The organism is Shewanella sp. 10N.286.51.B2 (genome assembly GCF_041469265.1).
Classification (GTDB): domain Bacteria; phylum Pseudomonadota; class Gammaproteobacteria; order Enterobacterales; family Shewanellaceae; genus Shewanella.
The window spans coordinates 61,100-111,074 of the sequence record NZ_JBFRKH010000039.1 but is presented as its reverse complement, the minus strand read 5'-3'; the positions used below and the strand labels follow the sequence as shown (position 1 = coordinate 111,074).

The following is a 49,975-nucleotide window of genomic DNA, read 5'->3' as shown; positions in this document are numbered from 1 at the left end:
AATTTAAAATAAAAGCATTTCCCACTTTTTTCTGCTGGATTGAATTTAGTTTATGAGTTAATTTTGGCGATTAATGATGAAATATTCAGTCCTTTGACAGGGATCGTCCATCAGTAAATGAATGTAGGTGTTGGCAACTCAAAACGAAAGGCGATATGTTATAACTTCAAAATAATGGGTGGCTTTGTTAATTAATTTTTGGTGATTAATGATGAAGTATTTAGTCCTTTGGCTGGAATAATCCCATCAGTTAATGGATGTAAGTGTTAGCAACTTAAAACGAATGGCGTTATGTTATAACTTCTAAATAATGGGTGGCTTTGTAATTATTTAATTAACATTTTAATTAACAATGGGTGGCTTTTTAATTAATTAGATTTTAGCAACTCACTTGCGTGTTGTTGACTGGCTTGGCTGGCGTTTAGAAATAAAGAAACGGCCTTGCAGTGAACAAGGCCGTGAAGTTAAATCAGAGAAATGTGTGTTAGCTGATGATTAGTAGTAGGCAAAAAAGTTAATCCACAAGGCATTTACGATATCGATAAAGAAACCACAGACCAGCGGTAAAATAATAAAGGCCCGATGGGCGGCGCCGTGTTGTTGGGTTACAGCCGTCATGTTCACGATGGCTGTTGCCGTGGAGCCTAATGTCACCCCCCCAAATCCGGCACAAATCACCGCAGCTTCGTAATCTTTACCCATGGCTCGAAACACCACAAAAATCGTGTAAAGCACCGACATCAGTACTTGTAGACCAATGATCACGAGGATGTAGAAGAAGCTGCCTTCTAGCTCCCATACCTTTAAGCCCATTAAGGCCATGGTTAAGAACATGCCTAAACAAATATCTTGAATTAATGTCAGGCCTTTTTCACCATCACGTACATTATTTAATAATTTAGTACTGTTCTTTCGTAATACGTAAATCTTTAAGCTGTTCCCAATAAGGATACCGGCTAACAAGCAGGCCACAAACATGGGTAATTTTAAACCTAGATCGGTTAAGGCTGCATTGATGAAATGCCCCCCGATAAGGGATAAATTTAAGAATAACCAAGCCCTTAAAACACCAAAGTAATCAACTTGTAGCCCTTTGTCACCGTCTTTGTGAGTGGTACCTATATCCAGTTCGCTATCATGGTTACCGGTTAGTTTATGGCGTTTCATTAAATAAGCAGCAATGGGACCGCCAACCGAACACGCTGCAATTAAGCCTAAGGTATTGGACGCAAGTCCTAGCTCTAAGGCATTGGCAATACCCAAATCGTTAACAAAGGTTGGGCCCCACGCCATTGCGGTGCCAACTCCCCCAGTGAGTGAAATTGAGCCAGACATTAAACCCGCCTTGGGGTCAAAGCCAAATAGCGTGGCAACACTGATGCCTAACAGGTTTTGCAAAAAAATGTATAAACCGGCAAGCAGCAATAGTACTAATAAAGGTTCCCCCCCCTTGATAAGGGTGGCAAAGTCGGCTTTTAGGCCAATCCCCGCAAAAAAGTAGAGCAATAGTATATCGGCCACGTCTAGTTCAAATTGAACTTGGATATTAAAGGCGTAATACAAAATACCGACGATACTGGCGCAGAAAAAGCCGCCAACGACTGGCTCTGGAATACTATACTTTTGCAATAAAGCACTTTTGGAAATGATGAATTTCCCCATAAATAAAGCAGTGATAGCCAAAGTAAAAGCCAGAAAGGCTTGCACTGGGACCAGTTGCTTAGCTGCTTCATGAATTACATTTGGTTCCATTGGAGAGTTTATCCTTGTCAAAAAAAGGTCGATTGTACTCAATTTTACTGAGTTAGCCCAATCGGGTTACTGTATTCTAGATTGTCTGGCTAAAAGGGCAAAGGAGTAACAGTGACGAGTTATGCATATTCCTCTGCATACACTGAGCTTTACACTTGTATGGTTGATAATGCATTGCGGGCTTATTTTGTGATTGTGTTAACAATAACATGGCCATATATGGACGCTCCCGGTGAGTCAAGACAATAGTCTGCCTACCGAAGGCTTTTGACCTTGGTTTTCTTCTAAACTATTCACACTTGCTGTTGTTATTGATGTCACTCATGTACCGCTTAAAGTGGTTGTACTGCCATATATACGGGCTTAACAGTGTAGCTGTGCCCCTAATGAATTCCGTACCACTGCGCCGTTTAATTGTGAAACACCCATTCGGATTAAGTTCATCCTTGGCCTTTTCTGGCTTACATTGGTTGGACTGAGCCATTACTTCATCGTTTACAACAACCCTGGTGAGTTATTAATGTGCTATCTTGCCACTCATATCACCCACTCGGGTTAAATACCCTTGGCCAGACCGAGCTGTGCAAGATAGCGACAACGGTTTTAACATGCAACATGATAGGCACCATACTGAGGCTGATACGGGGTTTTGTTTTTGCGGTAATATCCACATCAACCTTGCTAAGCGATGGGCTGTAGCCACCACAGTACAACACATGGTTTTTCGAGTCCTAAGCTGGTTTATCCACATGCTTAAGTCATCTTGTTTTTTGCTTGCGTGGCTAACGACGGTTCTTGCGCCGTGTATCAGTTGCTTACGCAGATAGCCGTCACCTCGCTTGGTTATTCCTGAATGGACGCTTTTAGTACCTGAAGCAAATTGTTTTGGGGTTAACCCCAACCAGACAGCCAGTTCTTTTGGGCTATTAAAGGCTTGACCTGAGCCGATTGAAGCCGCAAAAGCGGAAGCGATAATAGGTCCTACAGCTGGAATGCTGAGTAAAATACTGCCATTAGGATCTTGCATGGCAAGTTGTTCTATCAGTGAGTTAATTTGTTTCAGACGTTTGGTCAATACTTGATACTCGTCCCAGAAATCATTCGCCATCAGCTTAATTAACGGGCGTTGATGGTCATCATTCATAATGTCCCACATTGCCAGCTCAAACGCGCTATAGCCTTGAGGGAAGCAGATGCCAAAATCAACTAATACGCCACGAATTTGATTTGTACAGGCGGTTCTTTGTCGAACTAAGCGTTCTCTGACTCGATGAAGCATTAATACTTCCAGTTGCTCTTCTGTTTTTACAGGGATAAAGCGAATATGGGGTCTCAAACTGGCTTCAAAAATAGCCATGACATCATTTTTGTCGTTTTTATTGCCACGGACAAAAGGAGTCACATGCTGTGGGGGTATGAGTTTGACGTGATGCCCCATACTGTTGAATTTTCTTCCCCAGTAATGTGCAGAATAACAAGCTTCAAATATCACATCACAAGGCGGTTGAAGCTGCATGAACTCGACAAGTTGAATACGGTTAAGTCGTTTATTAAAAAGCTGTTTAGCGTGTACATCCATGCCGATAACGTTGAAGACATTTTTTGCCAAATCGATAGCAATAGTGGTAACTTTCATAGTGGACGCTCCTTATGTAACTGAATGGTTCAACATCAGTTTGGCGCATTGACGCCGGAATAGGGAGCGTCCATCTCATCACCCATTTTAATTGGCTATTGTATTTTACGCTGAGGTAGGTGCAGTAATTCTCGGTGGAATTAGGAGAAGATGACAAAATAAAAAGGTATTAATGCCACTGCATTAATACCTTTTTGTTGCTTTAACCCTAACGCTTGTCAGCGTTGGCACTGAAGCCTATTAAAGCTTAACCATCAATTTGCCTTTGTTGGCACCAGAGAAGAATAAGTTCAATCCGTCAATTGATGACTCTAAGCCATTAAGTACGTGGGCGCGGTGTTTGATTTTACCTTGCAGTACATAAGGGGTGAGCTTAGCCAATAAGCTTGGCACTTCACCAAAGTGATCTGGCATTGTGAAGCCTTGAATCGTGAGGCGTCTTTTTAAAATGTTCATCCAGCTAGGGCCAGGTGCTGGTGTTTGGCTGCTGTAGTCAGCAATTAAACCACAAACCATGACACGGCCATGTGGGTTCATTTTATCGATAATTAGGCTTTGGATTGGGCCTGCGGTATTTTCAAAGAATAAGTCGATGCCATTTGGGGCACATTGTGCAAGTTTGGCTTCAAGATCATCGGTTTTGTAGTTAATGGCTGAATCAAAACCAAGTTCATTGACAATCCAATCTGCTTTTTCATCACTACCAACTACCCCAATAACCGTTAGGCCATCTGCTTTAGCAAGTTGACCAACAATTGAGCCAACAGACCCCGCAGCGCCGGTAACAATAATGGTTTCGCCAGCTTTGGGCTTACCGACATTAAATAGGCCTTGAGTGGCGGTTAATCCCGGTAGCGCAAATACAGACAGTATTGCTTCGTCTGGTAATGGCGCATCAACTTTGTTTAAGCCTTGACCATTACTGTGAAAATATTCTTGCCAGCCCATCATGCCCATCACGCGATCGCCAACTTTAAAATCGGGGTGATGGCTTTCAACGACTTCACCGACACCGCTACTGCGCATTACTTCACCTAAGTTCACTGGCGGAATATAGCTGTCAGTATCAGGTTGCATCCAACCAAACATGGCAGGGTCTAATGACATATGATTTTGTTTTACTAAAATCTCGCCTGGGTTCACGGTTGGCATTGGCTTTTGTACCACTTCAAAAATATCAGCGGTGATTGGGCCACCTTGTGGACGCTTTACTAAGTTGATGGCGGTAAATGTGCTCATTGTTGTTCCTTGTCTTTATTTTTATCAATTTTGCTATTGAATGCATTATTGCTTTTCTTTTTGATAAGATATAGTAGCTAAAAAGCGATACTTTATTGCTTTAAAAACAATAATGAGGCTTTGATGGATCAATTACGGGCGCTTAAATATTTTGTGAAAGTGGTGGAGTTAGGCAGCTTTACCCAAGCGGCTAAGGCTTTTTCTGTACCGGCATCATCATTATCAAGACGGGTTGCAGATCTTGAAAACTCCCTTGGGGCGACGTTATTAAAGCGTTCAACCCGCGCCGTCAGTTTGACTGAGATTGGCCGAGAATATTATCAGCAAGTATCAAGCTTGCTAAATCAGCTTGAACAAAGCAATGAGGCGGTGAGAAGTTATCAAACTGAACCTATGGGGAAATTACGCATTAGTGCCATGGTTGGCTTTGGCCGTGAACAGCTGCTGCCATTGATGGATGAGTTCTCAAGGTTATATCCCAAAGTGATTTTAGATATTGAGCTCAGCGATGAACTGTCGTCTGTTGGACGTGATGATGTGGATATTGCCATTCGTGGTGGTTATGCCCCTAATGATCGCGTAGTGGCGATAAGGTTAATGGACAACCAGTTTGTACCAGCAGCGACCCAGCAGTATCTAGCGGACTATGGCGTACCTTTACACCCAAATGAGCTTAAACAACATAAAGGCTTATATTATCGCTCGCCAAAAGGCCGCGTGCCGTGGCTAAGTAAAATTAATGGCCAGTGGCATGATGTATCAGCCCCTGTTGAGGCGATCAGTAATGCTGGTGAGTGGTTAATCGATAAAGCGCTGCAACATCAAGGCATAGTGATGATGCCGCGCTGGGTGCTAGCACCATTTTTTGAATCTAATCAGCTGACTGAATTACAGTTTGAGCCGCCATTATCAGCCAGTCAAAGTGATGATTTCGGGGTATATCTTATTTATCAAAAACAGCGCTATCATGTCCCTAAGGTCAAAGCGGCGGTAGATTTTTTAGTGGCTAGGATTAAACACGCTAAATAACTTAGTTTATGTAATATTCAAAGCAGCTAGCATGTTTAAATATTGGCTGTTATGACAGTGTCTACATCAAGAGTATCATTAGTAATGATTGCAACACCAACAATAGTAACCACAAGGCTGACGCTCCGCGCTTTTCAAGCCGATGATTTAGCAGCATTTGTAGCTTATCGAGCCGATCCTGTGATTGCGCAATATCAAAGCTGGGATGATTATCAGCTCGAAGATGCCAAGGCGCTGTTTACCAGTATGGATTATGGTTTGTTTGGTGTTGCTGGTAACTGGTTTCAGCTAGCTATTGTCGATAAAAGCCAACAGCTAGTAGGCGATGTAGCAGTGCATTTTGTCGACGATATGCAGATGGAGCTTGGTTTTACCATAGCGAGAGAGTATCAGCAGCAAGGTTTTGCTACTGAAGCACTGGCAGCAGTGATTGATTATTTGTTTGTCAGCTTAAACAAACATCGCATAACGGCGATAACTGATGCCGAGAACCTAGCATCAATAGCGTTACTAGAAAGGCTTGGATTTCGAAAAGAGGCCCATTACTTAAAGAATATATTTTTTAAAGGGAAGTGGAGCGATGAGTGCGGCTTTGCACTGTTGCAACAGGAGTATTTTCAGCAGTCTTAATAACGGTATTTATCACAATCGTTATTGTTGTCGCTATCGGTAGAGTGTGGTCGATAACTCAAATCTAAACCTGAGCTTTAAAAGCAAAAAGTCAGCACAAAGCTGACTTTTTTATTGGTAATTCGATTTTACTCACTAGGGCGAACAGTTGTGTGATTAGTTTCTTTTTTTCCATTTAAATAAAATCGAGTACTTCCATAAGCTCTTAATCACAAAGAAACCGATAAAAGCAAATATTGCACCGAGTATAATGCAACCCAGTAAAAATGGCGGCCCTACGGTACTGATAGAGCTTTCAACCCATTGCCAGCTGGCTTCAAAATTGAAATGAGCAGTGTTATGGCCAAGAATTTTTGCTCCTAAAATATAGGCAGCATAAAACATAAATGGCATGGTAAACGGGTTTGTTATCCAAACTAATGCCACTGCCAATGGGATATTGACGTTAAAAAATATCGCCATGCCTGCAGCAATAACCATTTGAAAAGGAAATGGTAACCAAGCGACAAATAAGCCCACCGCAAAGGACCCCGGAGCCGATTTTCGGTTGAGGGTCCATAAATTTGGTTTATCCAGCAAACCACCAAAAATACGTAAATATTTATTGTTACGTAAAGTCTCAGGCTTCGGCATAAATTTTTGTAATAATTTTTTTGGCATATATGCGATTACTGTCTTTAATTAACCGATGATAAATCGATTTGTTTATGGATTTTGCGCTAGCGTCCTATTTAGCAATTTATTGCCAAGTTTACTTCCAATATCGCTAGCGGTTTTAATGTTTGTTATTGGGGTACTCACGTTAAAGAGGTGGCCATTCATCAGTGGCTGCCTTTTAGGTGTCTTTTGGGTTTCCATTTGTTTTTATTCATTATTTTCACATCAAGAAGCTGAACATCCAGTCAGAAAACAATTTAAGGCACAGATAGTATCACTAGTTAGCAAAAACAGCGACTGGATAAGCTTTAATGTTGTTTTACTATCAGCGCAACATTCGCTTTACAAGCGATACTATAGACTTAATTGGCAACAAGCGCCTGAGGTAAAAGTTGGGCAGGTATGGGCGTTTGACGCCAGAATGAAGCCCATTACCAGCCCGATTAACCAAGGTGGTTTTAATCAACAAAAATATTTATTAAGCCAACACATTGTCGCAAAAGGCAGTGTTAAACAGTCACAGCTTATCGATTATAAATTGTCTTTAAGGCAAAGAGTAATTAGTGATTTCAAACCGAAATTACAACATTTAAGCCATTATCCCATCATTAATGCGTTGTTGTTTGGCGATAAAACTGACATTTCTACCGAGCAATGGCAGGCGTTAAGATCAACGGGCACAGGTCATTTAGTTGCGATTTCAGGATTACATTTATCTGTAGTGTTTGGTCTTAGCTGGAGTTTATTTAGGCTGTTATTGTTAAATTTCATGGCAACATCCTCTCGGCGTAATCTCATCTTGGCGGTATTAATGGCAGCAATGGTTGCTGCAGGTTATGGTTATTTAGCTGGGATGGCTATATCCACTCAGCGGGCATTGATGATGCTGTTAATGATTGTGTTGCTAACCGTATTTAGACAACACGCCTCGACTTGGCAGCGCTTGATATGGGCGTTATTTGCGGTGTTGGTATTTGACCCTTTTGCCAGTTTAAGTGCTGGTTTTTGGCTTAGCTTTAGCGCATTGGCAATAATTTTATTTACCATCGACTATCTTGGGGTTAAATCCACAACGGAGTTAAATCCCCAGCAATTGAACACAGCTGTCGAGTTAACGGATGTTCAAATTCAGCAAGATGATAGCTTAAGGGCTCGAGGATTGCGGCGTTTGAGTCAGCTTAAGTCAAATTTGATGGGTTTTCTAATTAATTTTTGGGCGATTCAGTGGCGCTTATTTATCGGTCTCGGGATAATACAAGCGCTGTTATTTGGTAGTATTTCAATCCACAGTATTTGGATTAACTTTTTGATGGTGCCATGGTTTAGTGTCATTGTTATTCCGCTGTGTATGTTGGCTTTATTGCTAAATAGTGTCTTTATGCTGTTACCTGCACCTGAGTTTATAAGTGATGCAATAGTTAGCACATTATTGTGGCTTACTGATCATAGCCTTGCCCCTTTTTACTACCTGTTAAGCCTAAGTGGGCAGTTACCCTTGGCTCAATTTCACCTTTCAGATGCGCTGACAGTCAGTTTACTATTACTTGCCTTAGGACTGTTTCTATTTAAGTGGGCTAGCGACACCCATTGGCGAGTATGCTTTGGATTAATGGCGCTGCCTTTTATGTTTCAGGTATATGGCTTTATCAAAGATAATACTCAACCCCTATCGACTAAGCTGTTGTGGCAAATGCATGTATTAGATGTGGGTCAGGGCATGGCGGTGCTATTACAACAAGGTCATAAAGGCATACTTTATGACACTGGCGCGGCTTATGGTGACAATTTTAGTTACGCCCAAAGAGTGGTGATACCCACATTAATGGCTAAAGGTGTGACTGAGCTAGATTATTTAATTATCAGCCATGACGATAATGATCATGCTGGTGGGGTAAATGAACTACTTAAGCATTTCAGTAAGCTAACTATTATCAGTAATATCGATAAGTACCAGCAAACTGATATAACCAATACAGTGCAGTTTGATGCGCAACTAGCCGATAAAACTCAAAAGCAATGCGATGATAGGAGGTTTAATTGGTTTAATTTAGCCATTACTTTAACCAGTAACATGGCAGCAAAAAGTGATAATAACCAGTCTTGTGTTGTGCATATTGATGATGGCAATAACCGTGTTTTACTGGCCGGTGATATTGAGAAACAAACTGAACAGCGGCTGATACAAAGCGGCTCTTTACTGGATGCTGATATCCTACTTGTGCCACATCATGGCAGTCGTACTTCATCGTCTGCAGAGTTTATTGCGGCCGTTAATCCCAGCGAGGCAATTTTTACTGCGGGTTTTGCTAATCAGTATGGTTTTCCTAAACATGACGTTGTTGAGCGCTATAAAACCCATGGTGTTACCACGCTTGTCAGTGGCGAAACAGGCCAGCTTAGTATAGATTTTAAACGTCAAAGTTATAAAATTCGACCGTATCGTACAGTTATTAAGCCATTTTGGTATAACAACTTGTTTAGATTTGGTGTCCAAGTTAAACCAGAGTAGAATACGCCTTTGTTAGCAATTCGAGTATTAATGTAATCAATGACAACAACTAATAACGAAATGTCGAGCGTCTTTAAGCGCCTTCTAACTTATCTTGTCCCAATGAAAGGGATGTTTCTGTTAGCTGTATTGGCATTATTGACCTACGGCTTGGTTGACGCTGCATTCATTTACTTCATCAAACCATTTATTGACGAAGGCTTTAGTCAAACTCCGTCAGTGGTCGCGGGCGTAGAAGTGCCGAGTCACGGCGGCTTTAATTCCAATAACAATATTATGATCATGGCACCGCTAGTGGTTATTGGAATGTTTACCCTACGTGGCTTAGCCAATTTCGTGTCGACTTATTGTGTGTCTTACATGAGCTCGAGATTAATCATGGATATGCGTCAGCAAGTGTTTGAGCATTATTTGCGTTTGCCTGTAAGCTATATCGATCGCGAAAATAGTGGTAACCTCATTTCTCGAGTGACCTTTGATACCGAACAAATTGCCCGTGCATCAGGCAGTGCGTTAATCTCTATTGTACGTGACTCTATTACCGTCATTGGTATGTTAGCTATCATGTTCATCTATTCTTGGAAACTTTCCATGTGCATCCTAGTCATTGGCCCATTAATGGGGATAGTGATTAGCGTTGTGAGTAAGCGTTTCAGAAAAGTCTCTAAACGCATCCAAGCAGCCATGGGCAATGTCACCGCAACCACTGAGCAAATGATTAAAGGTCATAAGAATGTGTTGGCGTTTGGTGGACAAAAGACTGAAGTCGAGCGCTTTCAAAAAGTTAATGAGGGTAACCGCAAGCAAAATATGAAACTTGCTGTAGCTCAAGCCGTTAGTCAACCGGTTATTATGATCATCGGTTCATTTGCGTTAGCGTTTGTATTGTACGCCGCCACATTCCCAAGCTTGAAAGCCGATTTAACCGCAGGCACATTTGCGGCCATTTTGGGCGCGATGATGGCAATGCTTCAGCCGATTAAAAATTTAACCCGTGTGAATGCTGAATTTCAACGTGGTATTGCCGCATGTACCACAGTTTTTGAGCTGCTAGATACAGCACCTGAAGCCGATACGGGTGAATTTGAAACTCAGCGCGTTAAAGGTAATTTAAAATTCAATAACGTTACCTTTAGTTATCCTGAGCAAGAAAAACCAGCCTTAACTCATGTTGATTTTGAAGTGAAGCAGGGTAAAACCATTGCCCTTGTTGGACGCAGTGGTTCGGGTAAATCAACCATTGCCAGCTTAATCACCCGTTTCTATACCGGCGTGTCAGAAGGGCAAATTACCTTAGACGACGTTGATATTTATGATTACAAATTAAAGTCATTACGTAATCAGGTGGCGTTAGTATCACAGCAAGTTACTTTATTTAACGACACTATAGCTAATAACATTGCTTATGCTTATCCAGGTGAAGCCACTCGCGAACAAATTTTACAAGCTGCAACCCTAGCTCATGCGATGGAATTTATCGAAAATTTACCTGAGGGGTTAGATACTCAGGTGGGTGAGAATGGCGTATTGCTGTCGGGTGGCCAACGTCAACGTATTGCTATCGCTCGGGCGATGTTGCGTGACGCGCCAGTATTAATATTAGATGAAGCAACATCAGCCCTTGATACTGAATCAGAAAAAGCGATTCAGCAAGGTCTTGATAACTTGCGCCATAATCGTACCTCGATTGTGATTGCCCACCGTTTATCAACCATTGAAAGTGCTGATGAGATTTTAGTTATCGATCAAGGCCAAGTAGTTGAGCGTGGTACTCACAGCGACTTAGTGGCAAAAGAGGGCATGTACGCTAACTTATATCAAATGCAATTTGGTAGTTAAATGCAGGCGTTAGTCAATAAAATTTGGTACCAAGGACACCGCGCTAAGTGGTTATTATTACCACTGAGTGCACTATTTGGGTTGATATCCAGTGTCAGGCGCTGGGCATTTAAACTTGGTTTTAAACAAGCGCAAGTATTGGATGTCCCTGTGGTGATTGTTGGCAATATTACCGCTGGTGGCAGTGGTAAAACCCCAACGGTTATTTACTTGATTAACTTATTACGTCAGCAAGGCTTCACCCCTGGGGTGATCAGTCGTGGTTATGGTGTCAATATTGATGGGGTAAAAACCGTCAAAGCAACCGATAACGCCGCAGATGTGGGTGATGAACCAGCAATGATTGTGGCTCGAACACAAGTTCCTATGGTGGTCGGGGCGAAACGCATTGACGCTGCAAAACAGTTACTGAGTGAAACCAATGTAGATGTGATTATTAGTGATGATGGCTTACAGCATTACGCGCTTGCACGTGATATTGAGATCAATATTGTTGATGGTCAGCGCCGTTATGGTAATCAATGCTTAATACCTGCAGGCCCGTTACGTGAAGGTTTATGGCGTTTAAATAGCATTGATTGGGTATTAAATAATGGCGGTGTAGTGCAAGGCAATGAAGTGGCGATGAGTTTAACGCCAGCAGCCCTTAAGCCTGTAAAACCCAATTCAACTCAGCAATGGCAACCACAAGCTGCTATTGCAATGGCAGGTATTGGTAACCCTCAACGTTTTTTTGACAGCTTATCATTGCAAGGGTTTAGCCTTGCTGAGACTAAAGCTTTTGAAGATCATCAAGCATTTGATGAAAATGAACTGAAACAGCTCTCAAAGCAGCATCCATTGATCATGACCGAGAAAGATGCGGTTAAATGTCGCGATTTTGCACAAGATAACTGGTGGTATTTGCCTGTAAATGCGAAGCTTAATACTGAATTTGATACCGCTTTTTTGAATAGACTTAACCAAGTCATAAAAGATAAACAAGGAAACCTCCATGGCGTTCGATAAAAAATTACTTGAGATTGTGGCTTGCCCTGTTTGTAAGGGTAAATTAGAATTCGATAAAGAAGCCGACCAATTGATTTGTAAAGCAGATAAATTAGCTTACCCAATTACTGAAGGTATTCCAGTGTTGCTGGAAAATAGAGCTGAGCCAATCGAGTCGTAATTTGATTGTTATCGAAAAAGCGCCTTAATGGCGCTTTTTTATGGCTGTTTATATCCTAGTTTGCATCACTATATTGCGCTGTTATGAGTCAAAAGGGTTTTATATGTTGCCTATATTTGAATTAGGGTCAAAATTTGAACCGCAAATATTGGAAAGTTATGAGTTTACGGAAGCGCCCCATGAAAAAGTAAAAGGGGCTGTCGTATATACTCTGGAAGTTGGCACAGGCGATACATTGCTAACTGTCTATGAAGGTTTGCTTCACGAAGTGATTTATCAAAATCCGAGTTGGTTCCCGTGGACAAGAAAAAGAAAGTTGCGACACCTTTTTAATTCTTATTCAAGTAATTTGTCATGGGTAGAGTTTATGGATAATGGCTTCGGTAAAGTTTTTGATCGAGAAGACAAAGAGCTTTACGCACTTACTAGTCGTGCAATGGACTACACAACTTTTGGTACTGCATTTTGGCATACAAAAAAGCATTAAAAACTCATAACCAGTGCATCTTGTCGGACTTGGGCAAACTGTCACCTTTTTCGCGCTGCGCGGCAAAAAAAGGTGACAGTTCACCCAAGCCGCAAATGCAGGCGATAAATACAGTGTTAGCAGCCAATATAGGAAAGTTTTACGCTATTTTTTCAGTCCTTGATAAAGAGTATCAATCCATTTTTCTTCGGATATGAAATTCCAGCTCCAATTTTTCCATTTCTTATGCATTCCTTTCGCTTGAATATTGGCTAACGAGTGGCCTTCTTGGATATTCTTGTTCATCCAATTAATGGAATGATCCAGCATATGCTTAAATTTCATGAGATCATCTTTATTAGCAAGTGCACCATGACCTGGGATCACTTGTGTGTCATTATCCATTGATGCGAGTAATTTAGCGACATTGTCACGATAGCCAAGTACAGATCCGCCGCCCTTTAAATCAATATATGGAAAACGGTCTTTAAAAAACAAATCCCCCATGTGCACAATGTTGGCATTTTTCCACATCACAACACTATCCCCGTCAGTATGGCCAGGCCCGAGGTGCTTCACCACCAAAGTATCCTTGTTAAAATGAATTGATATATCAGTCGCGTAGGTGACAACAGGTAGCGCAGATTTTGGCGTATCTTTATCGGCGCTGAGCCGAGTTAGTACATTGTCATGGGCAAAAATAATCGCTTGCTCACCAAAGTGGGCATTACCCCCAGTATGATCCCCATGATAGTGGGTATTGATGACATACTTGGGGCTGCCGGGCTGGATTTTATTTAATGATTGGCTAATTTTGTTCGCCAGCGGCGCAAATTGATCATCGATTATCAATATGCCATCACTGCCGGCTGACACGCCAATATTACCGCCAGATCCCACAAACATATAAGCAGTGTCACTGAGTTGTGTTGAGCTAATTTGTACATCTTTGAAGCGGTCATCATCAGCCACAGCGCTAGATGTTATTAGTGATAATGCCAGTAAACTTGTTTTAATTTTATGCTTCATTTGTCGTCCTTTAATGTAAAGCGCCTCATTAATCGCTTAATGTTGCGCTTGCTTGCATCCTGATTACACTGTCCAAGGTAGCAGCTTTTTGGCTCGTTTGTCAGCAGAAGCTAATTTTATCGATGACTGATAACGTATGCGATAAAGCGCCTGATAACAAAGCGGCACCAAGTACAAACTGGTAACAGTTGAGAACGACAGTCCGCCAATAATGGCGATTGCCATTGGCGAATAAGGTGGTCCTCCGCCGCCAATTTGAGTGTCGCCCATTGCTAAAGGCACTAAGCCTAACACTGTGGTAGCAACCGTCATCAATACAGGGCGTAAACGGGTAATACAGATGGCTAAGATAGATTCAGATAAATCGGTTAATTTAGGCGTTTTTTGATTTATTTGGTCAACCAAAACAATGCCATTGTTTACTACGATACCCATTAAGATAAGGATCCCTATCATTGCCATTACCGACATAGGTGTTGCTGAAACCCACAGTGCCCAAAATACCCCAGTGATAGAGAACAAGATTGAACTGATAATGGCGGTTGGTAATAACAGTGATTCAAATAAGGCAGCCATCACAATATAAATCATGATTAATGCCAAAATCATATTTACTGCCATGACGGATTGCTCTTCATCTTGACGCTCAAACCCGCCACGTAGCGAGTAGTCATATCCATAAGGGAAGTTGACATTGGCCATTACCTTTTCAATCTGCTCTTGGGCTTCTTCAGTGGTAATGTCATTCACGTTTGCGCCAATCGACAGCGCAGTTTGGCGATTAAAGTGGCGTATGGTATCAAAGCGGGGCTGTATCTTAATATTGGCGAGATTATCTAAGCTATATAGGCGCTCACCTTTACGAATGATCGGTAATTGTTTTAGCTGCTCTAATGATCGCTGCCAGCTTTTATCATAGGCGAGCTCAATGCGTAATTCGCCATTAGGATCATGCCTATAAGAACGAAGCGGTGCACCGCGTAGCGCCATGGAAATGTGAGAGGCGATTTCGTTAAGTTTTAAATCTAATCTTGCCGCCATTTCACGATCGATTGTAATCACCACTTCTTGCTGAGCAGAACTGACTTCAGAGCGCACATCTTCAAGCCCTTCAATGGCGCTAAGCAGAGGTACGACTTGTTCACTTAAGCGAATTAACTCTGAGGTCGAGCGACCGGTTAAGGTGACTCTTAAGCCTGAGTTTTCATTGCCCCAACCAAATTGTGGCTTGGCTGCGGCATATTTAGGGAAACCTTCACGTATGGTTTCTTTCAATTCAGACATTGGCGTTTCAATATCTTTTTGCAGTAGTAGCGTGGTTTGAATATTGTCTGCTGAGTAATAACTGTAAACAGAATCAATCATAAAGGCCTCTTTATTGGCATAAAGATAATCTTCCATTTGATTGATCATCGCTTCAGTGACTTTTAAATTGTGGCGACCTTCTAATTGATAATTAATGTAGAGGCGATCTTTGCCTTCGCCTTCTGATTGATCTTGTTTTACTAAACTTAAGGGTAATGCGGTAGAGACTAAAATGACCACTGCAATAACCCCTGATAGCTTTGAGTGAGCCAGTACCCAGGTTAGGCTGCGTTGATAAAGCTGCTGTAACTTAGAGACTTTAGCTTCGGTCTCAATATGAAAATCAAACTTAGTAAGCATTAATGGGATTAAGGTTTTAGCAACCAGTAATGATGCCGCTAACGAAATGCAAATCGCAATGGCCACATGCTCAAGGAAAATCGTTAGCTCGACCTTAACCCCGACAATGTTAGGTAAAAACACGATAGCTGTGGTTAATGTGCCCGCCAAGACGGCTAGGGCGACTTTCTCTACCCCAGTAAGTACCGCTTTTTCATTGGCCGCTGTTGTTATTTCAGTTGCAGCGCCATCATCTGATAACGCAATTTTTTGCTTTTGTTGTAACACGCTTTCGGTCACCACCACGGCGTTATCAATTAACATGCCTACAGCCAGTAATAATCCCATCATCGACAGAATATTTAAGCTGTAACCAAGAAAATACATCCCAGCTAATGTCATACAAAGGGAAATTGGCACCGATGACACGACCACTAACGTCATCTTTAAATTACGTAAAAATAAATACAATACCCCAAAAGAAAGCAGCGCACCCAGTAAGCCAGATAACAATAAATCCTGCAGTGATGACTTAACTCCATAAGCTTGATCTTCCATGACGAATAACTTGATGCCTTGAAATTGCTGATCTTGTTTCGTTTTTTCAATAACGGCTAACACTCGTTCAGATACATCGACTAAATTTGAGCCTGATTCTTTAAACACATCTAAACCAACAGCGTATTTTTGGTCTAAATGACGCCCTTCAAAGGCTTCAGGGAGGGTAAATTTGACTGAGGCAATATCACCAACAGAAGTGGTGCTATTAAGCTTTACTGCCTTGATATCTTCAAGTGATAAAAACTCTCCCTTGGGCGATACCTGAAACACCTGATTATTATTTCTAAGTGTGCCAGCACTAATGACAAAGTTTTCTTGTTGTAAACGTTGCTGCAACTGAGCTGGATTAATGCCAGATGCAGCAAGTTTGTCGGCATCTAGTCTTATTTCAATTTGCTTTTGATCAACCCCATACAAGGTGACTTTTGAGACCCCTTCAATACGCTCAAGCGGCTTGCGAAGTTGTTTGTCTAACAGATCAAAAGCATTTGATAACTCACGTTCACTGGAGATTCGAATCGTTAACACGGGCATATCAGCGGTAGAAAATTGCTGAATGAAAACCCGTTCCACATCTTTAGGCAGCAGGTGTCTTACCGAATCAATTTTTTCCCGTGCTTCTAAGCTTTTTGTGGCGACATCTTCGCCCCATTTCATATTTAGCTGAATGTTAGCACCATCTTGAGAAGAGTTTGAGCGGACCTCTTCAATACCACTCATGGTGGCTAGCGACTCTTCTAATACGCGGGTTATCTCTCGTTCCACTTCTGCAGGGGTAGAGCCTTTATAGGGCACGTTAACCTGAATTTGCGGAATATCAATGCCGGGAAACATTTCTAATGGCAATAATCGACTAGAGGCTAAACCAAATAGTAAGATGGCCAAAAAGAACATACTGGTGGTGACAGGCCTTTTAATGGCTAGTTTTGTTAGGTTCATGATTGAGTCTCCAAATCTAAAGACTCAGTGCTTTTGGTTTGATTAATTGCGGTTTGTTGATAGTTTTTTTTATCAAATAAACCGTATAGGGCAGGAATAACCAATAAGGTCAGCATGGTAGATAAGCCAAGACCAAAGATCACCGTTATTGCCATCGGCGCACGGATTTCACTACCATCACCGACACCTATTGCCATTGGCAACAAGCCTAAGGTGGTGGTCATGGTGGTCATCATTATTGGGCGTAATCGAGATTTAGCTGCAGTGCTTATAGCGACTTCTTTATCATGACCTTCTTTACGCAGTTGGTTAATTCTATCAACCAATACAATGGCATTATTGACCACAATACCTGCCAGCATAATTAAGCCGATAAACACGACTACGCTGATATGGGTACCAGTAATAAACAAGCCAATAATACTGCCGCCAACGGCCATAGGCACAGCAAACAGAATAAGTAATGGATGTAATAAGGATTCAAACTGACTCGCCATCACCAAGTAGACTAAAAATACCGCTAATACCAAGGCGATTTTTAAAGACTTAAATGAATGTTCCATTTCTTCATTTTGGCCGCCAAAGCGCGCTTGGATAGAAGAGGGGAGCTGTTGCTGATTTAAAATTTGCTGCGCTTCTTTTACAGCTTCACTTAAATCACCATAACTTAAGTTAGCTGACACTATCGCAACCCGTTGTTGGCTGACACGATTAATGGCAGAGGGGCCCACTTGCAGAGACACATCAGCAACTGCGCTTAATGGGATTGGGTGCTTACTGTTTGGATTAATAATTAATGAGTTAATATCTGAGATATTATTTCGCTCGTCCAATTCACTGCGCACCAAAATATCTACTTTACGATCACGAACCGTATATTGGCTGGCAATGGTACCGCCAACACGTTGAGCAATACGATTAGCAACGGTGGGCGCTTCTAAATTTAATGACGCAAGCCGGGCATGATCAAATCTAATACTGATCTCAGGTTGACCATCACGAAGTGAGGTATTGATATCACTAAAGCGGGCTGACTCTGATAAAGCAGATACCAACTGTTCGCCACTGTGCTTTAGTTGCTGTAAGTCATAACCTGATAACTCGATCTCTAATGGGGTTTTAAAACTAAATAGCTCAGGGTGATCAATAGTGGCATCAAGGGCTGGAATACGCCTTGCTGTGGCCCTTAAGTCATTGGCTACAGCATTAAACTCTTGAGGATCTGCCAGTACTACCTGTAACCGCCCCCAGTTTTCGCCGCCTCGGGCGGTATCAGATGTCATTAAGCCGCCACTGCCTGCTTGGCTAAAGGTGTGTTTTACTTCTTCTCGACCACTAATGGAGTAAGCTAGTTGCTCTAATACAGCATCAGTTTTTTGTACCGCGGTTCCAGGTGGCAGTAAGATCTCAACATAGAATTCACCTTGATTCATTGGTGGAATTAGCTCTACACCCAGTCTTGGGAATAAGCTGCCAGCACCAACAGTTAGCATGATTGCGATAATGACAGTCAAAGCTTTATGCGTCATCGCATGAGCTAATACCCGGTGATAAATGCTTTCAACAAAACGGTAGCCAAAGTTAAATGCAGCACTTAATGGACGCATCACTAATGACAATGCCCAAGAAATGAATCGAGCTGAAATGATAATGAGGTTTAATAGTGCATTAGGTAGATAGCTGAGTAATAGCTTAAATGGGAAACCAAACACGAATTTAAGATAATGCACAGCTTTAGCTTTTTTAGTGGTTGGCAGGGCTTTTACTTCCGGCTCATTTTCGATGGGTAATTGTTTAAAACCCTGTCTTGATGCCAGCATTGGTATTGCCGTTAGTGCAACAAATAAAGACGCTAATAAAGCAAAAGTTACCGTTAATGCTTGATCTGAAAATAATGCCCCTGCGATACCATCAACAAAAACTAAGGGGACAAATACCGCTAAGGTGGTTAAGGTTGAGGCAAAGATTGCCCCTGCCACTTCTTTACTGCCTTTAAGCGCTGCAGCAACTTTTTTAAGCCCTTGCGCTTTATAGCGGTCAATATTTTCCAGCACCACAATGGCATTATCAACCAATAAGCCTATGGCCAGTGCAATACCGCCTAAAGACATAATATTGAGACTGATATTGGCAAAGTACATCATGTTAAAAGTAGCAATAACTGAAAATGGAATGGAAATAGAAATAATTAAGGTAGCAATAATGTCACGTAAAAATAAGTAGATAACTAACATAGCAAGCAAGCTGCCAAACAGCGCGGCGGCGGTTACTTCACTGACTGCACTTTGGATAAACTCAGATTGGTCATAAATAACCTTTAACTGATTATCTGCAGCTTCACTGTTAATCTCATCAAGCTCAGCACTGAGCCTTTTGGCGACCGATACGGTATTGGCATCACCTTCTTTATATATTGCCAGTTCAATAGACTCTACCTGTCCAATACGAGTGATATCACTGCGCTCTTTATAACCGTCAACAATATCGGCAACTTCAGCAAGTCGAATTAAGGTTTGACCATCACGATAGACAATGACATTTCTTAACTCATCTAGGTTATTAAATTGGTTTAGGGTGCGAACTAAATACTCTTTGTCACCTTGGATCACTTTACCCGCAGATAAATTGATGTTTTCTTCATTAATACGGCGCTTAATATCGTCTGCATTAAGGTTTAGTTGCTGCAGCTTTTGTTGATTTAGCAGGATATGAACTTCTTGCTCTAAGCCGCCAGATAATCTCACTGCGGCGACACCAGATAGTGCTTCTAGGCGTCTTTTTAGTTCTTCTTCTGCAAAAGTACGCATACTTTTGAGCTGTGTTTCACTGGCATCAGGTACTGACAGCGCCACACGCATAATTGGATCTAAGTTTGGATTAAAACGCAGCAATAATGGTTTATTGATATCCAGTGGCAGTTCGATGGTATCAATTTTTTCACGCACTTCTAAACTGGCCATATCCATGTTGGTGCCCCATTCAAACTCAAGCACCACATCTGATAAACCTGAGCGTGAAATAGAGCTAATTTTACGCAGCCCTTTAACCACACCGACGGCTTCTTCAATGGGCTTTGAGATTAACTGTTCAACTTCAACAGGTGCAGCGCCATCATAGGCGGTTCTTACTGTGACGCTTGGGTAACTAAGATCGGGTAACAGTTTTACCGCAAGGCGGGTAAATCCGACCATACCAAATAGCATGATTGCCAGCATAAACATCCACACTGACACAGGACGTTTTACCGAAGTATTAATTATCGACATAGTAGGCGCATCCTTGTCTATTTGCTGGCTAGGCTGTTTTTGGCGTAAGAAAGCGGACTGATGATTTCAACTAACGACAGGTCTTTAAGGTTTTGCTGACCACGAATGACGATTTGTTCACCAGATTGCACACCAGATAGAATTTCAACTTTATCATTTTCGCGATAACCGAGAATCACTTCACGACGGTTAGCGGTGTTATCTTTAATGACATACAGTGCTTGGGTGTCATCTTGGTTAATAATGGCGTTAAAAGGCACAGTAACAACATCATTGTGGGTATCATATTTAAGCTCAACACGCGTGAACATGCCGGCTTTTAATGTTGCGTCTTTATTGTTGATGGCGATAGTTACTTTGAATGTACCGCTTTGGGCATCAACAATTGGGCTAATTCGTAATACATTAGCGATAATATCTTGTTCTGTTGAGCCCTTGTTATTAGCGTATTGATTACTAATGCGCGCTTCTTGTCCTAAACGTAAGCTATTAAGTTGTTGCTCTGGTAAATGTACAATTCCGTGTAGTTCATCTTGATTGACAATATAAAACAACTCTTCAAACTCTTTGGCCATATTGCCTTTTTTCACATGCCTGGTGGCGACAATGCCATCGATAGGTGAAACAATGCGGCTTTCAATCACGTATAGTTCTGCGAGATCTCGCTGAGCCATTGCGGCTTGTAAGTTAAACTCCAGCTTTGCCATCACATCTTGACTTACAAATTCTTTGTTTTTCATCTGTTTTAAGCGGTTTAATTCTTGCTCAATAATCTGAACTTCAGCAAGCGCACGCTGATAATCAAATTGTTGGCGTTTGGCATCAATGGTCGCCAGTGCTTGGCCCTTTGTAACTCTATCGCCTTCTTCAACGTTTATTGAAGTAATTAAGCCTGCAATTCGGGTGACAACATGGGCTTCCTCGGGCGCTTCTAGCGTCGCGGTGGTGCTATAAAATGAAGACACATTTCCTTGAGTCACTTGTGATACCTCAACAGGTACCGCGTATTTTTCTTCTTCTGCAGCTGTTTCTTGTTCACCATTACAGCCACTAAGCATGATTGAAAATGCCGTAATACAAAAAACGGATGAGGTGAATTTTTTAATGTTGTTGAACCTTTCCATGGGATACCTGCCAATTAACTAAGTGTTATAAGTGACGTGACATGCCACAGAGTCTGAAACCAAAGCATGCAAACGTCACGTTATAACATGTAATAAATGTTGAATTTATGTTTACATAGCACGTAATGTGCCAAAATAAATTATTGTTATTTTTCAGTGCTTTAATTGGGTGGCGGTATTTTAGGAACTTAAATGTTAACAAGGGGTAGTGGGAATGCTCAACAAATGGTGAAATTGCTTACTAAGATTTGAGTTAAGGGTTCTGATTTTTGTTGATTAGGATTGTGGGTAAATGGCCATTGAATTAATTTGGCTTTAACAAGAAAATTATTAATAATACAAATAAAATGAACGTGAAAATATTTCAAGGTGTAAAAGCGTATAAAGAAGACCAAATTCTGGGTAAAAAGGAAACCAAATTGTAAGTTTTAATATCTCTAATGGCCATTTTTTAGAACAAAAAGATTTTCTTTATAGCGATATAATTTAAAAAGCAGCTTTTTATATCAGATTTAATTGATATTTTTACTCAATTTATTGTTTATTAGGGCCTAACGTGAATGAAAATGACTATTTTATGAATGTTTTTGGATGATTTACAGTATTTTTCTAGCTTAATCTTTAACTTCAAATGAATTAAAATCGGCAATATTTCTAATAGGCAGTTGTATTGCCTAGCACAAATCTGATGCAACTCCTTCTATAAACACAAATGTAATTGGGTTAATTAGGCCGATTTATGGCGTACTTTTGACATATTTTAAAGCTTATTTAATTCTAATTTGTAATACAAAACCAAGCGCTAAAGTGCCGGCGACCCTTTAATTTCGACTAAAATTAACCTGTGGCGGCTATTAGGATTTAGTAAATAATGAAGCGGACCTAGATAATGTGGCTTATGACCAATCTATGGTGAATGAGCTTTAAACGGGGATAAATGTGTTTGGCAGTTTTATTCATACTTGGCTGCTATGGTAACCAAAGTTAGCAGCAAGGGATTTTTGTGTTCATTGAGCGAGGCTGTCAACGCTAACAAAACAGCTTCTCTAGGCATTAAAAAAGCGCCTAAATAGGCGCTTTTTTCACAAACGATTAAGTTATCGTTTATCTATGCTGACAAAGTCACGCTCGTCTGAGCCAGTGTATAACTGACGTGGACGACTGATTTTGTGACCTGGTTGGTCAAGCATTTCTTTCCAATGTGCAATCCAACCAACAGTACGAGAAAGTGCAAATAACACTGTAAACATACTAGTAGGGATACCGATTGCTTTCATGATGATCCCTGAGTAGAAATCAACATTTGGATAAAGCTTTTTAGATACGAAATAATCGTCTTCTAAAGCAATGCGTTCAAGTTCCATCGCTACATCTAGCAAAGGATCGTTCACATTTAGCTCAGCTAACACTTCATGACATGTTTCACGCATCACTTTAGCGCGAGGGTCGAAGTTTTTGTAAACGCGATGACCAAAGCCCATTAAGCGGAATGGATCAGCTTTGTCTTTCGCACGAGCAATAAACTCAGGGATGCGATCAACACTGCCAATTTCTTCAAGCATATTTAGACAAGCTTCGTTAGCACCACCATGAGCAGGACCCCATAGTGAAGCAATACCCGCTGCGATACATGCAAATGGGTTAGCACCAGATGAACCCGCTAAACGAACCGTAGAGGTAGAAGCGTTTTGTTCATGATCAGCGTGTAATACAAAGATTCTGTCCATTGCTTTTTCAACAACTGGATTGACTTGGTATTGTTCACACGGAACAGCGAACATCATGCTAAGGAAATTACCTGCATAACTTAGGTCGTTGCGTGGGTAAACAAAAGGTTGACCGATTGAATACTTGTAGCACATTGCTGCAATGGTTGGCATCTTAGAAACAAGGCGGAAAGCCGCAATTTCACGATGTTTTTCATCATTGACATCAAGAGAATCTTGGTAAAACGCAGATAATGCACCCGTAACACCACATAGCATAGCCATTGGATGTGCATCACGACGGAAACCTCTGAAAAACGAAGCTAATTGCTCGTTCACCATGGTGTGATTCTTAACCATAGCCACAAACTCTTCGTATTGAGTTTTGCTTGGTAATTCACCATAAAGCAGTAAGTAACAAACGTCTAAATAGTTAGATTCAGTAGCTAGTTCATAAATTGGATAGCCACGGTGTGTAAGTACACCTTTTTCGCCATCAATGTATGTAATTGCAGACTCGCAAGATGCGGTCGCTAAAAAACCTGGATCGAAGGTGAAATGACCTGTCTTTCCAAGTTTACTGATATCGATTACATCAAACCCAGCAGTTCCCTGCTTGATAGGTAATTCGATCGAATCTGTCCCCGGTAACTCTAATTTGGCTATATTGTCAGCCATACCCCGTTCTCCTTACTTCATTCTTTTCTGTGAGTGCGGCATGTTAAGCGGACATTACTTTACAGTGAATTAGTGTCACATTTCAATTTAAATAAGCGTTTAAATTTATTAGACCATGGTATAAAGCTTGCTAGACGCCTTGTTAGCAATGGTTTTTTTGCAAAAAAAACATCAAAAAACAAATTTTACATAGTGTGATGTTTGTATTTGACAATTGCCTTGAGTATACTTGCCTGCGTCCTGAAGGGCGACAAACATCACATTTTTGAAAACATTTTTACGTTGTCTAAATTAGTGAATTCTCAAATGGTTAAGTGTTTGATAGTAGTCTGTTAAGTTTCAACATTTTGTTTACATTTGTAGTTTGGTGTAACAAATAGAAGCAAAGCAAGATGAATAATAAAAATAATGCTCAATGGAGCTGAGTGAGCAGAACGTGAAAAAGCAAAGACCTGTCCATATAGACCTACAGACCATTCGCTTTCCTGCAACAGCGATTGCGTCAATTCTTCACCGTATTTCCGGTGTTATCATGCTGTTTGCTGTCGGTATTCTTATTTGGATGCTAAATGAATCTTTAGCATCGCCTGAGAGTTTCGCTGGCTTACAATCTCTTTTTGATAACCTGCTAGTTAAGTTTGTTATTTGGGGAATTCTAACCGCGTTGGGTTATCACTTAATCGTTGGCGTACGTCATCTGATTATGGATACCGGTCGTTGGGAAGAGCTTGCCTCTGGCTTAGCGTCAGCAAAAATCGCCTTTGTGTTATCAGCGGCGTTTTCTATCATCGTGGGGATTTGGGTATGGTAACAAATGCAGCAAGCCTTGGACGCAGTGGTGTTCATGATTTTATTTTAATTCGTGCTAGTGCCGTAATTTTAGCCTGTTATACCATTTTTATGGTGGGTTTTATTGCGTGTAGCGCTCCATTGACATACGAAATTTGGCAGGGGTTATTCAGTACCTTACCAATGAAAGTATTCACTTTATTAGCGCTTGTTGCTGTACTTATCCATTCATGGATTGGTATTTGGCAAGTGTTAACTGATTACGTTAAAAACGTATCAGTGCGTGGATTACTTCAGTTCGTTTTTGTCGTAGCAGCTTTTTGTTATCTAGCTGCAGGCATATTAATTGTGTGGGGTGTATAAGTGAGTATTCCAGTTCGCGAATTTGACGCAGTAGTGATTGGCGCTGGTGGCGCTGGCATGCGAGCGGCATTACAAATTTCTAAAGAAGGTAAGAGCTGTGCGCTTTTATCTAAAGTTTTCCCAACCCGTTCTCATACAGTATCTGCGCAAGGTGGTATTACCGTTGCGTTGGGTAATGCTCATGAAGATCACTGGGAACAGCACATGTACGATACCGTGAAAGGTTCTGATTTTATCGGTGACCAAGAAGCAATCGAGTTCATGTGTAAGACAGGTCCAGAGGCGGTTATTGAACTTGAGCAAATGGGTTTGCCATTCTCACGTTTTGAAAACGGTACTATTTACCAGCGTCCGTTTGGTGGCCAATCAAAAAACTTTGGTGGCGAGCAAGCGGCACGTACTGCAGCTGCAGCTGACCGTACAGGTCATGCATTACTTCATTGTCTTTATCAGCAAAATGTTAAACACAAAACTGAAGTATTTTCTGAGTGGTATGCACTCGATTTAGTGAAAAACGATGACGGTGCAATAGTTGGTTGTACGGCTATTGAAATTGAAACTGGCGAGATTGTTTACTTCAAAGCGAAGGCAACCATTTTAGCAACCGGTGGTGCAGGGCGTATTTATGCTTCAACCACCAATGCACATATTAATACTGGTGACGGTGTTGGTATGGCAATGCGCGCTGGCGTTCAAATGCAAGACATGGAAATGTGGCAGTTCCACCCAACGGGTATTGCTGGCGCAGGTGTGCTTGTAACTGAAGGTTGTCGTGGTGAAGGTGGTTATCTTTTAAATAAAGATGGCGAGCGTTTCATGGAACGTTATGCACCAAATGCAAAAGATTTAGCATCACGTGATGTTGTTGCTCGCTCGATGATGACAGAAATTCGTGAAGGCCGTGGATTAGATGGTCCATTAGGGCCGCATTGTTTACTTAAGCTTGATCACTTAGGTAAAGAAACATTAGAAGCTCGTCTTCCTGGTGTTTGTGAACTTTCTCGTACTTTTGCGCATATTGATCCAGCAGATGGCCCAATTCCTGTATTGCCAACATGTCATTACATGATGGGTGGTCTACCCGCTAAAGTGAGTGGTCAAGTTGTTCGTCAAAATGCTGATGGCACTGAACAAGATATCGTGGGTTTATTCGCTGTAGGTGAAATTGCTTGTGTATCAGTACACGGTGCAAACCGCCTTGGTGGTAACTCATTACTGGATTTAGTGGTATTTGGACGTGCTGCTGGTCAGCATTTAGGTAAAGCACTCGATGCGACTGCGGATCCAAAAGCGCCATCTGAAGAGCAAATTTCAGCATCACTTGAGCGTCTTAATCGCTGGGAAAGCAATAAAGACGGTGAAGATCCTGCTGTTATTCGTAAAGACTTACAGTTATGTATGCAACTTAACTTCTCTGTATTTAGAAGTGGTGATGCAATGGCTGAAGGCCTTAAAGAGCTTAAAGCAATTCGCGATCGTTTAGCGAATGCTAAGTTATCTGATAACTCTTCAGAATTTAATACTCAACGTATTGAATGTTTAGAGCTTGATAACTTGATGGCGACAGCAATTGCGACAGCTTATGCTGCGAACTTCCGTACAGAAAGTCGTGGTGCGCATTCTCGTGAGGATTTCTTAGACCGTGATGATGATAATTGGTTATGTCATAGCGTCTTTGACCCCGTCACAGAAGAAATGACTAAGCGTGAAGTCAACATGGAGCCTAAGCTTCGTGCGGCATTCCCGCCTATCAAGCGTACCTACTAGGAGAAGCCCCGATGAAATTGGAATTTGCAGTTTATCGCTACAATCCTGATGTAGACACTAAACCATATATGCAGGATTACAGTTTAGATGTGGAAGAAGGTACCGATATGATGGTACTAGATGCACTGATGAAGCTGAAAGAGTTAGATCCTGCATTATCATTTAGACGCTCATGTCGTGAGGGTGTATGTGGTAGTGATGGTATGAACATGAATGGTAAAAACGGCCTTGCGTGTATTACGCCTGTTTCTACTTTTAAAGGTAAGAAAATTGAAATTCGCCCACTTCCTGGCATGCCAGTTGTGCGCGATTTAATTGTCGACCTGACTCAGTTCTACACTCAGTACGAAAAAATTAAACCGTTTCTTATCAATGATGAGAAAACACCGGCTCGTGAACATTTACAATCACCTGAAGAGCGTGCTCATTTAGACGGATTATATGAATGTATCATGTGTGCTTGTTGTTCTACTGCTTGTCCATCTTTCTGGTGGAACCCTGATAAATTTATCGGACCAAGTGGTTTACTGCATGCATATCGCTTCTTAATTGATAGCCGCGATACGGCAACTGAAGAGCGTTTAGATGGTTTAGACGATGCTTACAGTGTGTTCCGTTGTCACGGTATTATGAACTGTGTTGATGTGTGTCCTAAAGGACTAAACCCAACTAAAGCCATTGGCCACATTAAGTCAATGTTACTGAAGCGAGCAGTGTAAATGCGCAACATAGAGCTGGGATTTATTGTTATATAGCTCTATTGGGGAGTCATCTTCAACTATGGGGATGACTCTTTTGTGTGTGTTAGAAGACCTTTGTAATTAACTGTTTAAATTATATAGTTATATCGCTATTATCCGTAGTTGATAAACAGCCTTAAACGAAAGAGTTAATACGATTCGATTGTGGTGCAACCAGGTATCGCAATTATGAAATTGGCGAAGCACGTGTATCAAGTTTGGAAGGAAAAGTAATGCACCAAGGCATCATGAAAGCTTGGCTCGAATCGTCACATTTAAGTGGCTCAAATTCGACCTACGTAGAAGAGATGTATGAAGCCTATCAAGAAGATCCAAGTTCAGTTACCGCTGATTGGCAAGTCGTTTTTGATAATCTCCCTGCGGTAAATGGTACTTCTCAAGATCTACCTGAAACTGCACACTCTAAAGTACGTGATTATTTCCGCAGTTTAGCATTAGAAGGTCGTGCCAAAGGCGCTAGCCGTGTTACTGACCCAGAGTTAGATGCTAAACAAGTAAAAGTCCTCCAGTTAATTAACGCTCACCGTTTTCGTGGTCACCAAAATGCTAACCTTGATCCGTTAGGTTTATGGCACCGTGAGCCAGTATCTGAATTAGACCCAGCATTTCATGGTTTAGATGCCGAAGATATGCAACGTGAGTTCAATACCGGTTCATTTGCATACGGTAGTGACACCCTTAAATTAGCCGACATAGTTCATGCATTAAAAAGTACCTATTGTGGTTCTATTGGTGCTGAATACATGCATATTACCGATACCGATGAAAAGCGTTGGATTCAGCAACGTCTTGAACCGTCTTTGGGTAAAGCAAATTACGATAACACCACTAAGAAACGCATTCTAGAAGGCCTAAATGCTGCTGAAGGTATGGAAAAATACCTTGGCGCAAAATTTCCAGGCGCAAAACGTTTCTCGCTTGAAGGTGGTGATGCGTTAGTGCCAATGATGCGTGAGATTTTATATCGCGCAGGTGAAGCAGGTACCAAAGAAATTGTCGTCGGTATGGCTCACCGTGGTCGCTTAAACGTCCTTGTTAACGTACTGGGTAAGCGTCCTGCTGAATTATTTGATGAATTTGCCGGTAAGCATGATGAAATCCAAGGTTCTGGTGACGTTAAGTATCACCAAGGCTTTTCATCTGATTTCGAAACGCCAGGCGGAAACGTTCATTTAGCACTGGCCTTTAACCCATCACATTTAGAAATCGTTAACCCTGTGGTTATTGGTTCAGTACGAGCGCGTCAAGACAGACGTGGTTGTAGCGATGGTTTACAAGTTATGCCAATTACCATTCATGGTGACTCGGCAATTACTGGACAAGGTATTGTGCAAGAGACATTTAACATGTCTCAGACCCGTGGTTTTAAAGTTGGCGGTAGTATTCGTATCGTTATTAATAACCAAGTGGGTTTCACTACCTCTAATACTGCCGATGTGCGTTCAACGGAATACTGTACTGATATTGCCAAAATGGTCCAAGCGCCTATTTTCCATGTCAATGCAGATGATCCTGAAGCTGTTGCCTTTATTTCGCAGTTAGCGGTGGATTACCGTAACGAATTTAAGCGTGATGTGGTGATTGATTTAGTGTGTTATCGCCGCCATGGTCATAACGAAGCTGATGAGCCAAGTGCAACGCAGCCGCTAATGTACGCAAAAATTAAGAAGCATCCTACGCCGCGTAAGATTTATGCTGATCGATTAATTCAAGAAGATAGTATCTCTGCTGATGACGTTACTGGCCTTGTCAATAACTACCGTGATGCATTAGATGCAGGTGATTGTGTAGTGAAAGAGTGGCGTCCAATGACGTTACACACTGTTGACTGGTCGCCGTATCTTAATCGTGAGTGGGATGAAAGCTATCAAGGTGCAATGAACTTTGACAAGCTGATTGGTCTTGCGCAAAAGATGGTAGATATTCCTGAAAGCCACAAATTGCAATCACGGGTCGCTAAGATTTATAAAGACCGTGTATCGATGGCAAACGGTGAAAAACCGGTTGATTGGGGCTTTGCTGAAACCTTAGCTTACGCCACCATTTTGGAAGATAAAAAACGCGTTCGTATTACCGGTCAGGATTCTGGTCGTGGTACTTTCTTCCATCGTCATGCAGTTTTACATAATCAAAATGATGGTACGACTTATTTGCCGCTTCGTAATGTCGCTGATGAACAGGGCGAGATTGATATTACTGACTCAGTATTATCAGAAGCCTCGGTACTGGCATTTGAGTACGGTTATGCCACAGCAGAGCCGGGCGGATTAACCATCTGGGAAGCGCAGTTTGGTGACTTTGTTAATTGTGCTCAAGTGGTTATCGATCAGTTCTTATCTTCAGGTGAGCAAAAGTGGGGCCGATTATGTGGTCTAACGATGCTACTTCCCCATGGTTATGAAGGCCAAGGCCCAGAGCATTCATCTGCTCGTCTTGAGCGTTTCTTACAGCTTTGTGCAAACCACAATATGCAAGTGTGTGTTCCTTCTACACCTGCACAGGTTTATCACATGCTACGCCGTCAAGTTGTACGTCCTATGCGTCGTCCACTGGTGGTGATGTCGCCTAAATCATTACTACGTCATCCATTAGCGGTTTCTACACTTGAAGAGCTCGCTGAAGGAAGTTTCCAAAGTGTGATTGGTGAGCTTGATGCATTAGACGCGAGCAAGGTTGATCGCGTTGTCTTCTGTAGTGGTAAGGTGTATTTCGAATTACTCGACAAGCGTCGTAAACAAGAAATTACTAACGTTGCTATTGTCCGTGTGGAGCAGCTTTATCCGTTCCCGCAAGAAGAAATGCAAGCCGCACTTGCTGACTATCAGCACGTTAAAGATTTTGTTTGGTGTCAGGAAGAACCTCAGAACCAAGGTGCTTGGTATTGTAGCCAACATCATTTCTGGGCAGCTATCCCTGCCGGAGCTGAACTAACCTACGCTGGCCGTGAGGCATCTGCTGCACCAGCTTGTGGTTATCCTGCTCTGCATGCACGCCAACAAGAAGCATTAGTTAATAGCGCATTAAAACTGTCGTAATAGAAAATTATAAAAGGAAAGCTTTCCATGAGTATCGAAATTAAGGTACCCGTTCTGCCAGAATCAGTTGCAGATGCAACAATCGCGACATGGCATGTGCAACCTGGCGAACAGGTTTCTCGTGACCAAAATCTAGTTGATATCGAAACTGATAAAGTTGTACTAGAAGTTGTTGCGCCAGAAGATGGTTCTATTAGCGAATTATTATTCCAAGAAGGTGACACTGTTCTTGGTGAGCAAGTGATTGCAAACTTCGTTGCTGGTGCAGTTTCAGGCCAAGAAGTGACTAAAGCAGAAGCAGAAGCTGCATCACCAGTAGCTGAGTCTACAGATGAGTCAAATGATGCATTAAGCCCATCTGTACGCCGTCTCATTGCCGAGCATAACCTTGATGCAAGCAAAGTAAAAGGCACTGGTGTTGGTGGACGTGTGACTAAAGAAGATGTTGAAGCATTTGTGAAGTCAGCACCTGCGGCTAAACCTGCTGCAGCGCCTGCGCCAATTGCACCACTTGAAGGTCGTACTCAAAAACGTGTTCCTATGACGCGTTTACGTAAGACTATTGCTAATCGTTTATTAGAGGCTAAAAACTCTACGGCAATGCTAACAACGTTTAACGAAGTTAACATGCAGCCAATCATGGATATTCGTAAGCAATACCAAGAAGTATTTGAAAAACGTCATGGTATTCGTTTAGGTTTCATGTCTTTCTACGTAAAAGCTGTGACTGAAGCATTAAAACGTTTCCCTGAAGTTAACGCGTCTATCGACGGTGATGAACTGGTTTATCACAACTACTTTGATGTCAGCATTGCGGTATCAACGCCACGTGGTCTGGTTACCCCAGTATTACGTGATACCGATACCATGAGCCTTGCTGAAATTGAAAAAAATGTGCGTGAATTAGCAATCAAAGGCCGTGATGGCAAGTTATCTGTTGCTGATATGACCGGTGGTAACTTCACCGTGACTAATGGCGGCGTATTTGGCTCGCTAATGTCGACGCCAATTTTAAACCTTCCACAAAGCGCGATTTTAGGCATGCATGCTATTAAAGATCGCCCAATGGCTGTGAATGGTGAGGTTGTTATTCAACCTATGATGTACCTAGCATTATCTTACGATCATCGAATTGTTGATGGCCGTGAGTCGGTTGGTTTCTTGGTCGCTATTAAAGACTTCCTTGAAGATCCAACTCGTCTATTGCTTGACCTCTAAGAGTCAACTAGACAATACCCTCGTAGCTGGCTCGTTAGAGCCAGTAGGATTTTATAAAGAAGTATATGGATAGATCATCATGAATTTGCATGAGTATCAGGCAAAATCCTTATTTGCCGAATATGGTTTACCAGTTTCAGAAGGCTTCGCTTGCGATACAGCCCAAGAAGCGGTAGAAGCTGCTGGTCACATTGGCGGCGATATGTGGGTTGTTAAGTGTCAAGTACACGCTGGCGGCCGTGGTAAAGCAGGTGGCGTTAAAGTCACTGGCGATAAAGAAGAAATCAGAGCATTTGCTGAAAAATGGTTAGGTAAGAACTTAGTGACTTACCAAACTGATGAAAAAGGCCAGCCTGTTGCTAAAATTTTAGTAGAAAGCTGTACTGATATTGCAAATGAACTTTACCTAGGTGCTGTTGTTGACCGTGCGACTCGTCGCGTTGTGTTTATGGCATCAACTGAAGGTGGCGTTGAAATTGAAACTGTGGCTGAAGAAACCCCAGAGTTAATTCACAAAGCAATTATCGATCCTTTAACAGGTCCTCAACCATACCAAGCACGTGATCTTGGCTTTAAGTTAGGTTTAAACCCAACTCAAATGAAGCAGTTCACTAAAGTGTTTATGGGTCTTGCAAAAATGTTCGAAGACCATGATTTCGCTTTATTAGAAATCAACCCGCTTGTGATCACTGACGAAGGTAATATCCATTGTCTTGATGGCAAGATTGGTATCGATGGAAATGCTTTATTCCGTCAACCTAAAATCCGTGACATGCACGATCCATCACAAGATGATGCTCGTGAAGCACACGCAGCTAAGTTTGAACTTAACTACGTTGCATTAGACGGAAACGTGGGTTGTATGGTTAACGGTGCAGGCCTAGCAATGGGTACTATGGACATCGTAAACCTACATGGCGGCAAGCCAGCTAACTTCTTAGACGTTGGCGGCGGAGCAACTAAAGAACGTGTAGCAGAAGCATTTAAAATCATTCTTTCTGACTCAAACGTTAAAGCTGTTTTAGTTAACATCTTTGGTGGCATCGTACGTTGTGACATGATTGCAGAAGGTATTATCGGCGCTGTAAAAGAAGTCGGTGTAGAAGTTCCTGTTGTTGTCCGTCTTGAAGGTACTAACGCTGAATTAGGCCGTGAAGTGCTTGCAGGTTCTGGTCTTGATATTATCGCAGCTGCGTCATTAACTGATGCTGCTGAGAAAGTTGTTGCTGCTGCGGAGGGCAAATAATGTCCGTATTAATTAACAAAGATACTAAAGTTATCTGTCAAGGTTTCACTGGTGGCCAAGGTACTTTCCACTCTGAGCAAGCAATTGCTTACGGTACAAAAATGGTTGGCGGTGTATCTCCAGGAAAAGGTGGTCAAGTTCACCTAGGTCTTCCTGTATTTAATACTGTTAAAGATGCTGTAGCTGAAACGGGTGCAACTGCGACTGTTATCTATGTACCAGCACCTTTTTGTAAAGATGCAATCCTTGAAGCAATCGACGGTGGCATTGAGCTAATCGTATGCATTACTGAAGGTATTCCAACTTTAGACATGCTTCAAGTTAAAGTTAAACTTGAAGAAACTGGCGTGCGTATGATTGGTCCTAACTGTCCAGGTGTTATCACTCCTGGTGAGTGTAAGATTGGTATCATGCCTGGTCACATCCACAAGCCTGGTAAAGTCGGTATTGTTTCACGCTCTGGTACATTAACGTACGAAGCTGTTAAACAAACTACTGACGAAGGTTTTGGCCAATCTACTTGTGTAGGTATTGGTGGTGACCCAATTCCAGGTACTAACTTCATCGACGTATTGGAAATGTTCCAAAACGATCCACAAACTGAAGCAATCGTAATGATTGGTGAAATTGGTGGTACTGCTGAAGAAGAAGCTGCTGAATTCATCAAAGCAAATGTAACTAAGCCTGTTGTATCTTACATTGCTGGTGTTACTGCACCAGAAGGTAAGCGTATGGGTCATGCTGGCGCAATTATCGCTGGTGGTAAAGGTACTGCTGAAGATAAGTTTGCTGCATTAGAAGCTGCTGGCGTAAGCACAGTTCGCTCTTTAGCTGACATCGGTAAAGCACTGCGTACTAAAACTGGCTGGTAAATTCTAGTGAGTTAATCAAAAGGCGCCATTTGGCGCCTTTTTTGTTTTTTCGTTTCCTATCGCTAAATATGTTCTTCAAAATTATTAATTTAAAACTGTAATCATATGTTTTACTGAGTATTAATCTGTGTTTAACTAGCCATATTAGTATTTAAATGATTAAGGATAATCATGAGTAACGTCATAAAACCGATTGGTATTATTACTGAAACCCCAAGGCTTATCATGCGCCCTTTTGTTGAAGAGGATGCAGAAGCATTATTCTTAATGAACAGTATTCCAGAAATATTAACTTATATCCCCCAAGAGCCACTTACTAGCATAGCTGAAGCAAAAGAGATTTTTACCTCAATTATTCAAGCTGATTATCAAAAGCATGGTTTTGGTCGTTGGGCGGTGCATCATAAGGAAGATAATAAAGTCATTGGCTTTTGTGGGCCTAAATATCTTCCTGAATACGATAAAGTAGAAATAGGTTATCGCTATTTACCAGAATATTGGGGCAAGGGCATAGGCAATGAGGCAGCGCAAGCGGTAGTTGATACACTAAAGCCACAGTTCGATATTGATTTAGTCATAGCCCTTATTTTACATGGCAATACAGGTTCAGAAGCGATAGCGAAAAAGCTCGGTATGAGCATACATGAAGAAAGCGAATATCTCGGCTCGAAAGTACATGTGTATCAAATGGCTTTATAAAGGCATAACTTATGGCGAGTGTAAAAACAAAAAAACCAGCAAGTATGCTGGTTTTTTAATGACTATTTATCAGGCTTGGCGATAATTATTCGTCAGCGTGATCACAGCTGTCATTGGTGCAGTGACCGTATAAATATAAGCTGTGGTGAGTTAGCTTAATATTATGACGCATTGCTATTTCGTCTTGACGACGTTCAATGACCTCATCAGAGAATTCAATTACTTTATCGCAGGTTAAGCAAACAAGATGATCATGATGCTTTTGGGTCGACATTTCAAAAACCGCTTTGCCACTTTCAAAATGGTGACGATTAAGGATACCCGCATCATCAAATTGGTTTAATACGCGATAAACAGTAGCTAAGCCAATTTCCTCACCAATATCGAGTAATTTTTTGTACAGATCTTCTGCACTGATATGTTGGTTTTCAGGGGCTTGCATTAATTCTAGAATTTTAACTCGTGGCAGTGTTATCTTTAAACCTGCTTTCTTGAGTGCTTGATTTCCATCTGTCATCGCTAATCTCTTGATTACAGAACCTTATCGGTTCCTCCGTGGATAATTAAGATCATTATATGTGTTGCAATCAGAAACTGGAACCTTTCAAATGAGTTAATCGTCATATAAGCAGTGATTTTGGCCAATGAGCCATACAATATTGACCAATAGGTTAAAATTCACCTAATAAACTTACTTATACTAAGGGATTATTGAGCATTAACGGCTTTTATATCACTATAATGTTAAATAGGGTTATCAAGCTTTGTACCCAGTAATGATAATTATAATCAAAACAAGGAATTCACATGTATCAGCAGATTGTGGTCTTAACTGGCGCAGGTATTTCCGCTGAATCGGGGATAAAAACATTTCGCGATGAAGACGGTTTGTGGGAGCAACATCATATTGAAGATGTGGCCACCCCTGAAGGTTATGCCCGCGATATCAATTTAGTTGAACGTTTTTATAATAGCCGTTGGGAAAACCTCCATAGCGGTGAGGTTCATCCTAATGCCGCTCATGCAGCATTAGCAAAATTAGAAGCTGAGTTTCCTGGCAAGCTACTGGTTATCACTCAAAATGTAGATGATTTACACGAGCGGGCAGGTTCAAAACGTTTATTACATATGCATGGAGAATTATCCAAAGGACGCTGCCCACAGTCATTGCAAACGTTTGTCCTTAGAGAACCTTTTGGTGAAGACAATTGCTGTACCTGCTGTATTCCTGCCAAACGATTAAGGCCGCATATTGTCTGGTTTGGTGAAATGCCATTTGGTATGGATAGAATTCATGATGCGCTGGATAACTGTGATTTATTTATCGCTATTGGGACTTCTGGGACGGTTTATCCCGCAGCGGGCTTTGTCGACAGCGCTAATCATCATGGTGCACAAACAGTAGAAGTTAATCTGTTAGCGGCAGATCGCCATAGCCAATTTCAATATCATTTTACCGGTAAAGCTGGTGATGTTGTGCCTGCGTTAGTAGAGTCAATTTTAGCCGGTAAAACCCTTGGCAGTGAAGTCGCGACAAAGGAAATGAGTGCTTGAGTAGGGATAAAGTTGCGATAATCATGCGCGGTTTACCGGGTAGTGGTAAATCAACTTGGGTTAATGAATTCATTGAACAGTTAGGCGTAGATAACGCCATACACATACGGCAATATGGTTACTTCTCTACTGACAGTTATTTTGTTCGTAATGGCGAATACCGCTTTAATCCAAAAAAACTCGCCCAGTATCACCAGGCTAATTTAAGCGCATTTATTAATGCGATGGCTCATAACGAGCCTTACGTTATTTGTGACAATACCAATGTATGCCGTTGGGAATATATGGCTTATGAAGCCGCAGCGAAGGCCTTGGGTTATCAAGTAAGAGTAGTGGTGACTGGTGAGCCTAAAAGTGTTGAACATCAAAAATTATGCGCTAAACGTAATCAACATAAGGTGCCATTGGCACAAATTGCTAAAATGGGATTAATGTTTGAACTTGATGATTAGACTTGTTTTAAGATTAACTAAAAAGGCGCCGCGGCGCCTTTTTTGATGTTAAAGGTTGATTATTTAGCTTTAACAGCGGATTGCAGGTCAATATTATAAATCGCAAAACCAAATTCATCTGTGATATCAGTGCGCTTTGTCATAGGTCGCACTTGATAGCCGCTGATAAATTTATCAGCAAGTTCACTGTTTTGGGTTTCAAAGCGAATATCTAACCTTGTTGCCGAATTAATGGTCACGAAATCCCAGTTATTATCAGCACTTGGATCAACTAAACCATTGGCTTCAGTTTCATCAGTGATGTACTGAGCTAGGGCTTCACGGTTTGTGTCTGGTAGTTCCATTACCACGAATTCAGAACCCGTTCCGGCGAATTTACCACCAAATGCGCGATAATTATTGGTTGCGATTATAAATTCTTTGGCATTAAATTCAGCACCACTGATAACAGTGTCGCCGTGAGTGTAACTTAGCCCGACTATTCGGTTAGCATCGGCATTAACTAATGCACAATCGCCATCAAATTTATTTGGTTGAGTTACATCAATGTTGTAGCTGACACCATCTATGACATCAAAGTTATAGGTGCGGTGGGTATTCCAGTTAATCAGGTATTGAGGCTCAGTAGAGTTAACATCAATTTGATTAAATTGATTTGCACTGCATTCCAACCAATCTTTAATTTGAGCGCCACTTAACTTAACAGCAACCAAGGTGTTAGGGTAAAGATATAAATCTGCCGCATTTTTATAGGTTAGCTCACCACTTGGGACTTGCACATAAGACTCGGCATCTGCTGCAGTGCTATGGCGGCCACCTGCTTTAAATGGCGCAGCAGCGGACAATACCGGAATATCTTTTAAAGCCTCCGTTAAGTTAGCTTTCACTTTAGCAATTTGTGCATCTGACACAATTTGCACTGTGGGATCATCTTGTACTAAGGTCAAAAAGCTAAACATATCAGCCGATGCTTTACCTATGGGCTGATCGACATAATCCAATGTAGCTTGATGCTCTTTAGCTACAGCATCACTTATGGTTTTATCAGCAGTCACCAGCTCAGGGTTAGTCGCTTTTTTATCAAAAATAGGCAAGGCTTTGGCCATGCTGTCAACAATTGTCCAGCTGCCATCTTGTAATGCTAACTTAAAATCGATAACGCCGAGGTTATCGCCCCAACGTCCAGGCATAACCGCCGCAATGCCATTTATGGTGCCTTTGTTTATATCGGCATTTTTAAGGTCTGAAAAGGTGCTTGAAGGGAATATTGAATGACTATGACCAAAGGTAATCGCATCAATACCCGCTACTTTTGATAATGCCCAAGTGGCATTTTCATCATTAATGTCGATGGGGTTTTCAGGGCTGCCGACCCCAGAGTGGGGAATAGCGACGATAATGTCAGCGCCTTGAGCTTTCATCATAGGCACAAACTTTTCAGCCGCTTCTATAACTCCCATTACGGTGACTTTACCCGTAAGGTTTTGTTTGTCCCATAAAAGAATTTGTGGTGGTACAAAGCCAATATAGCCGATGTTAATTATGTGTTTATCGCCATTGGTGTCGACGACGTTTTTTTCTTCAATGATATAAGGGGTAAATAGGTTATCGCCTTTGACTTTGTTATCCCAACAGTCGGCTTCACATAATACGTTGGCGTTAATATAAGGGAAATTGGCTCCAGAGATAGACTGGTGTAAAAAATCTAAACCGTAGTTAAATTCATGATTACCAATATTTCCTACTGAATAACCCAGGGTATTCATTGCTTTATAAGCTGGGTGAGTATCACTGTTAGCGCTTTTTTGTTTAAAATTATTGGCAACATAGTCACCCATAGGGCTGCCTTGAAGCAAATCACCATTATCAACTAAGACAAAATTATCAGCACTTTGACCTTGTTGTTTTATCAAACTTGCAGTGCGGGCTAAGCCTATGGTCGGATCATATTTTGTTTTGTAATAATCAAAATCCATGATGTTTGCATGAAGATCCGATGTTTCTAGAATACGTAAATTGACGGTGAGGGGCTGAACATCATCAGACTTAACTTCTGTCGCCTGATCATGCAATGAATCACAAGCGCTGACGCCTAGTACGCCAACTATAATAGTGACTATTAGCTTTTGGTTTACCATTATTTTTCTCTCTTATTTTGACCCTGAGCTTGATTTTTGTGCTCTATTATTTTTGTTAACTCATCGGGTTTGATTTGTGAGTTAATTGCAGTGGATTATACAGAAACTATATTGCAAAGTTATGATTTGATTGGTGATAAGTTAACTAAAATGGTTATAGAAGCAGTTTGTTGAATATTTTTTGATTGTTATCGGCTTAGTGTTTGATTAAATGGGCTGTAAATTGATCGTGCAGCGCTTTAATGACGATAAAGTATTTCTTTATCAGCATAAAAAACACCGCTTAGCTGCGGTGCTTTGGATGAGAACGATGAGCTTTTTCAGATAGCCTGATGTTAACACATCAGGCTTTGTTCTTTGCAGGCAGTGGATTGTCTGCAGATTTACTCTGATAAAGTTACTCTGCTGCGTTATCTTCTAATAAGCCGCGGCTTCTTAACAGTGGCTCGATCCCAGCATCTTTACCACGGAACTGACGGTAAAGCTGCATTGGGTCGGCGCTGCCACCTTGAGACAAGATATTGTCTCTAAAAGCTTGGGCTGTTGCTGGGTCAAAAATACCATTTTCTTTAAATGCTTCAAAAGCATCGGCGCCTAAAATATCAGACCAAAGATAGCTGTAATAACCTGCAGAATAACCACCGGCAAAAATATGCGAGAAGTAACTGCTGCGATATCGTGGGGCAATTTCTTTAATTAAGCCCATATTGGCAAGTGATTCAGCTTCAAATTCGGCGGCATCTCTTAGTTTGGTGTCCGTTAATGTATGCCAGTCTAAATCAAGCTTAGTGGCTGCCATATATTCAACGGTAGCAAACCCTTGGTTGAATTTACTGGCAGCTTGAATTTTCTTAACAAGTTCAGTGGGGATCACTTCGCCGGTTTTATAATGTTTTGCAAACTGCGCTAACACTTCAGGTTGCGTCATCCAGTTTTCCATCACTTGTGAAGGGAACTCGACATAATCTCGCGGTACTGAAGTACCTGATTGAGAAGCATATTCAACCTTTGATAGCATTCCATGTAGCGCATGTCCAAACTCGTGGAATAGGGTGCTAGCTTCATCAAATGTTAGCAGTGAAGGCTCATCACCCGTTGGGCGAGGGTAGTTAAGTACATTGACAATAATAGGCTTTGATTCAACGCCATTCATATTGTATTGCGAGCGGTAGGCATTCATCCATGCGCCGCCTCGCTTAGTATCACGTACGTAATAGTCACCCATGAAAATAGCCATTAATGAACCATCTTTGTCATAGACTTCCCAGGTTCTGACATCTGGGTGGTACTTAGGTAAGTCGGTGCGCTCTTTCATTGTGATGCCGAATAAGCGATTAGCGGTATAAAATACCCCTTCTAATGTTGATTCTAGCGAAAAGTAAGGCCGAGTTTGTTGTTCATTAAAGTCGTATTTTGCAACGCGGATTTGATCTGAGTAATACCACCAATCCCAAGCTTGTAAAGTAAAGTCACCACCTTGCGAGTCGATAAGTGCCTGCATATCAGCAACTTCAGCATTAGCTTGTGCTAGTGCTGCTGGCCAAACTTTATCAAGTAAGGCGTAAACATTTTCAGGGGTTTTAGCTGTACGTTCTTCTAATACAAAATGGGCATGGGTTTTATAGCCCATTAAGTTAGCTTTTTGTGCGCGAAGTGCCGCAATTTTCGCTAAACCTGCTTTGTTATCATTGGCATTATTATTATTGGCACGCTCAATATAACCTTTCAAAAGCGCTTCTCTTAAATCGCGATTTTCAGCATAGGTTAAAAATGGTGTAATTGAAGGACGCTGCGTGGTAAACACCCACTTGCCTTCATGGCCACGTTTTGTAGCTGTTGCTGCCGCAGTGTCGATTACGTCTTGAGGAAGCCCGGCTAAATCAGCTTTGTTATCGATAACTAACTCAAAGGCATTGGTTTCAGCCAGTAGGTTGTCACCAAACTCTAAGTTTAATTTACCAATCTGTTCATTAAGGGCACGCAAAGTGCTCTTGTCTTCAGCTGATAGGTTTGCTCCGCCGCGAGTAAAGCGTTTGTAGGTATCTTCTAAAAGCTTTGTTTGAGCGGTATTAAGTTGATATGTGTCAGCTTGGTTGTAAACTGCTTTTACCCGCTGAAATAATTTATCATTTAAATAAATATCATCACTAGCTGATGACAGCATAGGTGACACTTGTTTTGAAATCGTTTGTATATCTGGGTTAGTGTGAGCACCGGTCAAATTATAGAAAACGCTCGATACTTTCGTTAATAAGGTGCCTGAAAACTCCATCGCTTCAATGGTGTTTGCAAATGTCGCAGCATCAGGGTTATTGGTAATGCTATTAATTTCAGCTTTACGTTCAGCAATGCCTGCTTCAAAAGCCGGTAAAAAATGCTCATTTTTGATGTTATCGAAATCTGGGATTTCCATAAAGGTATCATAGGGTTTGAAAAAAGGGTTGTTAGCATCTTGGGTGATGCTAGTCGTTGCAACCGCATTGGGTGCTTGAGACGTTTGGACGGTTTCAACGTTATTATCTGAACATGCACTTAGCGCTAAAGTTAACGCCATGGCAGAAAAAAGTGGTGTGAGGGTTAGTCCCTTCATAATTATTTCCCTGTTTGCTTTGAAATGGTTGTCTAAATAACCCTATGCCGATGTATAAACCGTTAAAGAGTCACAAATCATCATTGTTATTTGTTTATGATTTGCTGCTAGATTAACAAATTTTTATCATACTTTCGTATACCTTTAGGTTACTTTTGTAACAAAACATAAAAAAAGGACCTAACGAGAGTTAAGTCCTTTATTTATTACTAACTAGTGATATGTAAACAAGGCTTATAATCTATGTTTAAGTCACACTATTTCGAGCAATGTTATGGTTTTAGAATTACTTTCACGCTGCCATCAACATCGGCTTCGTCAATATAACCGATAGCATTAGCATCTGCTGCTATTGCAGCTTTCATGCCTGATGCGTCACCAATGGTTGCTGGTGGTGTGCCTTTACCAGTAAATACCTGCTTTGACCAAAAAGCTTTAAGCTGAGCATCAGACTTACCCGTTACTGCGCTATGAAATTCAGAGCGGATAGGGTTGCCTTCTTCAAGTTCATAAACGACAAATGAAGAACCTTTGCCTAAAAAGGCTTTTTTAGCATCGGATTTGCTTATATCAGCAGCGGCTGGATTACCGATCACTACTACGGCAGCATTAACAGAAAACACACAGCTCACACTGAGCGCTAAAATAGATAATAATTTTTTCATTTCATCACTCCTAATTAAAATACTGCGTCAAATTGAACGGTATACACGGTAGTATCATCAAATTCTTTTGCTATGTTAGTCTCTAATCCACCAGATGTTTCGCCAAAATCATTAGAGTATGTGACGTCGAATTTTATGGCTAAATTATCAAGTGCATCCCAACGTAGGCCTGCACTGTATGACTTTCTTTGGCCATTAAAAATTGCGGCTTGAATTGCTGAAGCCTCATCAATAATAGTTCTGCTATCGTTATCTTTAGTTTCGAAGAAAGAAGCTGTTACATAAGGTGTGAAGTCATTGATACGGTAACCCAAGGTTAAGTAACCTGAATCAGAATCAGGATAAGCGCCATCCACTTCGATGCGTGTTAACTCTGTAATGGCTAAGAAAGATCCATTATCGTAACTAGCGCCAACGCCCGCGAAAGTGCCTTTTTCTCGATCTATTTCTAGTAGCGTAACAGTGACATCGATCTCGGTATTTGGCATTAGTTCTTGTGTAATTTGACGCTTAACATCACCGTCTAAAATTGCTTCACCGTATAAGCCTCGTAGAGTCCAAGTTTCATCAGTCCAAGTAACATTGACACCTAAAATATTTTTCATGTCAACGCCAGCAGCTTCAGATTGTCCACCAAAAGCTTGAATGGTCATTGTTGAATCATCAAATTCAACATCGTAGCTAACATCTCCACCTGTATAGGAGGTAAATGGCACTGGGTCGTATACATCTGATGGTGGACGTACAAATGGCTGGGCATAACCAACATCAAGATAATCTGAGTACATATACAGTGGTATACGTAATTTACCTGCACGAGCTTGGATATTATTTTCAAAGCGATGAGAGATATAAGCCCATTCAGCTTCTACATCCCAATCATTTTCGCCTCTCATCATCAACTGCATAACAGCTTGAGTCTGATCTGTAATTGCAAACGTACCTTGTAAACCAAATTTGCTGCCTTCATTGAAGTTAGCTGAAGTGGTTGCTCCGGCATAACCTGCGTTGTTATCGGAAGTGATGAAAGCGCCCGTCATAAATCCGTTGAATTTGAAGCGTTCGGTCAAATTGGCAGTTTGATTTGCTTGTAATGATTTAACTTGTTGTTCAAGTTTGGCTAATTTTTCATCGGTAGCGTCATTGGCCACTGCAAGTGCTGGTAGCATTGCGACTGAAATTGCTAAAGGTAGCGCTTTCAAATTAAAACTCATAGTGTTACTCCTGGTTATTATTCTTAAGGCAGAAATAGTGTGATTTTCTACCTTTATATTTCTAATTATTAGACTTTAAATTGACCTGTAATGGATTGAAGCTGTTGGCTAACCCCTTCAATATCATGACTAATCCCGCCCATTTCATCCGTGGTAATTTTTACTTTAGCGGCATTGGTTTCAATATCTGCGACATATTGTTGAATGAGTTCTGAAGTGTTGTGTTGCTCTTCAGTGGCCGCGGCAATTTGGTCATTAACTATGGATATAGCACTGACTTTATTAGTGATATTGATTAATGCATCTCCTGCTAGTGAAGTGGTTTTTACGCCTTCTTCTGCGGTTTCTATTCCACGCTGCATTGCATCAACCGCTTGTGTTGAAGTAGAGCGAAGCTCTTGCAATACTTGTTGAATTTCTTGTGTTGAGGCTTGAGTGCGTGAAGCAAGCGTTCTAACTTCATCTGCGACAACGGCAAAGCCTCGGCCTTGTTCGCCGGCTCTTGCTGCTTCAATCGCCGCATTTAGTGCCAGTAAATTAGTTTGATCTGCAATCCCGCGGATAGTATCCAAGATGTCATTCACATTACTGGTAAAGGCTTCAAGTTGATTGACCACAACGGAGGTTGTTCTGACTTCTTCAGAGAGCTGGTTAATGGTAGTAATGGCTTTACTGACCACTTGCTGACCTTGTAAAGCTTCTTCATTGGCATTATCAGCTTCCGATGCAGCATTGGCGGCATATTCGGCAATGTGGGCCACGCTAACGAACATTTCTCTCATCGCATGGGATATTTGTTCGACAGATTGATTTTGCTCATTGACTGTTTGTTCACTATTTTTACAGCTATTGAGTAATGTTTGTGAAGCGAGCCCTAAACTGTCAGTAGTTTGCTTGGTATCAGCAATGCTGAGCTGTAATTTTGAAACAAATTGGTTAAACCAATGGACTAAATCTGCAATTTCATCTTTACCTTGGTAATCAACTCTTGAGCGTAAATCACCTTCACCTTCAGAAATATTACGCAGTGACTGAGTAACACTTTCAAGGGTAACAATGATTGAGCGGTTAACTAATAAACCAACCACAATCAGAAACATCGATGCAATGATACCGATAGCAAGCATTGAACTGGCTGCTGTATCTGAACTGGCCAGCGTAGTATCAATGCTTGATTCAAACTGCTGAGAAAAAGTTAAGTGTTTCTGACTAAATTTTTCAACAAGTTGCTCATAGCGTTTGGCATTGGCTGCAGCTTGTATGGTGATTTTATTAAAATCAACATCACTTTTTAAAAACTCAGCGACCAAAAGTTGTGCATTATCAAAATACAGTGATAAATCATTTTGCATATTATTAGCGTCAAATGACTCAGCAGGCAGTAAGCTTTTAATTGCGTCTAAGTTGCTGATAACTTGTTTGACCATATTGGCGGCAGTCTCTAAGCTTTCTTCTTCGCCAGTGGTTACCGCTGTTTGTATATTTTGTTCCAATTGAAGTAACAGGCCTTCGTTAATAGTGGCTAAATTTAACGCAGGATATAGTTGAGACTGAAGATCATTTAACCGTTGCGCATTTTGTTGCACGCTTTGATTGTTAATTAATATCGAGATAATAAATGAAAATATTGCGACAATGGTTAATAACGCGATCCGATGCTTTATTTTTAAGCTATTTAATTTCATTTCGAATAATCCTACTTATCTAGCTAAAGGTGAGTCATTAAAGTTTCGGTTATATAATGATTGGCTGTTGTAAAATAGCTGATATTAAAAATGAAACTTTTACTTTTTGTTATCTTTGATTGCAAATCGCTATTGCTTGTGTGCGATAACTTCATTTTCTCAAGTTGTAAAACGTTTTTAGTATTTAAAATTAATGCCTTTCATATTGACTTATTGCCACCTTAGAGCTGTGGCATCCATCATTTGCTTAAAATTACCTATAACGGATATTGAACTATAAATAAAAATTGTTACCTTGTGGTTATTATAGTTGCTACGATGTTTAAGTCTGTTCTTGTTGTTACAATATCGGCAGTAATGTTCAAATACTTAAGTTTTATTTAATGTTTTTTTGAGTTGTTAAAATATTGATATAAAAATCTGCTGCGAAGAAGTGGAATTTAATTAGTTTTTGTTGTTGGGTTAACTTATTGTTAACATTGCGTTTGGGTTTTAAGTTGATAATACAATCTTGCGTATAAATAGAGCTGTAATTTCATAAGTTTGAACATCATCATTAGTAGAAAGTTAGGAGGATTGCTGGGATATATGAAAAATAGCGGCAGGCTTAATCTACAAAGCTTGAGTGATTTTATTGTTTATAGCGGTGTTTAAATTATAAGCACAATGAATGTTAGCGCTACAAAGGCGCATTAACTATTTATGTTGTAGCTGATTGTCCATAAATAGTTAATGCAGATGTTTGAGGTTTATTTTTAGTGCCCTAGGGTTTCTGAACCTGCTCGTCGTGGATCAGATGCGCCAAACAACCCCTTGTCGGTTATCACTATGGATTGAGTGCTGCCCATTGCGCTACTGGTTTTAACTTGATGGCCTTTGGCTTCCAGTAAAGTCACCGTATCGTTATTTAAACTGGTTTCAACACCAATGTAATCAGGCAGCCATTGATGGTGAATTCGCGCTGCGGCAGTGGCTTCTGCAATATTGAGTTTATGGTCAATGACATTCATGATTACTTGCAATGTGGTGGTGATAATTCGTGAACCACCAGGGCTGCCTGTCACCAAAAATGGTTTACCGTCTTTCATCACAATCGTTGGACTCATTGAGCTTAGTGGCCTTTTATGAGCATCAATTGCATTGGCTTCACCGCCGATTAAGCCATAGGCATTGGGAATACCGGGTTTTGCGGAAAAGTCATCCATTTCATTGTTAAGTAAAATGCCGGTACCTGCAGCAACCAGCCCAGAACCATAACTGAAGTTTAGGGTATAGGTATTTGATACAGCATTGCCCCATTTATCGACCACAGAGTAATGAGTGGTTTGATTACTTTCGTAAACGGATAAATCACCAGGCTTAATTTCGGCACTAGGCGTGGCTTTGTTATAGGCAATTTGTTTAGCGATTGAATCAGCATACTTTTGACTAGTGAGTTTATCTGTCGGCACGTTATGAAAATCAGGATCGCCCAAATACTCACTTCTGTCAGCATAGGCATGCTTCATGGTTTCCGTCATTAAATGCAGTGTTTGTGCAGTATTGTGACCCAACTCTTCAATAGGATAGTGCTCGAGTACATTAAGCATTTCAATGATATGAATACCACCAGAAGAAGGGGGTGGCATGGATACCACTTTATAGCCGCGGTATTCGCCTGTTACAGGTGTTCTTTCAATGACTTGATAGTTTTTCAAATCATTCATGCTCATTATTCCGCCAGCAGCTTGAATCGCAGCCACAATTTTCTCAGCGGTTTCGCCTTGATAAAAGCCTTTACTGCCATGCTTAGCAATTAATGATAATGAATGAGCTAAATCTTTTTGCACTAAGGTGTCGTTAACGGCAAAACTGTTGCTATTACTTTTATAAAATATTTTGGCAGAACTTGGCCATTGTGAAATACGGCGTTTTAATCCATCAAGTGAATCTGCTAAGTCTGAATTAATTAAAATGCCTTTTTGCGCAAGTTCAATAGCAGGTTTAACGACTTCGCTCATACTCATGGTGCCATACTTGTTTAGCGCAAGTTCAAACCCCATCACAGTGCCTGGCACGCCAACCGCTAAACCATGTTCACGGCTAAGTTTTTTTACTACATCACCTTGTTCATTTAAAAATATATCTTTGTGGGCTTTTGCTGGCGCGGTTTCGCGGTAGTCGATAGCAATGGTTTTATCTTCTTTTTCAAGATGAACTAACATAAAGCCGCCACCGCCAATATTACCGGCTCTAGGTAAGGTGACCGCTAATGCAAACCCTACCGCGACAGCAGCATCAACAGCATTACCACCTTGTTTGAGAATATCGACACCAATGCGGGTTGCAAGTGATTCTTGGCTGGCAACCATGCCATGTTTGGCCCAAATTGGTTGTGAAGTATCAGAACGGCTATAAATCGATTGTTCATTTGCAGCATGCAGTTGTAGGGAAGTAAAAGATGATATGCTCAACGTCAGCGCAATACTTGTTGATATGACGATCGGTTTTAGTTTTGAAAAGAAACTCATTTTCAATCCTTTATAATTTTAATCATGTGTTGCAATGTGCCATAACTATGATCTAATACACAATATGTAACTGTGCTTTTTAAGGGAATATGTCTATCACACACACTATTGACTTGAATATTGGCTTTTATGATTCGGTGTCTGTTATTACTAAAGCTGAGTGGCAACGTATTTTTTCAGATCAAAACCCCTTTACTTCATTTGATTACCTTAATGCATTAGAGCAAAGCCAATGTGTTTCAGAGCAATCGGGCTGGTTGCCCAAACATATTGTGGTAAAGCAAGCAGGTGTTATTGTTGCTATTGCGCCTTGTTACGAAAAATCTCACTCTTGGGGAGAGTACGTGTTTGATTGGGCGTGGGCTGAGGCTTATGAGCGTAATGACTTAAGCTATTACCCAAAGTTAGTGCTAGCGGTGCCATTTACACCAGTAAGTGGTGAGCGTATTGGGTTTGATTGCTGTCAATCAAGTTTAAACAAAGCCGAGATCATCGCTGCAGTGAGTGAATTTCTAAATCAGACACTTGGGCAAGGGTATTACTCTTCTTGGCATTGTTTGTTTTTACCCAAGGCTGATTATTTGAATTTAGCTCAAGATAATATTTCAAGGCTAGGCACTCAGTTTCATTGGCATAATCATAGCTATCAGCACTTTGATGATTTTTTGCTGCAATTAGTGTCACGTAAACGCAAAAATATCATTAAAGAGCGCAAGGCTTTAGCTAGGCACAATTTGGATTTTGAGTTTATTGATGGCGATAAAGCCAGCGCTGCGCAATGGCAAGGCTTTATTGCTTGTTATCAACAAACCTATTTAAAACGCTCAGGTCATGGCGGTTATTTATCTGCTGAGTTTTTTTATCAAATCGCTAAGACTATGGGCGCAAGTATTAAGTTGCTGTTAGTGACAAAAGCGTCAGATGCAACAACGCACCAGCCGGCACAATTAATCGCTTCTGCATTATACTTTGCCACTGATACGCATTTATATGGCCGCTACTGGGGCTGCTTACAATTTATTGACGGCTTACACTTTGAAACCTGTTATTACCAAGGTATTGAGTACGCCATAGCGAACGGGCTTATGGTGTTTGATGCTGGGGCGCAAGGTGAGCACAAAGTGGCCAGAGGTTTTGTCCCCATTGAAACTTATTCTAATCATAACCTTACTCATCAAGGCTTTAGCAATGCTATCGAAGATTATTGCCTGCAGGAGCAACGGCACATAAAGCAATACATACAGCAGTTAGCTGAAAGTTCGCCTTATAAATAGCGTTTTGGCTAGCTTTGACAAACTAAGCCAAATGGTGTGCTTTTTATCAACGGATATTGAATGACTGCTTTGCAAGCCGCTATTTAATCCTTGATGAGGCTATTGAATTGATAGTGACGGCTGACATTTTTACTCACAAGGGCCCAGTTAGAATGACTTGTTCTTTGCTGGTGGTGATCAAAAGCTTGTTGGTTTTTGAAGGTTTCAGAGACGTAAAACTTAACAGGGTTGCTTGCATCTTGTGTGACTGAAAATGATAAGCAGCCAGGTTCTTGTTTTGTGAGTTGGCTATGCACCTTAAGTGCTTCAGTCACCGCTTTTAATTCAGCCTCAGGGACTAGTATATAGCCTGTTAAGGTGACTTTATTCATGCTATTACTTATAGCATTGCTCATGTCATTACTCATGTTCGTAGGTCTTGTACTTATCTGTTTTATAAGATTATCCCAAGGCCAACCATAAGCCAACACCGACCATTAAACTGCCCGCTATGCGATTCATTAATTTAATATTATCCCCACGAGATAGAAAAAGTCTCAAGCTCTTTCCGCCACTGGCGTAAGCTAACATCGAAGCTGATTCTGTGAGCATGATAATCGACAATAACCAGAAAAGTTGCGTTCCAACAGCTTGGTCTACATTAATAAAAGGGGGCAGCAGTGAAATCATAAAAGCCCAGCCCTTAGGGTTGGCAATAGCGGTTATAAAACCTTGTGACATTAATGCGGAATTACTGATGCTAGTATCTGTTTGCTGGCCTTCGATAATGGCCATTTTTCCTTTTGAACGGCACATATTAATGCCAATATAAGCAAGATAAGCGCCGCCCAACCATTTTAAGACTGCAAATATATCAGGGTAGTTTAGCATCACGCTAGCCACGCCCATCACCGCCGCAATAGCCACCAATGCCACGCCAATAAGCTCACCTAGCATCATCCAAAGGGTGCGTTTAACGCCAATGCTCATACCTAAGGTCATTGCCAGTGTCATACACATACCGGGAGTGATCGATACAAAAAAGAAAGTGGGAATAAATACAGCTAATACGGTAAAATCTGGCATGAAGGTTCTAATGTCATTAAAGAAACAAGCGAGTAAGGAAGAGCAGAGTGTAAGGCTTTAAGATGTGGGTGTAAATGTGGCTGTGTTTTAATTTATTGCTATTTGAATACAACCCATAGCAAAGGTGCCGATGGATTGTATTCAATGCTATTTTTAAAATTGAGTGGCTTAAATATAGTGCTTTAAATTTAGTCACTTAGATTTAG

36 protein-coding genes and 1 pseudogene are annotated in these 49,975 nt (G+C 41.1%); 19 read left to right on the top strand and 18 right to left on the bottom strand.

The features are described 5' to 3' along the window. Window positions 1-495 precede the first annotated feature (495 nt). The 3 genes and pseudogenes from gltS to AB4140_RS10900 all read right to left on the bottom strand — a co-directional run bounded on the left by gltS (window position 496) and on the right by AB4140_RS10900 (window position 4,627). Window positions 496-1,752: a sodium/glutamate symporter gene (gene gltS / locus AB4140_RS10910; protein WP_372000916.1), complete on the bottom strand. Its 1,257-nt coding sequence runs from the start codon at window positions 1,750-1,752 to the stop codon at window positions 496-498. Window positions 1,753-2,355: 603 nt separating this feature from the next. Next, a pseudogene (locus AB4140_RS10905) lies at window positions 2,356-3,388 on the bottom strand (IS110 family transposase). Window positions 3,389-3,628: 240 nt separating this feature from the next. Next, window positions 3,629-4,627 (bottom strand): NADP-dependent oxidoreductase, encoded by a 999-nt coding sequence (locus tag AB4140_RS10900; protein ID WP_076537421.1) that lies wholly within the window; start codon window positions 4,625-4,627, stop codon window positions 3,629-3,631. 123 nt (window positions 4,628-4,750) lie between these two features. Between AB4140_RS10900 and AB4140_RS10895 the strand changes: the two genes are divergently transcribed. Together AB4140_RS10895 and AB4140_RS10890 are read left to right on the top strand one after the other, a co-directional pair. Then, window positions 4,751-5,656, top strand: a complete 906-nt coding sequence (locus AB4140_RS10895) for a LysR family transcriptional regulator (protein ID WP_102438327.1) — start codon at window positions 4,751-4,753, stop codon at window positions 5,654-5,656. Window positions 5,657-5,740: 84 nt separating this feature from the next. After that, entirely contained in the window at window positions 5,741-6,286 is a 546-nt protein-coding gene (locus tag AB4140_RS10890; RefSeq protein ID WP_241903516.1) for a GNAT family N-acetyltransferase, read from the top strand. A gap of 156 nt (window positions 6,287-6,442) precedes the next feature. Here AB4140_RS10890 and AB4140_RS10885 read toward each other — a convergent pair whose 3' ends face one another. Continuing rightward, window positions 6,443-6,946: a DUF2062 domain-containing protein gene (locus AB4140_RS10885; RefSeq protein ID WP_102438323.1), complete on the bottom strand. Its 504-nt coding sequence runs from the start codon at window positions 6,944-6,946 to the stop codon at window positions 6,443-6,445. 28 nt (window positions 6,947-6,974) lie between these two features. Here AB4140_RS10885 and AB4140_RS10880 point away from each other — a divergent pair, with 28 nt between their 5' ends. Genes AB4140_RS10880 through AB4140_RS10860 form a run of 5 tightly spaced genes read left to right on the top strand, consistent with a single transcriptional unit; the run spans window position 6,975 to window position 12,946 of the window. Continuing rightward, a complete protein-coding gene (locus tag AB4140_RS10880) occupies window positions 6,975-9,452 on the top strand; it encodes a DNA internalization-related competence protein ComEC/Rec2 (protein ID WP_372000913.1) in 2,478 nt (825 codons plus the stop codon). Window positions 9,453-9,491: 39 nt separating this feature from the next. Then, window positions 9,492-11,291: a lipid A export permease/ATP-binding protein MsbA gene (msbA, locus tag AB4140_RS10875; protein WP_102519644.1), complete on the top strand. Its 1,800-nt coding sequence runs from the start codon at window positions 9,492-9,494 to the stop codon at window positions 11,289-11,291. Next, the gene (gene lpxK / locus AB4140_RS10870) at window positions 11,292-12,299 is read left to right on the top strand and encodes a tetraacyldisaccharide 4'-kinase (protein ID WP_102476206.1); all 1,008 of its coding nucleotides are present in this window, start codon (window positions 11,292-11,294) and stop codon (window positions 12,297-12,299) included. Further along, window positions 12,286-12,459, top strand: a complete 174-nt coding sequence (locus AB4140_RS10865; RefSeq protein WP_076537432.1) for a Trm112 family protein — start codon at window positions 12,286-12,288, stop codon at window positions 12,457-12,459. The genes lpxK and AB4140_RS10865 overlap by 14 nt, the downstream gene beginning before the upstream one ends. A gap of 40 nt (window positions 12,460-12,499) precedes the next feature. Then, window positions 12,500-12,946: a hypothetical protein gene (locus tag AB4140_RS10860; RefSeq protein WP_372000911.1), complete on the top strand. Its 447-nt coding sequence runs from the start codon at window positions 12,500-12,502 to the stop codon at window positions 12,944-12,946. Window positions 12,947-13,090: 144 nt separating this feature from the next. Here AB4140_RS10860 and AB4140_RS10855 read toward each other — a convergent pair whose 3' ends face one another. From AB4140_RS10855 to AB4140_RS10835, 5 genes are all read right to left on the bottom strand, one after another. Continuing rightward, complete coding sequence (locus AB4140_RS10855) at window positions 13,091-13,954, bottom strand: MBL fold metallo-hydrolase (protein ID WP_076537435.1); 864 nt, start codon at window positions 13,952-13,954, stop codon at window positions 13,091-13,093. A 63-nt stretch (window positions 13,955-14,017) separates the two neighbouring features. Then, entirely contained in the window at window positions 14,018-17,098 is a 3,081-nt protein-coding gene (locus AB4140_RS10850) for an efflux RND transporter permease subunit (protein ID WP_372000909.1), read from the bottom strand. After that, a complete protein-coding gene (locus AB4140_RS10845) occupies window positions 17,095-20,364 on the bottom strand; it encodes an efflux RND transporter permease subunit (RefSeq protein WP_372000907.1) in 3,270 nt (1,089 codons plus the stop codon). The genes AB4140_RS10850 and AB4140_RS10845 overlap by 4 nt, the downstream gene beginning before the upstream one ends. A gap of 17 nt (window positions 20,365-20,381) precedes the next feature. Then, on the bottom strand, window positions 20,382-21,470 hold the full coding sequence (locus AB4140_RS10840; protein WP_372000921.1) for an efflux RND transporter periplasmic adaptor subunit: 1,089 nt from the start codon (window positions 21,468-21,470) through the stop codon (window positions 20,382-20,384). Window positions 21,471-22,585: 1,115 nt separating this feature from the next. After that, window positions 22,586-23,872, bottom strand: coding sequence for a citrate synthase (locus tag AB4140_RS10835; RefSeq protein ID WP_102438309.1), 1,287 nt, complete (start codon window positions 23,870-23,872; stop codon window positions 22,586-22,588). Window positions 23,873-24,287: 415 nt separating this feature from the next. Here AB4140_RS10835 and sdhC point away from each other — a divergent pair, with 415 nt between their 5' ends. The 9 genes from sdhC (at window position 24,288) to AB4140_RS10790 (ending at window position 34,622) form a co-directional block, all read left to right on the top strand. Then, complete coding sequence (gene sdhC / locus AB4140_RS10830) at window positions 24,288-24,683, top strand: succinate dehydrogenase, cytochrome b556 subunit (protein WP_102438307.1); 396 nt, start codon at window positions 24,288-24,290, stop codon at window positions 24,681-24,683. Continuing rightward, entirely contained in the window at window positions 24,677-25,024 is a 348-nt protein-coding gene (gene sdhD / locus AB4140_RS10825) for a succinate dehydrogenase, hydrophobic membrane anchor protein (RefSeq protein WP_076537444.1), read from the top strand. Before sdhC ends, sdhD begins: the two co-directional genes overlap by 7 nt. Then, the gene (gene sdhA, locus AB4140_RS10820; RefSeq protein WP_076537446.1) at window positions 25,025-26,791 is read left to right on the top strand and encodes a succinate dehydrogenase flavoprotein subunit; all 1,767 of its coding nucleotides are present in this window, start codon (window positions 25,025-25,027) and stop codon (window positions 26,789-26,791) included. An 11-nt stretch (window positions 26,792-26,802) separates the two neighbouring features. After that, window positions 26,803-27,510 carry a succinate dehydrogenase iron-sulfur subunit gene (locus tag AB4140_RS10815; RefSeq protein WP_076537448.1) on the top strand — a complete coding sequence of 236 codons (708 nt, stop codon included), beginning with the start codon at window positions 26,803-26,805 and terminating at the stop codon, window positions 27,508-27,510. 254 nt (window positions 27,511-27,764) lie between these two features. Next, window positions 27,765-30,587 (top strand): 2-oxoglutarate dehydrogenase E1 component, encoded by a 2,823-nt coding sequence (sucA, locus tag AB4140_RS10810; protein WP_102476209.1) that lies wholly within the window; start codon window positions 27,765-27,767, stop codon window positions 30,585-30,587. A 27-nt stretch (window positions 30,588-30,614) separates the two neighbouring features. Further along, a complete protein-coding gene (odhB, locus tag AB4140_RS10805; RefSeq protein ID WP_102438303.1) occupies window positions 30,615-31,805 on the top strand; it encodes a 2-oxoglutarate dehydrogenase complex dihydrolipoyllysine-residue succinyltransferase in 1,191 nt (396 codons plus the stop codon). Window positions 31,806-31,884: 79 nt separating this feature from the next. Beyond that, window positions 31,885-33,051 carry an ADP-forming succinate--CoA ligase subunit beta gene (sucC, locus tag AB4140_RS10800; protein ID WP_076537457.1) on the top strand — a complete coding sequence of 389 codons (1,167 nt, stop codon included), beginning with the start codon at window positions 31,885-31,887 and terminating at the stop codon, window positions 33,049-33,051. Beyond that, window positions 33,051-33,923, top strand: coding sequence for a succinate--CoA ligase subunit alpha (gene sucD, locus AB4140_RS10795; RefSeq protein ID WP_102438301.1), 873 nt, complete (start codon window positions 33,051-33,053; stop codon window positions 33,921-33,923). The genes sucC and sucD overlap by 1 nt, the downstream gene beginning before the upstream one ends. Window positions 33,924-34,121: 198 nt before the next feature. Further along, on the top strand, window positions 34,122-34,622 hold the full coding sequence (locus tag AB4140_RS10790; protein WP_303412640.1) for a GNAT family N-acetyltransferase: 501 nt from the start codon (window positions 34,122-34,124) through the stop codon (window positions 34,620-34,622). An 85-nt stretch (window positions 34,623-34,707) separates the two neighbouring features. On the opposite strand, the gene fur is transcribed toward AB4140_RS10790, so the two are convergent. After that, window positions 34,708-35,139 carry a ferric iron uptake transcriptional regulator gene (gene fur, locus AB4140_RS10785; protein ID WP_076537462.1) on the bottom strand — a complete coding sequence of 144 codons (432 nt, stop codon included), beginning with the start codon at window positions 35,137-35,139 and terminating at the stop codon, window positions 34,708-34,710. Window positions 35,140-35,429: 290 nt separating this feature from the next. Here fur and cobB point away from each other — a divergent pair, with 290 nt between their 5' ends. Continuing rightward, the gene (gene cobB / locus AB4140_RS10780) at window positions 35,430-36,176 is read left to right on the top strand and encodes a Sir2 family NAD+-dependent deacetylase (RefSeq protein WP_102438297.1); all 747 of its coding nucleotides are present in this window, start codon (window positions 35,430-35,432) and stop codon (window positions 36,174-36,176) included. Between the two features lie 23 nt (window positions 36,177-36,199). Continuing rightward, a complete protein-coding gene (locus AB4140_RS10775; RefSeq protein WP_102519693.1) occupies window positions 36,200-36,628 on the top strand; it encodes an AAA family ATPase in 429 nt (142 codons plus the stop codon). Window positions 36,629-36,687: 59 nt separating this feature from the next. On the opposite strand, the gene AB4140_RS10770 is transcribed toward AB4140_RS10775, so the two are convergent. The 6 genes from AB4140_RS10770 to ggt all read right to left on the bottom strand — a co-directional run bounded on the left by AB4140_RS10770 (window position 36,688) and on the right by ggt (window position 47,430). Continuing rightward, window positions 36,688-38,766 carry a bifunctional 2',3'-cyclic-nucleotide 2'-phosphodiesterase/3'-nucleotidase gene (locus AB4140_RS10770; RefSeq protein WP_372000902.1) on the bottom strand — a complete coding sequence of 693 codons (2,079 nt, stop codon included), beginning with the start codon at window positions 38,764-38,766 and terminating at the stop codon, window positions 36,688-36,690. A 397-nt stretch (window positions 38,767-39,163) separates the two neighbouring features. Beyond that, window positions 39,164-41,356, bottom strand: coding sequence for a M3 family metallopeptidase (locus AB4140_RS10765; RefSeq protein WP_372000900.1), 2,193 nt, complete (start codon window positions 41,354-41,356; stop codon window positions 39,164-39,166). A 272-nt stretch (window positions 41,357-41,628) separates the two neighbouring features. Continuing rightward, window positions 41,629-42,021, bottom strand: coding sequence for a phosphate ABC transporter substrate-binding protein (locus tag AB4140_RS10760; protein ID WP_102476215.1), 393 nt, complete (start codon window positions 42,019-42,021; stop codon window positions 41,629-41,631). 14 nt (window positions 42,022-42,035) lie between these two features. Then, window positions 42,036-43,235 carry an outer membrane protein gene (locus AB4140_RS10755; protein ID WP_102476216.1) on the bottom strand — a complete coding sequence of 400 codons (1,200 nt, stop codon included), beginning with the start codon at window positions 43,233-43,235 and terminating at the stop codon, window positions 42,036-42,038. Between the two features lie 68 nt (window positions 43,236-43,303). Further along, window positions 43,304-44,920 carry a methyl-accepting chemotaxis protein gene (locus tag AB4140_RS10750; protein WP_102476217.1) on the bottom strand — a complete coding sequence of 539 codons (1,617 nt, stop codon included), beginning with the start codon at window positions 44,918-44,920 and terminating at the stop codon, window positions 43,304-43,306. 755 nt (window positions 44,921-45,675) lie between these two features. Further along, window positions 45,676-47,430: a gamma-glutamyltransferase gene (gene ggt / locus AB4140_RS10745; RefSeq protein ID WP_372000897.1), complete on the bottom strand. Its 1,755-nt coding sequence runs from the start codon at window positions 47,428-47,430 to the stop codon at window positions 45,676-45,678. Window positions 47,431-47,519: 89 nt separating this feature from the next. Here ggt and AB4140_RS10740 point away from each other — a divergent pair, with 89 nt between their 5' ends. Beyond that, the gene (locus AB4140_RS10740; RefSeq protein WP_303502532.1) at window positions 47,520-48,704 is read left to right on the top strand and encodes a GNAT family N-acetyltransferase; all 1,185 of its coding nucleotides are present in this window, start codon (window positions 47,520-47,522) and stop codon (window positions 48,702-48,704) included. 83 nt (window positions 48,705-48,787) lie between these two features. On the opposite strand, the gene AB4140_RS10735 is transcribed toward AB4140_RS10740, so the two are convergent. After that, window positions 48,788-49,099: a putative quinol monooxygenase gene (locus AB4140_RS10735; RefSeq protein WP_372000895.1), complete on the bottom strand. Its 312-nt coding sequence runs from the start codon at window positions 49,097-49,099 to the stop codon at window positions 48,788-48,790. A gap of 46 nt (window positions 49,100-49,145) precedes the next feature. Continuing rightward, a complete protein-coding gene (locus AB4140_RS10730; protein ID WP_303502530.1) occupies window positions 49,146-49,769 on the bottom strand; it encodes a LysE family translocator in 624 nt (207 codons plus the stop codon). Between the last annotated feature and the right edge of the window lie 206 nt (window positions 49,770-49,975).

Bases quoted from the DNA above. Each gene is read 5' to 3' on its own strand.
- msbA (WP_102519644.1), top strand. From the start codon at position 9,492: ATGACAACAACTAATAACGAAATGTCGAGCGTCTTTAAGCGCCTTCTA.
- AB4140_RS10900 (WP_076537421.1), bottom strand. From the start codon at position 4,627: ATGAGCACATTTACCGCCATCAACTTAGTAAAGCGTCCACAAGGTGGC.
- ggt (WP_372000897.1), bottom strand. From the start codon at position 47,430: ATGAGTTTCTTTTCAAAACTAAAACCGATCGTCATATCAACAAGTATT.
- gltS (WP_372000916.1), bottom strand. From the start codon at position 1,752: ATGGAACCAAATGTAATTCATGAAGCAGCTAAGCAACTGGTCCCAGTG.
- AB4140_RS10880 (WP_372000913.1), top strand. From the start codon at position 6,975: ATGATAAATCGATTTGTTTATGGATTTTGCGCTAGCGTCCTATTTAGC.
- sdhD (WP_076537444.1), top strand. From the start codon at position 24,677: ATGGTAACAAATGCAGCAAGCCTTGGACGCAGTGGTGTTCATGATTTT.
- AB4140_RS10770 (WP_372000902.1), bottom strand. From the start codon at position 38,766: ATGGTAAACCAAAAGCTAATAGTCACTATTATAGTTGGCGTACTAGGC.
- AB4140_RS10845 (WP_372000907.1), bottom strand. From the start codon at position 20,364: ATGTCGATAATTAATACTTCGGTAAAACGTCCTGTGTCAGTGTGGATG.
- odhB (WP_102438303.1), top strand. From the start codon at position 30,615: ATGAGTATCGAAATTAAGGTACCCGTTCTGCCAGAATCAGTTGCAGAT.
- AB4140_RS10895 (WP_102438327.1), top strand. From the start codon at position 4,751: ATGGATCAATTACGGGCGCTTAAATATTTTGTGAAAGTGGTGGAGTTA.
- lpxK (WP_102476206.1), top strand. From the start codon at position 11,292: ATGCAGGCGTTAGTCAATAAAATTTGGTACCAAGGACACCGCGCTAAG.
- AB4140_RS10735 (WP_372000895.1), bottom strand. From the start codon at position 49,099: ATGAGCAATGCTATAAGTAATAGCATGAATAAAGTCACCTTAACAGGC.
- cobB (WP_102438297.1), top strand. From the start codon at position 35,430: ATGTATCAGCAGATTGTGGTCTTAACTGGCGCAGGTATTTCCGCTGAA.
- sucC (WP_076537457.1), top strand. From the start codon at position 31,885: ATGAATTTGCATGAGTATCAGGCAAAATCCTTATTTGCCGAATATGGT.
- AB4140_RS10890 (WP_241903516.1), top strand. From the start codon at position 5,741: ATGATTGCAACACCAACAATAGTAACCACAAGGCTGACGCTCCGCGCT.
- AB4140_RS10865 (WP_076537432.1), top strand. From the start codon at position 12,286: ATGGCGTTCGATAAAAAATTACTTGAGATTGTGGCTTGCCCTGTTTGT.
- sucA (WP_102476209.1), top strand. From the start codon at position 27,765: ATGCACCAAGGCATCATGAAAGCTTGGCTCGAATCGTCACATTTAAGT.
- AB4140_RS10765 (WP_372000900.1), bottom strand. From the start codon at position 41,356: ATGAAGGGACTAACCCTCACACCACTTTTTTCTGCCATGGCGTTAACT.
- AB4140_RS10775 (WP_102519693.1), top strand. From the start codon at position 36,200: ATGCGCGGTTTACCGGGTAGTGGTAAATCAACTTGGGTTAATGAATTC.
- AB4140_RS10815 (WP_076537448.1), top strand. From the start codon at position 26,803: ATGAAATTGGAATTTGCAGTTTATCGCTACAATCCTGATGTAGACACT.
- AB4140_RS10860 (WP_372000911.1), top strand. From the start codon at position 12,500: ATGGCTGTTTATATCCTAGTTTGCATCACTATATTGCGCTGTTATGAG.
- AB4140_RS10885 (WP_102438323.1), bottom strand. From the start codon at position 6,946: ATGCCAAAAAAATTATTACAAAAATTTATGCCGAAGCCTGAGACTTTA.
- AB4140_RS10850 (WP_372000909.1), bottom strand. From the start codon at position 17,098: ATGAACCTAACAAAACTAGCCATTAAAAGGCCTGTCACCACCAGTATG.
- AB4140_RS10755 (WP_102476216.1), bottom strand. From the start codon at position 43,235: ATGAGTTTTAATTTGAAAGCGCTACCTTTAGCAATTTCAGTCGCAATG.
- sucD (WP_102438301.1), top strand. From the start codon at position 33,051: ATGTCCGTATTAATTAACAAAGATACTAAAGTTATCTGTCAAGGTTTC.
- AB4140_RS10855 (WP_076537435.1), bottom strand. From the start codon at position 13,954: ATGAAGCATAAAATTAAAACAAGTTTACTGGCATTATCACTAATAACA.
- sdhC (WP_102438307.1), top strand. From the start codon at position 24,288: ATGGAGCTGAGTGAGCAGAACGTGAAAAAGCAAAGACCTGTCCATATA.
- AB4140_RS10730 (WP_303502530.1), bottom strand. From the start codon at position 49,769: ATGCCAGATTTTACCGTATTAGCTGTATTTATTCCCACTTTCTTTTTT.
- fur (WP_076537462.1), bottom strand. From the start codon at position 35,139: ATGACAGATGGAAATCAAGCACTCAAGAAAGCAGGTTTAAAGATAACA.
- AB4140_RS10750 (WP_102476217.1), bottom strand. From the start codon at position 44,920: ATGAAATTAAATAGCTTAAAAATAAAGCATCGGATCGCGTTATTAACC.
- AB4140_RS10835 (WP_102438309.1), bottom strand. From the start codon at position 23,872: ATGGCTGACAATATAGCCAAATTAGAGTTACCGGGGACAGATTCGATC.
- AB4140_RS10760 (WP_102476215.1), bottom strand. From the start codon at position 42,021: ATGAAAAAATTATTATCTATTTTAGCGCTCAGTGTGAGCTGTGTGTTT.
- AB4140_RS10740 (WP_303502532.1), top strand. From the start codon at position 47,520: ATGTCTATCACACACACTATTGACTTGAATATTGGCTTTTATGATTCG.